We start from the raw sequence: 57671 nt of genomic DNA on the forward strand, positions 1-57671 counted from the left end.
ACTGCTTACTTAATGCCGGATTGGCCTGAATCAGACGCATTAATTTTAGTTCAGCACTGGAAGGCTTCACTCGTCTGGATTCCCATTCCTTTACCATCGCAACGGATACGCCCAAAACACGGGCGAAATCATCAATTTTTAACCCCGTTCCTTTGCGTAATTGCTCAATCTCGGTACAGGGCGTAGGTCTGTGCGTCAGGGTAATCTTCTGTGTTTCATCTTTAAAAACAATTTGTTCCAGGCTGCTCAACAGCTCAAGCATTGGATCTTTATATTCCATTGAAAACTCCTCAAATCACACTGCGGGATCGTGAATTGCATTGAAGCTCATTAAGAATAGTCGGGAAAAACTGACTCAGCGGGAAGCAGCCGGAGTGCGATTCGATTCAGCTTATCAATAACTGTGACTTATAGTTGCCTAACGATATGATTAATGCCGATATATTTCGCAGAATCCCGAATTGTAAAGATTCCGAAAATTTCACTTAGCGAAGAGAAGTAAGGTCCTGGCTAAAAAACGCAATAGCAATGCCTGTTTTTAACAATGAAACAACAAATTAACCTTCCTTCATTTTCTACATCATTTTCCCAGGAAGATTATGCATAAAGGGTATCTTGCAAGCTTGTCCTGGACTATCCTTGTCACGTCAGACACGCGTGTGTCGTTGTGCGCTTTTTTTGGGTGAAAGGAGTAAGAAAATGGCGACAGGAAAGTCCTGCTCTCGCTGGTTTGCGCCTCTTGCGGCGTTATTAATGGTAGTTAGCCTGAGTGGGTGTTTTGATAAAGAAGGCGATCAGCGTAAAGCGTTTATCGACTTCCTGCAGAATACAGTGATGCGTAGCGGTGAACGTCTACCAACCCTGACTGCCGATCAGAAAAAACAATTTGGTCCTTTTGTCTCTGATTACGCGATTCTGTATGGCTATTCCCAACAGGTGAATCAGGCGATGGATTCCGGTCTGCGTCCGGTTGTAGACAGCGTTAACGCAATTCGTGTACCACAGGATTATGTCACGCAAAGTGGTCCGCTGCGTGAAATGAACGGTTCGCTGGGTGTATTGGCGCAACAGCTACAAAATGCGAAGTTGCAGGCCGATGCTGCGCACTCTGCGCTGAAACAGACTGATGACCTGAAACCGGTCTTTGATCAGGCATTCACCAAAGTGGTGACGACACCGGCTGATGCGTTACAACCGTTGATTCCGGCGGCACAAACCTTTACACAACAACTGGTAATGGTTGGTGACTATATTTCCCAGCAGGGTACTCAGGTAAGCTTTGTGGCGAATGGCATTCAGTTCCCGACTTCGCAGCAGGCGAGTGAATATAACAAGCTGATTGCGCCATTACCGGCACAGCATCAGGCGTTTAATCAGGCCTGGACCGCAGCAGTAACTGCAACCCAATAAAGAGTAAAAGCCCGAGAGATTTTCGGGCTTTTCTTCACGCAGTCGCGGTTATTCCGCGACTTGCGGGTTCACACAGTTCTTCTCGACATTCCCTTGTAACGCATTAATCAAATTATCCACCGCACAGGCGGACATGCCATAACGCGTCTCATGAGTAGCAGAACCAATATGTGGGACTGCGACGACATTTGCCATTGAGAGCAGCGGTGAATCTACTGACAGTGGCTCTTGTTCGAAGACATCCAGTCCGGCGGCGTGAATTTCCCCTTTCTGCAATGCCGCAATCAGTGCATTTTCGTCAACCACCGGTCCACGTCCTGCATTAATGAAGATGGCGGAGGATTTCATTTTGGCGAATTGTTCAGCGCCAAACAGGTGATGCGTTTCTTCAGTTAGCGGCAGGATCAGGCAAACGAAATCAGATTCTTGTAACAGCGTATCCAGATCGCAATAACGGGCGTTAAAGCGTTCTTCCGCTTCTTTATGGTGGCGGCGAGCGTTATAGAGGATAGGCATGTTGAAGCCAAAGTGCGCCCGTTGTGCCAGTGCCATGCCGATCCGTCCCATCCCGACAATGCCAAGAGTTTTATGATGCACGTCGCTGCCGTACCAGTCCGGGCCAATGCTCGCGGTCCATTCGCCTGCTTTTACGCGTTCTGCTACCTCGACAACCCGACGCGCGGTACACAGCATCAACGCCATCAGCGTATCGGCCACCGTTTCCGTTAATACGGTTGGCGTATGCATTAGCAGGATTTTTCGGGCGGTAAGCGCATCGACATCGAAATTGTCGTAGCCTACAGAGATAGTTGATGTGGCACGCAGTTTCGGCATTTTGTCCAGCAACGCGGCATCAACATTTTCATTTGAACCTAACAAGCCCTCGGCTTCGGCAAAAATTTCCGCGTTTTGCGCAACGGTCTGTGGAGTGAGGTCTGTCACCTGGTGAACGGTGAAATGTGCTTGCAGGCGTTGTAGTAAATCATCAGGTAAGGCTTTGTAGAGGATAACGGACGGCTTCATGCTTCTCTCCATTCACTGATAAGGCGATCACCTTAGCCTGAAAAATGAAGCAGGAAAACCTAAGAATACCAGGTGATTGAATCACCACCTGGCATGAAAGTGATTACAGCGGGCTTAAGGTAATTTCTACGCGACGGTTTTGGGCTTTGCCTTCTGCGGTGCTGTTGCTGGCGATCGGGTTAGCCGGGCCAAGACCCTGAGTACGAATACGGCTGGCGTCAACGCCCTGGGTAATCAACGCGCTGGCAACGGAATCTGCACGCTGCTGCGACAGACGCATGTTCAGGTCATGACCGCCAGTGCTGTCGGTGTAACCAATCACGTTAACCGCCGTTTTCGGGTACTCTTTCAGTACCATTGCAACACCGGTCAGAGTGTTAGCACCTGCTGGTTTCAGAGTGGCGCTGCTGCTGTCGAAGGTCACATTGTTCGGCATGTTGAGGATAATGTTGTCCCCACTGCGCGTTACGCTAACGCCTGTGCCGCGCATTTTGTCGCGCAGTTTCGCTTCCTGCACATCCATGTAATAGCCAACGCCGCCGCCCAGTGCCGCGCCTGCTGCTGCGCCAATCAGTGCGCCTTTACCACGATCTTTCTTCGAAGAAGAGAGTGCGCCAATGCCCGCGCCAACGAGAGAGCCCAGACCCGCGCCAATAGCAGATTTACCCGCTTCGCGTTCGCCGGTGTAAGGGTTAGTTGTACAGCCAGATACCGCCAGAGCGCCACTCACAACGGCGGCAATAAGATAAACACGTTTCTTCATTGTTAATCCTTAATAACCTTTTTATTCTTTGCCACGGGTTTCGTGGCGGAAGATTATGCCGTGTGAACATGAAGATTATTCCTGGGAATACTCGGAAATTTGTAAGTAATATTTAACTGCTCAATACATCTAACTTTTCAGGAGCCTTCGGTTTGGCCAACTCATCCTCACGTTATTCTGTTCTGACTGCCGCCCACTGGGGACCAATGCTGGTTGAAACCGACGGTAAAACAGTTTTCAGCTCGCGTGGTGCGTTAACCACAGGAATGGAAAACTCCTTGCAGAGTGCGGTTCGCGACCAGGTTCATAGCAATGCGCGGGTGCGATTTCCGATGGTGCGTAAAGGCTTTCTTGCGTCACCAGAAAATCCACAAGGGATTCGCGGGCAGGACGAATTTGTTCGCGTGAGTTGGGATGAGGCACTGGATCTTATTCACCAACAACACAAACGCATTCGCGGAGCTTATGGTTCAGCGTCGATTTTTGCCGGTTCCTACGGCTGGCGTTCAAATGGCGTGCTGCATAAAGCGTCAACCTTGTTACAACGCTATATGGCGCTGGCAGGCGGCTATACCGGCCATCTGGGGGATTATTCGACTGGCGCAGCACAGGCGATCATGCCGTATGTTGTGGGTGGCAGCGAAGTTTATCAGCAGCAGACCAGCTGGCCGCTGGTGCTTGAACATAGCGATGTGGTGGTGCTGTGGAGTGCTAACCCTCTAAATACACTGAAAATTGCGTGGAATGCGTCTGATGAGCAGGGGCTTTCTTACTTTTGTGCACTGCGTGACAGTGGGAAAAAGCTGATCTGCATTGATCCCATGCGATCGGAAACCGTTGATTTCTTCGGCGATAAAATGGAATGGGTAGCACCGCATATGGGAACAGATGTGGCGCTGATGCTAGGGATCGCCCATACGCTGGTGGAAAACTGCTGGCACGACGAAGAGTTTCTGGCACGTTGTACTATCGGCTATGACGCCTTCGCTTCTTATTTACAGGGCGAGAGTGATGGCATAGCGAAAACTGCCGAATGGGCGGCGGAGATTTGTGGTGTTCCGGCAGATAAAATCCGCGAACTGGCGGCTATTTTCCATCAAAATACCACTATGCTGATGGCAGGATGGGGAATGCAGCGTCAGCAGTTTGGCGAGCAAAAGCACTGGATGCTCGTCACGCTGGCGGCAATGTTGGGGCAAATCGGTACACCAGGTGGCGGTTTTGGGCTTTCTTATCATTTTGCCAACGGTGGTAATCCCACGCGCCGTGCTGCGGTACTTTCATCCATGCAGGGCAGTTTGCCGGGTGGTACGGATGCGGTAGATAAAATCCCCGTTGCCCGTATTGTCGAGGCGCTGGAAAACCCTGGTGGCGCGTATCAACACAACGGCATGAACCGACATTTCCCGGATATTCGTTTTATCTGGTGGGCGGGCGGTGCCAATTTTACACATCATCAGGACACTAATCGTCTGATTCGTGCCTGGCAAAAACCGGAACTGGTGGTCATTTCAGAATGCTTCTGGACGGCGGCGGCGAAACATGCCGATATCGTCCTGCCTGCAACCACGTCTTTTGAGCGTAACGATCTCACCATGACCGGAGATTACAGCAATCAGCATCTTGTTCCGATGAAACAAGTCGTGCCGCCGCGTGACGAAGCGCGTAATGATTTCGACGTCTTTGCTGAATTAAGCGAACGTTGGGAGAAGGGTGGCTACGCGCGGTTTACGGAAGGGAAAACTGAGCTGCAATGGCTGGAAACTTTTTATAACGTCGCCCGACAACGAGGGGCAAGTCAGCAGGTTGAATTACCATCGTTTGACGCGTTTTGGGAAGCAAACCAATTCATTGAGATGCCGGAAAACCCAATCAGCGAACAGTTTATCCGGTTTGCTGATTTTCGCCGCGACCCACAGACGCATCCGTTAAAAACGGCCAGTGGTAAGATTGAAATCTTCTCGCAGCGTATCGCGGATTACGGTTACCCGGATTGTCCGGGGCATCCCATGTGGCTGGAGCCGGATGAGTGGCAGGGCAATGCCGAACCGGAACAGTTGCAGGTACTTTCTGCCCACCCCGCACATCGTTTGCACAGCCAGCTAAATTACAGTTCTCTGCGTGAATTATATGCGGTGGCAAACCGTGAACCTGTCACCATTCACCCTGATGATGCACGAGCGCGAGGCATAAAAGAGGGCGACACGGTACGAGTGTGGAACTCGCGCGGGCAAATTCTTGCCGGCGCAGTCATTAGCGAAGGTATTAAACCTGGCGTGATTTGCATTCACGAAGGGGCATGGCCCGATCTGGATTTAACCGCTGGCGGCATTTGTAAAAACGGCGCTGTGAACGTGTTGACGAAAGATCTCCCCAGCTCGCGGCTGGGGAATGGATGCGCGGGTAACACGGCGTTAGCGTGGCTGGAGAAATACACTGGCCCGGAACTGCCACTTACGGCGTTTGATCCGCCTGCCAATCCATAATCCAGGTGGGAAGTTGGGTTTCTTCCTGCCAGGCGCAGTCGACAATATGGAATCCTTGCGCATGGTAGAAATTTATCGCGGGCTGGTTTTTCTGGTAAACCTCCAACAATAAATGGGGATGGCGTTGTTGCACATGTTGCATCAGCGCCTTACCAATACCGCGCCTGACGGCCTTTGGTGCGACAAACATCGCAGCTAAAAATCGTCCTTCCATCACGCTGACAAAACCGAGAAGCTTGCCATCTTCTTCCCACACCCAGTTTTGCGCGTTGGCAAGATAAGCATCACGCACCAGTGGAATGCAGTCACGCCAGTAGCTTTCTTCTATGAAAGGATGTCCCCAGGTTGTACTTTCCAGCCATAATTCAAGGATCGCAGGTAATTCCAAACGTTGCGCTTCTCGAATCATTATTTCCTCCCCGGATGGCAACAGCAGCCAACGACATGATCGTTCACCAGTCCGCATGCCTGCATAAAGGAGTAACAAATCGTCGTACCAACAAATTTGAAGCCGCGTTTTTTCAGTGCTTTGGAAAGCGCATCAGAGGCGGGTGTTGAGGTGGGGATTTCGCTCAACGTTTTGGCTTGTGTCACCTGTGGTTGATGGTTTACGAACGACCAGACAAAGTCGGCAAACGGTTCGCCGTTCTGCTCCATTTGCAGGTATGCCCGTGCGTTACCAATTATCGCCTGAATTTTCCCACGATGGCGGATAATCCCGGCATCAAGCACCAGTCTTTCAACGTCCTCTTCCTGCATAGCCGCGACTTTTACCGGATCGAACTGATGAAAACAGGCGCGATAGTTTTCACGTTTTTTGAGAACGGTAATCCAGGATAACCCTGCCTGTTGTCCTTCAAGGCAGATCATTTCGAATAGTTTATTACTATTGGTTTCAGGCACGCCCCACTCATTATCGTGGTAGGCAATATAAAGCGGGTCCTGACTCACCCAGCCGCAACGTTCCATACTTTCCCTCGCTATGTACCAGATCGTAAATATTTCACCCTCTTGTCTTGACGCATCGGTGAAAAAGTCAATATTTAATACAGGGCTAAGATGCCCGATATCCTACATACAATGACAATAATATTGCCGAATTCGGCTCTTCCCTGGAGTCGTGTTAATGATCATAAAAAAATGCGGTGGTCGCTGGCACTTAAGTCTGCTGGCGAGCGTGGTAATCAGTTCTTTTTTTCTCAACACAGCTTACGCCTGGCAGCAAGAATATATCGTTGATACGCAACCAGGACATACCACTGAGCGTTATACCTGGGATAGCGATCACCAACCGGACTACAACGATATTTTGTCGCAACGTATTCAAAGTAGCCAAAGAGCGCTGGGACTGGAAGTTAATCTGGCGGAAGAAACCCCTGCGGATGTGACCAGCAGTATGAGTATGGGCTGGAACTTTCCTTTATATGAGCAGGTTACAACGGGTCCAGTCGCCGCATTACATTACGATGGCACAACCACCTCCATGTATAACGAGTTTGGTGACAGTACTGCAACGCTGACTGATCCGTTATGGCATGCCAGCGTCAGTACGTTAGGCTGGCGTGTTGATTCCCGGCTTGGCAATTTCCGTCCCTGGGCGCAAATCAGCTACAACCAGCAATTTGGTGAAAATATCTGGAAGGCTCAATCAGGCCTAAGTCGCATGACGGCGACAAATCAGAATGGTAATTGGCTTGATGTGACCGTAGGAGCCGATATGTTGCTTAACCAACATATTGCCGCCTATGCCGCGTTATCCCAGGCGGAGAATAGTGCCAATGATAGTGATTATTTGTATACCATGGGCGTGAGTGCCAGGTTTTAACGTATTTGTTACAACTATGGGCTACTAATAACAACCATTGCAATGATAGTGTGTGCTAACTGACCAAATAATTATTGCGGTGAATATTTGTCACGTCATTCATTCCTGAACTAAGGCATTTCATTCCGTTTTGATGGCATTTCATGCCGTTTTTTCCCCTGCATAAAATGCACTTCGTTATGTTTGTCGGCAGAGAATTTTCCTTTTTACTACCGCAGGAATACTGCCATGACACCTTCAAACTATCAGCGTACGCGCTGGCTTACCCTTATCGGTACCATTATCACCCAGTTTGCGCTGGGGTCAGTTTATACCTGGAGCCTGTTTAATGGCGCGCTCTCTGCCAAACTGGATGCGCCGGTCAGTCAGGTTGCTTTCTCCTTCGGCCTGTTGAGTCTGGGACTGGCAATTTCTTCTTCTGTTGCTGGCAAGTTACAGGAACGTTTTGGTGTCAAGCGCGTCACAATGGCTTCCGGTATTCTGCTGGGGGTAGGTTTCTTCCTTACCGCGCATTCCAACAGCCTAATGATGCTGTGGTTAAGCGCCGGTGTGCTGGTTGGTCTGGCAGATGGTGCGGGTTATCTGCTGACCCTTTCTAACTGCGTGAAGTGGTTCCCGGAGCGTAAAGGTCTGATCTCCGCATTCGCCATTGGTTCTTATGGCCTGGGAAGCCTGGGGTTCAAATTCATCGACACACAATTGCTGGAAACGGTCGGTCTGGAAAAAACCTTTGTAATTTGGGGCGCGATTGCGTTGGTGATGATTGTCTTTGGCGCGACGTTAATGAAAGATGCGCCGAAACAGGAAGTGAAAACCAGTAATGGCGTAGTAGAGAAGGACTACACCCTGGCAGAGTCTATGCGTAAACCGCAATACTGGATGCTGGCGGTGATGTTCCTCACGGCCTGCATGAGCGGTCTGTATGTGATTGGTGTGGCGAAAGATATTGCTCAGAGCCTGGCGCATCTTGATGCAATTTCCGCGGCCAACGCAGTAACGGTTATTTCTATTGCTAACCTTTCTGGTCGTCTGGTATTGGGCATTCTGTCTGACAAAATCGCCCGTATCCGCGTCATCACTATTGGACAGGTGATTTCGCTGGTGGGTATGGCGGCCCTGCTGTTTGCACCATTGAATGCAGTGACGTTCTTTGCAGCAATTGCCTGCGTGGCGTTTAACTTCGGTGGCACAATTACCGTTTTCCCGTCACTGGTCAGTGAGTTCTTCGGTCTCAATAACCTGGCGAAAAACTACGGCGTGATTTATCTCGGCTTCGGTATCGGTAGTATCTGCGGTTCGATTATCGCCTCACTGTTTGGCGGCTTCTATGTGACTTTCTACGTCATTTTTGCCCTGCTGATTCTGTCATTGGCGCTTTCAACGACCATTCGCCAGCCAGAGATCAGAGTGTTGCGCGAAGTACATGGTTGAGTTTAGCGACAGGTTTTAGACTTGTCCTGAGATTAAAAGGGCCATAAAGCTGGCCCTTTAAAGCGTTCAATTACCACATAAGTCTCCTTTCATACTTGTATTTTTGTAAATTTGTGCTTCAAGTACACTCTTTCCCCACACTTTTTCCCTTTGCTGTGGTCTACTTATCAGCGTGTGCAGATTTTCCTTATCTGACGACCTTCGCACTTTTCCCTTGCCTGGCTTGAAAGGCCATAATGCAGGGTGTTATCACCTGTTTTTCCAGGGTTTGTTTGCATGAGATATATCAAAACGATAACGCAGCAAAAGCTAAGTTTTTTGCTCGCTGTCTATATCGGTCTGTTTATGAATTGCGCAGTCTATTTCCGTCGGTTTGACGGTTACGCGCATAACTTCACTTTTCTTAATGGCGTCTCGGCGGTTATCGAACTGGCAGGGACGGTTCTGGCAACCTTCTTCTTTTTACGTTTAATTTCACTCTTTGGCAGAACGGCCTGGAAAGTGCTGGCTTCATTGCTGGTGCTGATTTCTGCCGGGGCCAGCTACTACATGACATTTATGAATGTCATGATTGGCTACGGGATTGTCGCTTCGGTGATGACCACCGACATCGACCTGTCGAAAGAAGTGGTTGGCTGGACGCTTATCGCATGGGTTGTACTGGTGAGTATTATCCCGTTGCTATTTATCTGGATGAACCGTTCACAAGACTCCTTCTTGCGTCAGCTTTGTACCCCGAAAACTCGCTGGCGTAGTGCGCTTACCGTGCTTTTGGCGGGCTTGTTGGTATGGGGTCCAATTCGTCTGATGGATGTAGTGCAAAAGCGTGCAGACCGTATGGCCGGAGTGGATATGCCGAGCTACGGTGGCGTGCTGGCGAACTCTTATTTGCCTTCGAACTGGCTTTCTGCGTTGGGGCTGTATGCCTGGGCGCAAGTGGATGAATCGTCAGACAATAGGTCGCTGATGAATCCGGCAAAAAAATTCACCTATACCCCGACGCAAAATCTCGACGATACCTATGTGGTTTTCATTATTGGCGAAACTACGCGTTGGGATCATATGGGGATGCTGGGCTACGAGCGCGATACCACGCCGAAGCTGGCCAAAGAGAAAAACCTGGTGATGTACCGTGGTTATTCTTGTGATACCGCGACTAAATTATCACTACGCTGTATGTTTGTGCGTGAAGGTGGAACGGAAGATAACCCACAACGTACGCTTAAAGAGCAGAACGTATTTGCGGTTCTCAAACAGCTGGGCTTTAGCTCTGATTTATACGCCATGCAGAGTGAGATGTGGTTCTACAGCAACACCATGGCTGACAACATTGCCTATCGCGAGCAAATTGCAGCAGAGCCGCGTAACCGTGGGAAAGCGGTGGACGATATGTTGCTGGTCAATGAGATCGAGCGTTCTCTGGAGAAAAAACCAGAAGGTAAGCATCTGATTGTGCTGCATACCAAAGGGTCACACTACAACTATACTCAACGTTACCCTCGTGAGTTTGCCCAGTGGAAGCCAGAGTGCTATGCCATTGACCGCAAATGCCCACGAGCGCCGATGATTAACTCATATGATAACTCCATCACCTATGTTGATCATTTTATCGACACGGTTATCGACAAATTCCGCGATAAGAAGGCCATTATTTTCTATGCAGCGGACCACGGTGAGTCAATTAACGAGCGTGAGCACTTGCATGGCACACCACGCGAATATGCGCCACCGGAGCAGTTCCGCGTACCGATGATGGTCTGGATGTCGGATAAATATCTGGAGAATCCGGCCAACGCGCAGGCATTCGCGCAATTGAAGAAAGAAGCGGACATCAAAGTGCCACGCCGTCATGTAGAACTGTACGACACCATTTTAGGTTGCCTTGGTTATACTTCACCGGACGGTGGTATCAACGAAAACAACAACTGGTGTCGAATCCCTCAGGCGAAGAAGGCAGAAGCTAACTAAATGCACTGCTGAGTTTCTCGCCGATCAAAAGGCATTTTGCTATTAAGGGATTGACGAGGGCGTATCTGCGCAGTAAGATACGCCCCGCATTCGGTGATTGGCGCAGCCTGGTAGCGCACTTCGTTCGGGACGAAGGGGTCGGAGGTTCGAATCCTCTATCACCGACCAAATTCGAAAAGCCTGCTCAGCGAGCAGGCTTTTTTGCATTTGTAGCCCATGAGGATGAGAACCTCCGGGGGCAGGGAGGTTCGACTCGACGTAGGCCTGATAAGACGCGGCAGCGTCGCATCAGGCAACGGCACCGCACTTATTGTCGGATGCGGCGTGAACGCCTTATCCGACCTACACACCACACATTTCCCTGCCAAATTTGCGCCTCATATCTCACTATCCATTAACGGATTTGTGACAGAAACCATTGTCTTTTTTTATATTTGCTTAAATCTTTTTTTGCGTTACTTATGGCTGGCGCTGGCATTTTCAGCTGTGCGTTTTAGCGTTCATGGTATTAATCGCTCAGATATCCACCTTTTCCTCAGATTTTTTTCATTAAATGCATAAAACTTAATCACCAATTGTTGCTAAATATTAAGCTGATTGTTCTGGTTATGTTGGCGTAGCACAAATTTCTCTGCTGCAAATAGTTGTTTGAAGTTTTTTTAATCTTTGTTTGTGGATTCTCACCGTTGGTGTAAATCCCGGTGGGCTGTATTGACGTTTTCACATTCTGTTGACAGATTGTAGGTCACGAGGGGCATTTTATGGAGGATCCGCACTGTAACACTGATGTTAATTAGTACGGCATCCCCACCTCATAACGTTGACCCGACCGGGCAAAAAACAAAAAAGGTCAGGCAGCGACAACCCACTGCAAAGGGTTAAAACAACAAACATCACAATTGGAGCAGAATAATGCGTATTTCCTTGAAAAAGTCAGGGATGCTGAAGCTTGGTCTCAGCCTGGTGGCTATGACCGTCGCAGCAAGTGTTCAGGCTAAAACTCTGGTTTATTGCTCAGAAGGATCTCCGGAAGGGTTTAACCCGCAGCTGTTTACCTCCGGCACCACCTATGACGCCTCTTCCGTCCCGCTTTATAACCGTCTGGTTGAATTTAAAATCGGCACCACCGAAGTGATCCCGGGCCTCGCTGAAAAGTGGGAAGTCAGCGAAGACGGTAAAACCTATACCTTCCACCTGCGTAAAGGTGTGAAGTGGCACGACAACAAAGAATTCAAACCGACGCGCGAACTGAACGCCGATGACGTGGTGTTCTCGTTCGATCGTCAGAAAAACGCGCAAAACCCGTACCATAAAGTTTCTGGCGGCAGCTACGAATACTTCGAAGGCATGGGCTTGCCGGAGCTGATCAGCGAAGTGAAAAAGGTGGACGACAACACCGTTCAATTCGTGCTGACTCGCCCGGAAGCGCCGTTCCTTGCTGATCTGGCAATGGACTTCGCCTCTATTCTGTCAAAAGAATATGCAGACGCGATGATGAAAGCCGGTACGCCGGAAAAACTGGACCTCAACCCAATCGGCACCGGCCCGTTCCAGTTACAGCAGTACCAGAAAGATTCCCGTATTCGCTATAAAGCGTTTGATGGCTACTGGGGCACCAAACCGAAGATCGATACGCTGGTCTTCTCTATTACTCCTGACGCTTCCGTGCGTTACGCGAAATTGCAGAAAAATGAATGCCAGGTAATGCCGTACCCGAACCCGGCAGACATCGCTCGCATGAAGCAGGATAAATCCATCAACCTGATGGAAATGCCGGGGCTGAACGTCGGTTATCTCTCGTATAACGTGCAGAAAAAACCACTGGATGACGTGAAAGTTCGCCAGGCTCTGACCTACGCAGTGAACAAAGATGCGATCATCAAAGCGGTTTATCAGGGCGCGGGCGTAGCAGCGAAAAACCTGATCCCGCCAACCATGTGGGGCTATAACGATGACGTTCAGGACTACACCTATGATCCTGAAAAGGCGAAAGCCTTGCTGAAAGAAGCGGGTCTGGAAAAAGGTTTCTCCATCGACCTGTGGGCTATGCCAGTACAACGTCCGTATAACCCGAACGCTCGCCGCATGGCAGAGATGATTCAGGCTGACTGGGCGAAAGTCGGCGTGCAGGCCAAAATCGTCACCTACGAATGGGGTGAGTATCTCAAGCGCGCGAAAGATGGCGAGCACCAGACGGTAATGATGGGCTGGACTGGCGATAACGGGGATCCGGATAACTTCTTCGCCACCCTGTTCAGCTGCGCCGCCTCTGAACAAGGCTCCAACTACTCAAAATGGTGCTACAAACCGTTTGAAGATCTGATTCAACCGGCGCGTGCCACCGACGACCACAACAAGCGCGTTGAACTGTACAAACAAGCACAGGTGGTGATGCACGATCAGGCTCCGGCACTGATCATCGCTCACTCCACCGTGTTTGAACCGGTACGCAAAGAAGTTAAAGGCTATGTGGTTGATCCATTAGGCAAACATCACTTCGAAAACGTCTCTATCGAATAATTAAAAGCCATACAAGACTGATGGCAAAGGCAAAACTGCCTGATGCGCTCCGCTTATCAGGCCTACGAAAATTCTGCAATGTATTGAGTTTGCACGATTTTGTAGGCCGGATAAGGCGTTAACGCCGCATCCGGCATAAACAAAGCGCACTTTGTCAACAATCTGTATACCCGGTGGCGCTGTGCCTCTGCGTGCAGCGCCACCCGGCAGCAATACTTCATTCCCTGCCCAGCCAGGGCGGGAATTGATTTGTGAGCAATACAGACACGCAGTTCCAGGCTGTGGGTCACTACAGAGAATCCGGGTTATGTTGCAGTTTATTCTCCGACGTTTGGGACTCGTCATCCCCACGTTTATCGGTATTACCCTTCTCACATTTGCCTTTGTCCACATGATCCCGGGCGATCCGGTGATGATCATGGCGGGTGAACGTGGGATCTCCCCAGAGCGTCACGCGCAATTGCTGGCAGAACTCGGCTTAGATAAACCGATGTGGCAGCAGTATCTCCATTACATTTGGGGCGTTATGCATGGCGATCTAGGCATTTCAATGAAAAGCCGCATCCCGGTTTGGGAAGAGTTCGTGCCGCGCTTTCAGGCCACGCTGGAACTTGGCGTCTGCGCGATGATTTTTGCGACCGCGGTCGGCATTCCGGTTGGCGTGCTGGCGGCGGTTAAACGCGGTTCCATTTTCGATCACACAGCGGTTGGCCTGGCGCTGACAGGTTATTCAATGCCTATCTTCTGGTGGGGCATGATGCTGATCATGCTGGTTTCAGTGCACTGGAACCTGACGCCCGTCTCCGGTCGCGTGAGCGACATGGTGTTCCTCGATGATTCCAATCCGTTAACTGGTTTTATGCTGATCGACACCGCCATCTGGGGTGAAGACGGTAACTTTATCGATGCCGTCGCCCATATGATCCTGCCCGCGATTGTGCTGGGTACGATACCGCTGGCGGTGATTGTGCGTATGACGCGCTCCTCGATGCTGGAAGTGCTGGGTGAAGATTATATCCGCACCGCGCGCGCCAAAGGGCTGACCCGCCTTAGGGTGATTATCGTCCACGCGCTGCGTAACGCCATGCTGCCGGTGGTAACTGTTATTGGCCTGCAGGTGGGAACATTGCTCGCAGGCGCGATTCTGACCGAAACCATCTTCTCGTGGCCCGGTCTGGGGCGTTGGTTGATTGACGCACTGCAACGCCGTGATTATCCGGTAGTGCAGGGCGGCGTATTGCTGGTGGCGACGATGATTATCCTCGTCAACCTGCTGGTCGATCTGCTGTACGGCGTGGTGAACCCGCGTATTCGTCATAAGAAGTAAGGGGACATCATGTCACAGGTTACTGAAAATAAAGTGATTAGCGCACCGGTGCCGATGACCCCTTTACAGGAGTTCTGGCACTATTTTAAACGCAACAAAGGCGCGGTCGTCGGGCTGGTTTACGTCGTCATCGTGCTGTTTATCGCGATCTTTGCCAACTGGATTGCGCCGTATAACCCGGCGGAACAGTTCCGCGATGCACTGCTCGCCCCGCCAGCCTGGCAGGAAGGCGGCAGCATGGCGCACTTGCTCGGTACAGATGACGTCGGTCGTGACGTTATGTCGCGCCTGATGTACGGCGCGCGCTTGTCGCTGCTGGTCGGCTGTCTGGTGGTGGTGTTATCGCTGATTATGGGCGTTATTCTCGGCCTGATCGCCGGTTACTTCGGCGGCCTGGTCGATAACATCATCATGCGCGTGGTCGATATCATGCTGGCGCTGCCAAGTCTGCTGCTGGCACTGGTGCTGGTGGCGATTTTCGGCCCGTCGATTGGTAACGCCGCGCTGGCGCTAACCTTCGTTGCCTTGCCGCACTATGTGCGCTTAACTCGCGCCGCCGTGCTGGTGGAGGTGAATCGCGATTACGTCACCGCGTCTCGCGTGGCAGGTGCCGGGGCGCTGCGCCAGATGTTTATCAATATTCTTCCCAACTGCCTTGCACCGTTGATTGTTCAGGCGTCGCTCGGTTTCTCTAACGCCATTCTCGATATGGCTGCTCTTGGTTTCCTCGGCATGGGGGCGCAGCCGCCAACACCGGAGTGGGGCACCATGCTCTCCGATGTGTTGCAGTTCGCGCAAAGCGCCTGGTGGGTCGTTACCTTCCCGGGTCTGGCGATCCTGCTGACGGTGCTGGCATTTAACCTGATGGGTGACGGTCTGCGTGACGCGCTCGATCCCAAACTGAAGCAGTAAGAGGTTCGAGATGGCGTTATTAAATATAGATAAATTATCGGTGCATTTCGGCGACGAAAGCGCACCGTTCCGCGCCGTAGACCGCATCAGCTACAGCGTAAAACAGGGCGAAGTGGTCGGGATTGTGGGTGAGTCTGGCTCTGGTAAGTCGGTCAGTTCACTGGCGATTATGGGGCTGATTGATTATCCGGGCCGCGTGATGGCAGAAAAACTGGAGTTTAACGGCCAGGATTTGCAGCGTATCTCGGAAAAAGAGCGCCGCAATCTGGTGGGTGCCGAAGTGGCAATGATCTTCCAGGACCCGATGACCAGCCTTAACCCGTGCTACACCGTGGGTTTCCAGATTATGGAAGCGATTAAAGTGCATCAGGGCGGCAACAAAAGTACCCGCCGTCAGCGGGCGATTGACCTGCTGAATCTGGTCGGTATTCCCGATCCGGCATCGCGTCTGGATGTTTACCCGCATCAGCTTTCCGGCGGCATGAGCCAGCGCGTGATGATTGCGATGGCGATTGCCTGTCGGCCAAAATTGCTGATTGCCGATGAACCGACTACCGCGCTGGACGTGACCATTCAGGCGCAAATTATCGAACTGCTGCTGGAGCTACAGCAGAAAGAGAACATGGCGCTGGTATTGATTACCCATGACCTGGCGCTGGTGGCGGAAGCGGCGCATAAAATCATTGTGATGTATGCCGGTCAGGTGGTGGAAACGGGTGATGCCCACGCCATCTTCCATGCGCCGCGTCATCCGTATACTCAGGCATTGCTACGCGCGCTGCCGGAATTTGCTCAGGACAAAGAACGTCTGGCATCGTTGCCTGGCGTCGTTCCCGGCAAGTACGACCGCCCGAACGGCTGCCTGCTTAACCCGCGCTGCCCCTATGCCACTGACAGATGTCGCGCTGAAGAACCGGCGCTGAATATGCTCGCTGACGGGCGTCAGTCCAAATGCCATTACCCACTTGATGATGCCGGGAGGCCGACACTATGAGTACGCAAGAGGCCACCTCGCAACAACCGCTGTTGCAGGCTATCGACCTGAAAAAACATTACCCGGTGAAGAAAGGTATGTTCGCGCCGGAACGTCTGGTGAAGGCGCTGGATGGCGTTTCGTTTAACCTTGAACGTGGCAAAACGCTGGCGGTAGTAGGTGAATCTGGCTGCGGTAAATCGACCCTCGGTCGGTTGCTGACGATGATTGAAACACCTACCGGCGGTGAACTGTATTACCAGGGGCAGGATCTGCTCAAGCACGATCCGCAGGCGCAGAAGCTGCGTCGGCAGAAAATCCAGATCGTCTTCCAGAATCCCTATGGTTCGCTGAATCCGCGTAAAAAAGTCGGGCAAATTCTTGAAGAGCCGCTGCTGATTAATACCAGCTTAAGCAAAGAACAGCGTCGGGAAAAAGCCTTGTCGATGATGGCAAAAGTTGGCCTGAAAACCGAGCATTACGACCGCTATCCGCATATGTTCTCCGGCGGTCAGCGTCAGCGTATCGCCATTGCCCGTGGTCTGATGCTCGACCCGGATGTGGTGATTGCCGATGAACCGGTTTCTGCGCTGGACGTCTCGGTGCGTGCGCAGGTGCTCAACCTGATGATGGATTTGCAGCAAGAGCTGGGGCTTTCTTACGTCTTCATCTCGCATGACCTGTCGGTGGTGGAGCACATTGCTGATGAAGTGATGGTGATGTACCTGGGCCGCTGCGTGGAGAAGGGAACGAAGGACCAAATCTTCAATAACCCACGTCATCCGTACACCCAGGCACTGCTCTCTGCGACGCCGCGCCTGAACCCGGACGATCGCCGCGAGCGCATCAAACTCACCGGTGAACTGCCAAGCCCGCTGAATCCACCGCCGGGCTGCGCCTTCAACGCCCGCTGTCGTCGACGCTTCGGCCCCTGCACCCAGTTGCAGCCGCAGCTAAAAGACTACGGCGGTCAACTGGTTGCCTGCTTTGCTGTTGATCAGGATGAAAATCCGCAGAAGCCAGCGGTATAACCCACCCGATGAGACCGGTTTTCATGCTGGTCTCATGTCAAATATGACCCTCTTGTGCTTTAACTATCACTTATAGATCTTTTGTGACCATTTTTGTTGTCAATGGATTATATATGAGCTAAATTATAATCATTAATAAAAAATGGTTCATTTATGATGCTTAACGAATTTATCTGACCATAAATGATCTTTTTTTTGTCTTTTATCAATTGAAAGGTTCTTTAATGATCTACACGGTGTCACAGAATCTGGCTCAAGAGTTGAAAGCGATCGGCGACCAGCTCCAGGAGTTGCAGAAGAAACTTATCCAGGGGTCGAATATTAGTCAACCACGCCCCCTCCGGACCATTGAGACTCCCCGTCATTTGGGGGAAAAACTGAACGCACGGCGCAAAGAATTGGGCATTGATTTATACACCCTTGAACTACAAACGGGGATCTCAACGTCCACGTTAAAGCGACTTTTTAAGGATCCTGAACAGGTTAAATTCGGCAGTGTGTTTGCGGTGGCGAACGTTCTTGGAGTGAAACTATGCATCGACGAGTGAAAGTGTTGCTCTATGGTCAGGTAGTGGGTGAACTCTCTCAGAACGACAGTGGTTTTTTGTTCCAGTACGCCCCGGATTACCACGGACCGGCAATCTCAATCAGTCTGCCCGTCGCACAGCGTCAGTTTCCCAGTGAGACGTTGCATCCTTATTTTGCCTCACTGGCGCCAGAAGGATGGCTGCGTCAACGCTACAGCCAGATACAGCACCGTGACGAAAACGATCCGCTGGGAATGCTTATTGATAACGGCAAGAATCTGCTGGGGGCAATCCAGATTTTACCTTGGGAGGAATAATGGCGAATTGTCGCATTCTGTTAACGCCGCTGAATGAACGTGACGAACAGCGCGGATATTCGACACAGGGGTTGAAGCGCCTGAGCGGCACTGCAAAATTGAATCCTCGGCTGGGGTTTACGCGAACTCAGTTTGTGCAGGAACTTCCGCGTCAACAAAAAGGGATGAGTATTTCCGGTTACCAGCCCAAATTGCAATTAGTGCTGGATGATGGAGAGTTCCGCGTCGTAGATCATCAGGGAAATTTTATCCTTAAGCCCTCTCCAGCCGACTTTCCCGGTTTGGCCGAAAATGAACACGCAACAATGACATTGATGTCTCGTTTGGGATTTGACGTACCTGTGCATGGCCTGCTGAGTTTTGCACCACAATCAGAGGAGGAGCTTGAATACGCGTTTGTTATCCGGCGCTATGACCGGGATGACAAGGGGCAGCCAGTGCATCAGGAGCAACTTGATGGCGCGATGCAGATTACAGATAAATATGGCAAAACGGGAAATGATAACGAGCAATACGTCAGCTATGAAACGCTGGCCCGATTTTTAATTGCCCATGTTAACGACAACATCGCATTTAAAATCGATCTCTTTCGTCGCATTGTTTACGCCTGGTTGCTGGGTAATAACGACATGCATTTACGAAACTTTGGCTTAGTGTACTCCGATGGTTTGATGCCAGCGTTAGCGCCGGTGTATGACTTTGTTTCTGTCGCTCCCTATCCGGAATATTTTCACTCAAACTATCTGGCGCTGCCGTTATTGATGCGAGAAGAAGGCGGTCGGGAATTGGCTCCTGGATTTGACAGTGGTTATGGCGAGTATATCGGGCAGGACTTTTTGCTGTTGGGTGAATCGATGGGATTAGCGCCCAGATTGCTGGAAAAACTCTTTCAGGATATACGTAAAGAAAATGCCATTGTTATGGAAACGTATGAACAGTCCTTTATGATTCAGGATCATGTCCAGGCTGTACTGAAATGCTATCGACATCGTCTGGGGCTGCTGTGAGCAGCCCCCGTTACTTTTATTCAATCAGCTTCAACAGCGGCGAAAAGCACAGCAAAATGCCATAAAACAGGATAAGCCATGTTTTTAGCCCGCGTAGTTTTTTCAGTTGTGAAACTTTAGAGATCAGGAAAAACGGAATCAGGCACGACACAATGCCATACAACGGGCTTCCTAACTGAAAGAACACCAGCACCGATACACGAAACGAAACCCAAATCGTCAACGTAATGACGATAAAAGCGCAAATTGCCAGAGTCAGCATACGCGAGTTAATTTTCTGGGTATCAATAATACGGCTTAACAGATTGAGAATAATGCCTTTAATGGCCTCGTGGAAACCGAGATAAATGCCAAAGAATGCGGTCAGTACGGCAAAGATATTCAGCACCGTAGAGGTGATATGAATGATATGCCCGGGGATCACCTGCGCGGCTAGTGCCAGTGCCGAGATATTTTGTTCAAAGGCAGAAACGGCTTCTTCGTGGCTAATTGAGAAGGTAAACGAAAAGGCAAAAAACAGGATCACCGCGATGAGCGTGATATAGCTAATCCGGTGGGTACGCAGCGCGAGCCGAGTTGCCAGTACTTTATCTGTTTCCCGTTTACGATAGGCAATATTCATCGGGTTAAGCACCTGAATAAATACCGCAGAGAAGAAACAAAATGGAATGGTGAGCAGGACGTCGCGGAAAAATATGGAGGCTTGTGGGAAGGCGGTTATATTGGCGAAATTCCAGTGCGGGATCATCGCAAAACCGAACACGACAATAATGCCGACTTTGACCACCACCATTGGCCCGGAGATCTTAAATAGCAACCTTTCACCACCAGACGCAATCGCCACCAGTACGGCGAAAATAGCGACTTTATAAAGTAGAGATTGTGAAAGATCGGCATCGGTTAAACCGAAGGTTTTCAGGTATGAGGCGCTGTCGAAAACCACGGAGAGAGAGTAGATAAAAATCCCGTGGATAATCATCAAAAAGTAGATAACCCCGAGGAAAATTCCCCAGTTTTTGCCCAGGTAATGACTGATAATATCTGTATAGTCATTACAGGAATCACTTTCTGAAAGTGTCTTTAAATAAATGTCCTGCACTATCCAGGTTGCCGGATAAGCAATGATTGCAGCGGTAATAAATACCCAAATCCCCTTCAGGCCAATTTGTACCGGCATCAGCACGGTTCCGGCACCAATCGCCATTCCTATACATAATAAAACCCAGCCGAAGTCGTAGCGCGTAAACGGCAATTTGTGATCGTGTAATGGTTGTGTGTTGTGCTGCATAAAGTCCTGTCCAGAAAGAAGTCAGCCTCGTAAAAATGAATAACCCCAGCTTCTCTTGCGCAACTGGTAGAGAAGTTGAATACGCAGTGTGTAACGAATGAGACAACAGATTCACTGGGGAGATTGCGAGGAGGCGCAATTCTACAAAATTGCGCATTTCACTACCAGTCTGGAGTCAGCTCGGATATGAACTGCAACTATTGTAAACAAAGAAATTAAGCTGGAAGGCATCACGCAGTGAGGAAAATTGCCAGATGCTGACGGTAAAACGCAATCGTAGAATCAGCGGCAAGCCGGAAGGATTCCGGTGAGGCGCAATGTTGCGGGGGTTTTATCCCTGGTGGCATTGGTTGCTGGAGAGAGAAAACCCCCGCACGTTGCAGGTATGCACCTGACAACATCACGGGGGCCATTCTTGAAACTAGACGACTCAAGGATAGCCGCGAAACGTTGTCATTACAACAGAGGCGGCTATATGACGCTCGCAGAGTTGAGCATGGCCTTCTGGCACGATTTAGCGGCTCCGGTCATTGCTGGCATTCTCGCCAGCCTGATCGTGAGCTGGTTGAATAAGCGGAAGTAATATGCGACGCGGGCGTCAGGCTGCCGTAATGGCAATTTGCGCCCGGACCAGGCCGCAGGGGTGAAACTCTGCGGCCTTTTTCGTAAGAAAAATGCAACGGTTGCAAGCGGATAATATTCTGCGGAATGCGCAGCACAGAGTGAAGAATTGACGGATTCCGGAGCAGAAAAACAATCGTAGAATCAGCGACAAGCCGGAAGATTCCGGTGAGGCGCAATGTTGCGGGGGCTTTATCCCTGGTGGCATTGGTTGCTGGAGAGAGAAAACCCCCGCACGTTGCAGGTATGCACCTGACAACATCACGGGGGCCATTCTTGCATCTAGACCATTCAAGAATAGCCGCGAAACGTTGTCATTACAACAGAGGCGGCTATATGACGCTCGCAGAGTTGGGCATGGCCTTCTGGCACGATTTAGCGGCTCCGGTCATTGCTGGCATTCTTGCCAGCCTGATCGTGAGCTGGCTGAATAAGCGGAAGTAATATGCCATGCGGGCGTCAGGCTGCCGTAATGGCAATTTGCGCCCGGACCAGGCCGCAGGGGGGAAACTCTGCGGCCTTTTTCGTAAGAAAAATGCAACGGTTGCAAGTGGATAATATTCTGCGGAATGCGCAGCACAGAGTGAAGAAGTGATGGATTTCGAAGCACAAAAATGGTCGTAGAATCAGCGGCAAGCCGGAAGGTTCCGGTGAGGCGCAATGTTGCGGGGGGCTTGATCCCTGGTGGCATTGGTTGCTGGAGAGAGAAAACCCCCGCACGCTGCAGGTATGCACCTGACAACATCACGGGGGCCATTCTTGAACCTAGACCACTCAAGGATAGCCGCGAAACGTTGTCATTACAACAGAGGCGGCTATATGACGCTCGCAGAGTTGGGCATGGCCTTCTGGCACGATTTAGCGGCTCCGGTCATTGCTGGCATTCTCGCCAGCCTGATCGTGAGCTGGCTGAATAAGCGGAAGTAATATGTCATGCGGGCGTCAGGCTGCCGTAATGGCAATTTGCGCCCGGACCAGGCCGCAGGGGGGAACTCTGCGGCCTTTTTCGTAAGAAAAATGTAACGGTTGCAAGCGGATAATATTCTGCGGAATGCGCAGCACAGAGTGAAGAAGTGACGGATTCCGGAACAGAAAAACAATCGTAGAATCAGCGGCAAGCCGGAAGGATTCCGGTGAGGCGCAATGTTGCGGGGGCTTTATCCCCGGCGGCATTGGTTGCTGGAAAGAGAAAACCCCCGCACGTTGCAGGTGTACACCTGACAATATGACGGGGGCCATTCTTGAACATCAACAACTCAAGGATAGCCGCGAAATGTTGTCATTACAACAGAGGCGGCTATATGACGCTCGCAGAGTTGAGCATGGCCTTCTGGCACGATTTAGCGGCTCCGGTCATTGCTGGCATTCTCGCCAGCCTGATCGTGAGCTGGCTGAATAAGCGGAAGTAACGCGTCATGCGGGCGTCAGGCTGCCGTAATGGCAATTTGCGCCCGGACCAGGCCGCAGGGGGAAACTCTGCGGCCTTTTTCGTAATTACTGCGGATAAGGCACCCAGTCGCCACCGTTCAGGCGAACATACGGTTTATTTTGATATTGAATGACCACCGCATTCGAGTTCTCGGAAACAGGCGCAGTCTGTGGTAATCCACTAGTGAGTTTTTTCCAGTCAACATTGTCTTCGGTGAAAATCTTGCCATCGAGAACGCGAACCACCAGATCAGAGATTGCCAGGAAGCTGCTTGGTTGGTCGATGACAATTGGCGCGCCCTGATGTGGTGTTTTCATGCCGAAGAATTTCACGCCAACCGGTACATTAGTGATTGCCGGGCTGGGGATATCACGCAAACCAGAAACTTGCATTCTGTCACCTTTCAACGCGCCACCGTGTTCCGGTACTACGACGACCATCACTTTACGACCCGATTTCTCCAGCTCAGTAAAGAAGGCGTCCAGTTCATCAAAGAACTTCTGCGCTCGCGCTTTGTAATCCGCTGTTTTGCTGACGCCCGGATAATGGTTGCCATCATGCAGTGGAAGCGTGTTGTAGAACGTGGCGCTACGACTGTTTTTATCTTTTTCGGTAACGTCCAGCCAGCGGTTAAGCACGGCAGTATCGTCATAAACCGGCGAACCATCAAAGCCCAGTAAAATAACCGGCAGATTTGTTTGATCCATCAATTCGGTTTGCATACCGCCGTTTTCGCGAACTTCTTTCAGGAAGCCGCCAAACTGGCCGTTATGTCCCATCATCAGGTGCTGGGTAAAGCCCAGTTTTGACAAGTTATCGAACAGATAGCAGTCATTATTTGCTGGTTGATACAGATTGGTGTGCGATGGCTGACCGCAACTGGCGCGCAGCAAACGAATCGCCGCCGGACCGCTGTATGAGGTTGCAGAGTTGAAATTCTTGAACTCAATATCAAAATGCGACCACAACGGATGTGACATTAATCCGGCAGCTTCAATATCCGACCATGAAAGCGAACAGATATTAATCACCAGAAGCTCAAATGGCTGCGCATCCGCTGGCAGCGCGGATGGGAAGGTCGATTTACGTTTCGCCTCGGCGTTATAGAAATTATTCAGCCAGGCATTGAGGTTTGCGGTTGTCGGTGGTGCAGTTTGCGCTGGCATATCTCCAACTACTGGCGTGCCGCCGGTTGCCGCGACTGTTGCCGCAGCGTTACCGCCCGTCGTTGTTACCGTGGTGGTCGGTTGACCGGCTGGCCACAGGGAGAAACTTGGACCAGCCAGCGTAAGTACGTTCAGCCATACCAGAATGGCGACCACAAAAACGGTGATGCGAATCCATTGCGACAAGAATAACCAGGCCACTAACAAAACAAAGACGGCACCAATCATCTGCCAGTTAATAAAGCGCGTGACCAGATCGATTAAATAATCGGTACTAAAGCCTGCCACTTGTGACCCCTGGCTCATAATACTTTCCGGGCCAGGTAGCCAGGTATCATGCCAGAAGAGGGCAAAGCCGATCGGCAGGGCGATCCAGTGGCGCAGGCGATGCAGGCTGTAGCGCGGAATCGGCATTAGCAAGAATGCGGCAAATACCAGATTGAGTAGCGGATGGAAGTTAAGGTAGCCCGCCCACAACAGGCCGAACTTAACCAGAAAATAAAAGTTCCAGCCAGAAAGGCCGCGCCAGTATTGCCAGAGGGAAGAAGGCATAGCGGTATTTTGGGTAAATTGAGTCATTTTTTGGTAGCCCTGGCTTTTTCTGCACGGCGTAACGTACCGGCCGGTTTTACATAACGAGGTTTCGCAAACAACAAACGCAGGGTGTCACGAATGCGCCGTAGGGAATGGCGCGCCAGATAGCCCAGCGGGAAAAAAACAAGCGCACAAACGACAATGATTTCAATGATATCGCTGATGGTCATCATGATGAATGCTCCACAGGATCACTCAACAGTCGCAGCGGTTCCGGTATTCGTCGCCAGTTACGCCCATCATGCTCGGCATTGATTACCGGCATGGAGGCCTGAGTTAAAGGCAGTGGCACCCCCCATTGTTCCGGGGCCAGCAGACGCATTTGCACCAGCTCGGCGCTGATTTGGTCATCTTCAAACCAGACCATACGGTTAGAGAAAATATCGCCGGTGGGTAACGGGAAAATGTGATTCAACGCAGTATCCAGATCGTTGATCCGACAGAAAGAGAGAAATAACACCAGCCGATTGCCACCAACGGTCATAATGTCGCCAGTTCGGTTGGGACGGCACAGCGTCAGGGCTTGCTCAACGCGGATGCCCGGTACTGGGCGTAAAGCGACCAGCACGCCTTTGCCATGCGCAGGCAACAACGTGTTATTCATCATATTGTTGACCGCCTCACAGAACACATCCCATTTTTGAAAACCGCGCAGCTTCAGCGGTTGGGTCATTGACAGCAAGGTCGAGATATCTTCCGGAACATAGCGGCTGAACTTCTGCCCTTGCACGCTTTCAATCATCGTCAGACAGCGGGAGAGCGGGGCGTTCCAGGGAATAACCATGTTAGCGCCACAGGCCAGTAGCAGGCGTTCATCCGTGGCGCGCAGGCTGGCGGTATTTTCCCGCACGAGGATCTTCATCGCACTACCACGCTGGCGACGCAGGGTATGAATGCTGCGGGCCAGTGGTTCAATTTGCCCATTTTGCTGTAAAGAGAAAACGACGGTTGCAGCCTGTGCAGTCCGGGCTTCATTGAACAGAGTTTCGTTGTTGTCGAACAGTTGCCAGTGTTCTGATAACGGGGGGGCGCCTTCCAGCACAGCAATATTGCTAAGAATGCGTTTTTCATCGCTGCGTGGTTGGATCTCCGCTTCTTCACGCTGAACTAACGTCCAGATACCCTCTTGCTGCTGAACGATGAGTTGCTGACGGGCGCTAACCCCTTTTTCGTTGCACCAGAAGGCGATATCCAGCAGATGTTGATCGCCCTGAAAACGCAAACTGGCGAGGCCAAAAAGAGAACGGTATTCCTCCAGCAACAATGAAAATTGTTTATCGTTATTATTTCCTGGATTAATTACCAGCAGTGAGCAATGGTATAATCTGCTCCACTTGTTCATTTTATCCAGCCATGAACGAAGCCGCTCAGTTGGAATGTTTTGCCATGCATTATTGGCACAAACAAGAATGAAAAGATAATTTTCGGGATCAATAGAACATTGTAAATCACGGGGCAAATAGTATAGCCCCTTTTCATGATTTAGCATTGAAAATAATTTTATTTTTTCCGGTCCGTGAGAATCATCTAATTTGAAGGTTTTTTCGGGATCGTTATCCATGCTAATGACCGCGACTTTCGCGGTTTCAGCTTGAGAAGCCATCGTTTGATTCACAAGGCTGATAGCATCTTCTTGACGATCGACGTTAAACCACCAGACGCCGCCTGCTGGCATATGCCGCAACTCATCCCACAAAGATGAGATACCGATAGAGAATACAGGGTCCACAACGTCCCTCAAGTCACCATTTTGTCTGATTATCAGTTTACTAGCGAAAGCTAAGAAATAAACCTACCATTGAAATTAAAACTTATCAGATTTAGCATGTGAATCAATTTAGCAGGCTGGAAGCCTTATGATATCAGTCTTTTCGTTTTTTACTTTCGTTAGTTGCGTACATGAAAGTTAAAAAATGAACGGATTACGTATTGCCGTCTGGCATTATACGGGCAAAATTCTGTCGATTAGAATTGACTGATGCGTGGCGGGTATATTTTATCGAGATTAAGCATAATGAATAACAACGAACAGGATACTCTGCCTGATCCCGCGATAGGCTATATCTTTCAGAATGATATTTTGGCGTTAAAGCAGGCGTTTTCACTGCCTGATATCGATTATGCCGATATTTCTCAGCGTGAGCAGTTAGCAGCGGCGTTAAAACGCTGGCCATTGTTGGCTGAGTTTGCGCAACAGAAGTAGGGGAGTAGTGAATGGCCGTACTGGGATTACAGGGGGTGCGGGGAGGTGTGGGTACAACAACCATCACCGCCGCGTTGGCCTGGGCATTGCAAATGTTGGGAGAAAATGTCCTGGTGGTTGATGCCTGCCCGGACAATTTGTTGCGCTTGTCGTTCAACGTTGATTTTACCCATCGTCAAGGCTGGGCCAGAGCCATGCTGGATGGTCAGGACTGGCGAGATGCCGGGATGCGCTATACCTCGCAGCTCGATCTGCTGCCTTTTGGTCAGTTAACCATTGAAGAGCAAGAGAATCCCCAGCACTGGCAAACTCAGTTGGGTGCAATTTGCGAAGGCTTGCAGCAGCTGCAGGCCAGTGGGCGTTATCAATGGATTTTGATCGACTTACCGCGCGACGCCTCGCAGATAACGCATCAAATCCTGAGCCTGTGCGATCACTCGCTGGCAATCGTTAAAGTGGATGCTAACTGCCATATTCGGCTGCATCAGCAAGCACTGCCTGCTGGCGCGCATATATTGATTAATGATTTCCGCATTGGCAGCCAGGTTCAGGAAGATATTTACCAGTTGTGGTTGCAAAGCCAGCGCCGGTTACTGCCAATGTTGATTCATCGCGATGAAGCGATGGCTGAATGCCTGGCGGCGAAACAGCCGTTAGGTGAATACCGCAGTGATGCGCTGGCGGCGGAGGAAGTTCTGACGCTGGCAAACTGGTGCCTGTTGAACTATTCCGTGCTGAAAAAGCCAGTCGGGAGCGCGTCATGAGTATCTTGACCCGGTGGTTGCTTATCCCGCCGGTCAACGCGCGTCTTATCGGGCGTTATCGGGATTATCGTCGTCACGGCGCCTCGGCTTTCAGCGCGACGCTTGGCTGTTTTTGGCTGATCCTGGCCTGGGTGTTCATTCCGCTTGAACACCCGCGCTGGCAGCGTATTCGCGCAGAACATAAAAATCTTTACCCACATATCAACGCTTCGCGTCCGCGTCCGTTGGATCCGGTCCGTTATGTCATTCAGACTTGCTGGTTGTTGATCGGCGCTTCACGCAGAGAGACGCCAAAACCACGCTGGCGGGCATTTTCTGGCTTGCAGAATATCCGTGGGCGTTACCATCAATGGATGGACAAACTGCCAGAGCGAGTCAGCCAGAACACGCAACATCTTGATGAGAAAAAAGAACTGGGCCATCTGAGCGCCGGAGCACGGCGTTTTATTCTTGGCGTTATTGTGACTTTCTCGCTGATTCTGGCGCTAATTTGCGTCACTCAGCCTTTTAACCCGTTGTCGCAATTTATCTTCCTGATGTTGCTGTGGGGCGTGGCGCTAATGGTGCGGCGTATGCCAGGGCGCTTCTCGGCGCTGATGCTGATTGTGCTGTCGCTGACTGTCTCGTGTCGCTATATCTGGTGGCGATATACCTCGACGTTGAACTGGGATGATCCGGTCAGCCTGGTATGTGGCTTAATCCTGCTATTTGCGGAAACTTATGCGTGGATTGTGCTGGTGCTCGGCTACTTCCAGGTGGTATGGCCACTGAATCGTCAGCCAGTACCGCTGCCGAAAGACATGTCGCAATGGCCGTCGGTGGATATCTTTGTACCGACCTACAACGAAGATCTCAGCGTGGTGAAAAACACCATTTATGCTTCGCTGGGTATCGACTGGCCGAAAGACAAACTCAACATCTGGATCCTTGATGACGGCGGCAGGGAAGAGTTTCGCCAGTTTGCGCAAAACGTTGGGGTGAAATATATCGCCCGAACGACGCATGAACATGCGAAAGCAGGCAACATCAATAATGCACTGAAATATGCCAAAGGCGAGTTCGTGTCGATTTTCGACTGCGACCACGTTCCCACACGCTCGTTCCTGCAAATGACCATGGGCTGGTTCCTGAAAGAAAAGCAGTTGGCGATGATGCAGACGCCTCACCACTTCTTCTCGCCAGATCCGTTCGAACGCAACCTGGGGCGTTTTCGTAAAACGCCGAACGAAGGCACGCTGTTCTACGGTCTGGTGCAGGACGGTAATGACATGTGGGATGCCACTTTCTTCTGCGGTTCCTGTGCGGTGATTCGTCGTAAGCCGTTGGACGAGATTGGCGGCATCGCGGTCGAAACCGTGACTGAAGATGCGCATACTTCTCTGCGTTTACACCGTCGTGGCTACACTTCCGCTTATATGCGTATTCCCCAGGCGGCGGGGCTGGCGACTGAAAGCCTTTCGGCGCACATTGGGCAGCGTATCCGTTGGGCGCGCGGGATGGTGCAAATCTTCCGTCTTGATAACCCGCTTACCGGTAAAGGGCTGAAATTCGCCCAACGGCTGTGCTACGTCAACGCTATGTTCCACTTCTTGTCGGGGATTCCACGGCTGATCTTCCTGACCGCGCCGCTGGCGTTCCTGCTGCTGCACGCCTACATCATTTATGCGCCTGCGTTGATGATAGCCCTGTTTGTGCTGCCGCATATGATTCACGCCAGCCTGACCAACTCGAAGATTCAGGGTAAATATCGCCACTCCTTCTGGAGCGAAATCTACGAGACGGTGCTCGCCTGGTATATCGCTCCGCCGACGCTGGTGGCGCTGATTAACCCGCACAAAGGCAAATTTAACGTCACCGCCAAAGGTGGTCTGGTGGAGGAAGAGTACGTCGACTGGGTGATCTCGCGACCGTACATCTTCCTCGTATTACTCAACCTGGTCGGTGTTGCTGTCGGCATCTGGCGTTACTTCTATGGCCCGCCGACCGAAATGCTCACCGTGGTCGTTAGTATGGTTTGGGTGTTCTACAACCTGATTATTCTCGGTGGCGCAGTAGCGGTATCGGTAGAAAGCAAGCAGGTACGTCGTTCACACCGTGTTGAGATGACCATGCCAGCGGCGATTGCCCGGGAAGATGGGCATCTTTTCTCCTGCACCGTTCAGGACTTCTCTGACGGCGGCCTGGGGATCAAGATCAACGGTCAGGCGCAGATTCTGGAAGGACAGAAAGTGAATCTGCTGCTCAAACGCGGTCAGCAAGAGTATGCCTTCCCGACTCAGGTTGCGCGCGTGATGGGTAACGAAGTGGGGCTGCAATTGATGCCGCTCACTACCCAGCAACATATCGATTTTGTGCAGTGTACGTTTGCCCGTGCGGATACATGGGCGCTCTGGCAGGACAGCTACCCGGAAGATAAGCCGCTGGAAAGTCTGCTGGATATTTTGAAGCTCGGCTTCCGTGGCTACCGCCACCTGGCGGAGTTTGCGCCTTCTTCGGTGAAGGGCATTTTCCGTGTGCTGACTTCTCTGGTTTCCTGGGTTGTTTCGTTCATTCCGCGTCGCCCGGAGCGGAGCGAAACGGTACAACCATCGGATCAGGCTTTGGCTCAACAATGATGATAACGCGATGAAAAGAAAACTATTCTGGATTTGTGCAGTGGCTATGGGGATGAGTGCGTTCCCCTCTTTCATGACGCAGGCGACACCGACGACGCAACCACTGATCAATGCTGAGCCAACTGTGCCTGCCCAGGCGGAGCAAAATCCGCGGGTCGGACAGGTGATGCCTGGCGTGCAGGGCGCGGACGCGCCCATCGTGGCGCAGAACGGTCCTTCGCGCGATGTGAAGCTGACCTTTGCGCAAATCGCGCCGCCGCCGGGCAGCATGGTACTGCGTGGCATTAACCCGAACGGCAGCATAGAGTTTGGTATGCGCAGTGATGAAGTGGTGACGAAGGCGATGCTTAACCTTGAATATACGCCGTCGCCATCACTGCTGCCGATACAGTCACAGTTGAAAGTCTATCTGAACGATGAGTTGATGGGCGTGCTGCCAGTGACCAAAGAGCAGTTGGGTAAAAAGACGTTGGCGCAAATGCCGATTAATCCGCTGTTTATCACCGACTTCAACCGCGTGCGGCTGGAGTTTGTTGGTCATTATCAGGATGTCTGTGAAAACCCGGCCAGCACAACGCTCTGGCTGGATGTTGGACGCAGTAGCGGACTGGATCTGACGTATCAATCACTGAATGTGAAAAATGATCTGTCGCACTTCCCGATTCCGTTTTTCGACCCGAGGGATAACCGTGCCAATACGTTGCCGATAGTTTTTGCTGGTGCGCCGGATGTTGGTCTGCAACAGGCTTCGGCGATTGTTGCGTCGTGGTTTGGTTCCCGTTCTGGCTGGCGCGGACAGAACTTCCCGGTACTCTATAATCAGCTTCCGGACCGCAATGCGATTGTCTTTGCGACCAATGACAAGCGACCGGACTTCCTGCGCGATCATCCGGCAGTAAAAGCCCCGGTGATTGAGATGATCAACCATCCGGAGAATCCTTACGTCAAACTGCTGGTGGTGTTTGGTCGTGACGACAAAGACCTGTTGCAGGCAGCGAAAGGTATCGCTCAGGGTAACATTCTGTTCCGTGGTGAAAGCGTGGTAGTGAATGAAGTGAAACCGCTGCTACCGCGTAAACCGTACGATGCGCCAAACTGGGTGCGAACCGATCGTCCGGTCACCTTTGGTGAGCTGAAAACCTATGAAGAACAGTTACAGTCCAGCGGGCTGGAGCCGGCAGCGATTAACATCTCGCTGAACTTGCCGCCAGATCTCTACCTGATGCGCAGCACCGGTATCGATATGGATATCAACTATCGCTACACCATGCCGCCGGTGAAAGACAGCTCGCGGATGGATATCAGCCTGAACAACCAGTTCCTGCAATCTTTCAACCTGAGCAGTAAACAGGAGGCGAACCGCCTGCTGCTGCGGATCCCGGTGTTGCAAGGTTTGCTGGATGGTAAAACCGATGTCTCCATTCCGGCGCTGAAACTGGGGGCGACCAACCAGTTGCGTTTCGATTTTGAGTATATGAACCCAATGCCGGGCGGTTCGGTGGATAACTGCATTACCTTCCAGCCGGTGCAGAATCACGTCGTGATCGGCGATGACTCAACTATTGATTTCTCAAAGTATTACCACTTCATTCCGATGCCGGATCTGCGCGCGTTTGCTAATGCGGGCTTCCCGTTCAGCCGGATGGCGGATTTGTCGCAAACCATTACCGTGATGCCAAAAACACCAAACGAAGCGCAGATGGAAACACTGCTTAATACGGTGGGCTTTATTGGTGCACAGACGGGCTTCCCGGCGATCAACCTGACGGTGACCGATGATGGCAGCACCATTCAGGGGAAAGACGCCGATATCATGATAATTGGCGGTATCCCGGACAAATTAAAAGATGACAAGCAGATCGATCTGCTGGTGCAGGCTACCGAAAGTTGGGTGAAAACGCCGATGCGCCAGACTCCGTTCCCCGGCATTGTGCCTGACGAAAACGACCGCGCAGCAGAAACTCAGTCCACGCTGACCTCTTCTGGTGCGATGGCGGCGGTGATTGGCTTCCAGTCACCGTATAACGACCAGCGCAGCGTGATTGCGTTACTGGCGGATAGTCCACGCGGCTATGAAATGCTTAACGATGCGGTGAACGACAGCGGTAAACGCGCCACTATGTTTGGTTCCGTAGCGGTGATTCGCGAGTCCGGTGTTAACAGCCTGCGCGTTGGCGACGTCTATTACGTCGGTCATCTGCCGTGGTTTGAACGTTTATGGTACGCACTGGCGAACCATCCGATTCTGCTGGCGATACTGGCGGCAATCAGCGTGGTGCTGCTGGCCTGGGTACTGTGGCGTCTGCTGCGCATCATCAGCCGTCGTCGTCTTAATCCGGATAATGAGTAATCGATGATGAAAGTTTTGCGTAGTGGGATCGTGACGATGCTGCTGTTGGCTGCCTTCAGTGTTCAGGCAGCTTGCAACTGGCCTGCCTGGGAGCAGTTCAAAAAGGATTACATCAGTCAGGAAGGGCGCGTCATTGACCCCAGTGATGCACGCAAAATTACCACCTCTGAAGGGCAAAGCTACGGCATGTTCTTTGCCCTGGCGGCTAATGATCGTGCGACATTTGACAACCTACTTGACTGGACCCAGAACAATCTTGCTCAGGGGGCCTTAAACGAACATTTGCCTGCCTGGCTGTGGGGCAAAAAAGAGAACAGTAAGTGGGAAGTGCTGGACAGCAATTCGGCCTCTGATGGTGATATCTGGATGGCCTGGTCGTTGCTTGAGGCGGGGCGATTGTGGAAAGAGCAACGTTATACCGACATCGGCAGCGCATTGTTAAAACGCATTGCGCAAGAGGAAGTGGTGACGGTGCCGGGGCTGGGTTCGATGCTGTTACCGGGAAAAGTCGGCTTTGCCGAGAATAACACCTGGCGTTTGAACCCGAGTTATCTACCACCGACGCTGGCACAGTATTTCACCCGCTTTGGCGCGCCGTGGACTACGCTGCGCGAAACCAATCAACGTTTGCTGCTGGAAACTGCACCGAAAGGCTTTTCGCCAGACTGGGTGCGCTATGAGAAAGACAAAGGCTGGCAGCTGAAAGCTGAAAAAACGCTGATCAGCAGCTATGACGCGATTCGCGTTTACATGTGGGTCGGCATGATGCCAGAGACTGATCCGCAAAAAGCACGGCTGTTAGCGCGTTTTAAACCGATGGCGACATTTACTGAGAAGAACGGCTATCCGCCGGAGAAAGTTGATGTCGCTACGGGTAAAGCGCAGGGGCAAGGGCCGGTAGGTTTTTCTGCGGCTATGTTGCCGTTTCTTCAGGACCGTGACGCGCAGGCTGTACAGCGCCAGCGTGTGGCAGATAACTTTCCTGGCAGCGATGCCTATTACAATTATGTGCTGACCCTGTTCGGACAAGGCTGGGATCAACACCGTTTCCGCTTCTCGACAAAAGGTGAGTTATTGCCTGATTGGGGCCAGGAATGCGCAAATTCACACTAAACATCCTCACACTTTCCCTCGGTCTGGCTGTGATGCCGATGGTCGAGGCGGCGCCAACCGCCCAGCAACAGTTACTGGAGCAGGTACGAGTTGGCGAAGCGACTCACCGCGAAGACCTGGTGCAGCAGTCGCTGTATCGTCTGGAACTTATTGATCCGAATAACCCGGACGTCGTTGCTGCCCGTTTTCGCTCTCTGTTACGGCAGGGTGATGTCGATGGGGCGCAAAAACAACTCGACCGATTGTCGCAATTAGCGCCGAGTTCAAACGCTTACAAATCGTCGCGGACGACGATGTTGCTTTCCTCGCCGGATGGTCGTCAGGCATTGCAACAAGCACGATTGCAGGCCACCACCGGGCATGCGGAAGAAGCCGTGGCGGGTTACAACAAACTGTTCAACGGGGCGCCGCCGGAAGGTGACATTGCCGTCGAGTACTGGAGTACTGTGGCGAAAATTCCGGCTCGCCGTGGCGAAGCGATTAATCAGCTAAAACGCATCAATGCGGATACGCCGGGCAACACGGGCCTGCAAAACAATCTGGCGCTATTGCTGTTTAGCAGCGATCGCCGTGACGAAGGTTTTGCGGTGCTGGAGCAGATGGCGAAATCGAACGCCGGTCGTGATGGTGCTTCTAAAATCTGGTACGGGCAGATTAAAGACATGCCTGTCAGCGATGCCAGCGTGCAGGCGCTGAAAAAATATCTCTCAATATTTAGCGATGGCGACAACGTGGCTGCTGCACAATCGCAACTGGCAGAACAACAAAAACAACTGGCCGATCCTGCTTTCCGCGCTCGTGCGCAAGGTTTAGCGGCGGTGGATTCAGGCATGGCGGGTAAAGCCATCCCCGAGTTGCAACTGGCGGTGCGTGCTAACCCGAAAGACAGTGAAGCGCTGGGGGCGCTGGGTCAGGCGTATTCTCAGAAAGGCGATCGCGCCAATGCGGTGGCGAATCTGGAGAAAGCCCTCGCGCTGGACCCGCACAGCAGCAACAACGACAAATGGAACAGCCTGCTGAAAGTAAACCGCTACTGGCTGGCGATCCAACAGGGCGATGCCGCGCTTAAAGCGAACAATCCTGATCAAGCGGAACGTTTATTCCAGCAGGCGCGCAATGTAGATAATACTGACAGCTATGCGGTGCTGGGGCTGGGTGATGTGGCGATGGCGCGCAAAGATTACCCCGCAGCTGAACGTTATTATCAGCAGACGCTGCGGATGGACAGCGGCAACACCAACGCCGTGCGCGGTCTGGCGAATCTTTATCGCCAGCAATCGCCGGAAAAGGCTGAAGCATTTATTGCCTCGCTCTCTGCCAGCCAGCGGCGCAGCGTTGACGATATTGAACGTAGTCTGCAAAACGACCGTTTGTCACAGCAGGCCGAAGCGCTGGAAAAACAGGGCAAATGGGCGCAGGCAGCAGCACTTCAGCGCCAGCGACTGGCGCTGGACCCCGGCAGTGTGTGGATTACTTACCGACTTTCGCAGGATCTCTGGCAGGCCGGACAACGCAGCCAGGCTGACACTCTGATGCGCAATCTGGCGCAGCAGAAGCCGAACGACCCGGAGCAGGTTTACGCCTACGGGCTGTATCTCTCCGGTCATGATCAGGACCGGGCGGCACTGGCGCATATCAACAGCCTGCCGCGCGCGCAGTGGAACAGCAATATTCATGAACTGGTGAACCGGCTGCAAAGCGATCAGGTGCTGGAAACAGCCAATCGCCTGCGTGAAAGCGGCAAAGAAGCCGAAGCGGAAGCGATGCTGCGTCAGCAACCACCTTCCACACGCATTGATCTCACCCTGGCCGACTGGGCGCAGCAACGGCGCGATTACACCGCCGCCCGCGCGGCTTATCAGAACGTTTTGACGCGCGAGCCAACTAACGCCGACGCCATCCTGGGTCTGACGGAAGTGGATATCGCTGCCGGTGACAACGCGGCGGCACGTAGCCAGCTGGCGAAACTGCCCGCCACCGATAACGCCTCTCTGAACACTCAGCGGCGCGTGGCGCTGGCGCAGGCGCAGCTTGGCGATACCGCAGCGGCACAGCAGACATTTAACAAGCTGATCCCGCAGGCAAAATCTCAGCCGCCGTCGATGGAAAGCGCGATGGTACTGCGCGATGGTGCGAAGTTTGAAGCACAGGCGGGCGATCCAAAGCAGGCGCTGGAAACCTACAAAGACGCGATGGTCGCATCCGGTGTGACCACGACGCGTCCGCAGGATAACGACACCTTTACCCGACTGACCCGCAACGACGAGAAAGATGACTGGCTGAAACGCGGCGTACGTAGCGATGCGGCGGACCTCTATCGTCAGCAGGATCTTAACGTCACCCTGGAGCACGACTACTGGGGATCGAGCGGCACTGGCGGATACTCCGATCTGAAAGCGCACACCACCATGTTGCAGGTAGATGCGCCATATGCGGACGGACGAATGTTCTTCCGCAGCGATTTCGTCAATATGAATGTCGGCAGTTTCTCCACCAACGACGACGGCACATGGGACAACAACTGGGGGACCTGTACGTTACAAGACTGTAGCGGCAATCGCAGTCAGTCGGATTCTGGCGCAAGCGTGGCGGTCGGCTGGCGAAATGACGTCTGGAGTTGGGATATCGGCACCACGCCGATGGGCTTCAACGTCGTGGACGTGGTCGGCGGCGTCAGTTACAGCGATGATATCGGGCCGCTTGGTTACACCGTTAACGCCCATCGCCGACCTATTTCCAGTTCATTACTTGCCTTCGGCGGACAGAAAGACTCTCCGAGCAATACCGGGAAAAAATGGGGCGGCGTACGTGCCGATGGTGTGGGGTTAAGTCTGAGCTATGATAAAGGCGAGGCAAACGGCGTCTGGGCATCACTTAGCGGTGACCAGTTAACCGGCAAAAATGTCGAAGATAACTGGCGCGTGCGCTGGATGACGGGCTATTACTATAAAGTCATCAACCAGAATAATCGTCGCGTCACTATCGGCCTGAACAACATGATCTGGCATTACGACAAAGACCTGAGTGGGTACTCACTTGGGCAGGGCGGCTACTACAGCCCGCAGGAGTATCTGTCGTTTGCCGTACCGGTGATGTGGCGTGAGCGCACGGAAAACTGGTCATGGGAGCTGGGCGCGTCTGGCTCATGGTCGCACTCGCGCACTAAAACCATGCCGCGTTATCCGCTGATGAACCTGATTCCGAATGACTGGAAAGACGACGCCGCTGACCAGACCAATGGTGGCGGTAGCAGCCAGGGCTTTGGCTATACGGCGCGAGCGTTACTTGAACGACGCGTCACATCCAACTGGTTTGTCGGCACGGCGATTGATATCCAACAGGCGAAAGATTATGCGCCAAGCCATTTCCTGCTCTACGTGCGGTATTCTGCCGCCGGATGGCAGGGCGATATGGATTTACCGCCACAGCCGCTGATACCTTACGCCGACTGGTAAGTTTTCAGATAGCGCCTCTCTTAATGCCGCTGCGATCGGGTATACTCGGGCGGCAGTCTGGGATTTCCGGGGGAGAGATAATTTGCGCGTTAGTCGTTCGTTAACAATCAAGCAGATGGCAATGGTGGCGGCCGTTGTTCTGGTGTTTGTCTTTGTTTTTTGCACCGTTTTGCTGTTCCATCTGGTACAGCAGAATCGCTATAACACGGCTACGCAACTGGAAAGCATTGCTCGTTCTGTCCGCGAACCCTTGTCCTCAGCCATCCTCAAAGGGGATATTCCCCAGGCGGAGGCCATTCTCTCCAGCATCAAACCTGCGGGCGTGGTCAGCCGCGCAGATGTGGTGCTGCCTAACCAGTTCCAGGCGCTGCGTAAAAGTTTTATTCCCGAACGCCCGGTGCCGGTAATGGTTACCCGACTGCTCGAACTACCGGTGCAAATCTCGCTGGGCGTCTACTCGCTGGAGCGCCCGGCAAACCCACAACCGATTGCCTATCTGGTGTTACAGGCGGATTCCTTCCGCATGTATAAGTTCGTGATGAGTACGCTCTCAACGTTAGTGACCATTTACTTACTTTTATCGCTCATCCTGACAGTGGCGATTAGCTGGTGTATTAACAGACTGATATTACATCCTTTACGCAATATTGCTCGTGAGCTGAACGCCATTCCACCGCAAGAGATTATCGGCCATCAGCTGGCGCTGCCGCGTCTGCATCAGGACGATGAAATAGGTATGCTGGTGCGCAGTTATAACCTTAACCAGCAACTGTTGCAGCGCCATTATGAAGAGCAGATCGAAAACGCGATGCGCTTCCCGGTGTCGGACTTGCCAAACAAAGCCCTGCTGATGGAGATGCTGGAACAGGTGGTGACGCGTAAACAGACGACTGCGCTGATGATTATCACCTGCGAAACCCTGCGCGACACCGCCGGTGTGCTGAAAGAGGCGCAGCGGGAAATCCTGCTACTTACGCTGGTGGAAAAACTCAAGTCGGTGCTGTCGCCGCGCATGGTTCTCGCGCAGGTCAGTGGCTATGACTTCGCTGTTATCGCCAACGGTGTGCAGGAGCCGTGGCACGCTATTACGTTAGGTCAGCAAGTACTCACTATCATGCGCGAGCCTTTGCCGATTGATCGCATTCAACTGCGCCCACACTGTAACATCGGCGTGGCGATGTTCTATGGCGATATCACCGCCGAACAACTTTATGGTCGTGCTATTTCTGCGGCGTTTACTGCTCGTCATAAAGGGAAGAATCAGATTCAGTTCTATGATCCGCAGCAGATGGAAGCCGCTCAACAGCGGCTGACGGAAGAGAGCGATATCCTTAATGCGCTTGAAAATCATCAGTTTGCGATTTGGCTACAACCACAAGTTGAGATGACCAGCGGCAAATTAGTCAGCGCGGAAGTGTTATTGCGTATCCAGCAACCGGATGGGAGTTGGGACCTACCTGATGGGTTAATTGATCGTATTGAGTCTTGTGGACTGATGGTTACCGTCGGTCACTGGGTGCTGGAAGAGTCATGCCGACTGCTTGCCGCCTGGCAGGAGCGCGGCATTATGCTGCCATTATCGGTGAACATCTCAGCCCTGCAACTGATGCACCCGAATATGGTGGCGGATATGCTGGAACTGCTAACGCGCTATCGTGTTCAGCCAGGAACGCTGATTCTGGAAGTGACAGAAAGCCGACGCATTGATGACCCTCACGCGGCGGTGGCAATCCTTCGTCCGCTGCGCAACGCCGGAGTACAGGTGGCGCTGGATGATTTCGGTATGGGCTATTCAGGGTTGCGTCAGTTGCAGCATATGAAATCTCTCCCGGTGGACGTTTTGAAAATCGACAAAATGTTCATTGATGGTTTGCCGGAAGATAGCAGCATGATTGCCGCGATTATCATGTTGGCGAAAAGCCTGAATCTGCAAATCATTGCTGAAGGCGTAGAGACAGAAGCACAACGTGACTGGTTGGCAAAGGCGGGCGTTGGAATTGCCCAGGGCTTCCTTTTTGCACGTCCACTTCCCATTGAAATCTTCGAAGAGAGTTACCTGGAAGAAAAGTAGCTACCTCAAACTGATTACAAAACTTTAAAAAGTGCTGGTTTGTGCGAGCCAGCTCAAACTTTTTAACCTTTTTGTTTCAATTATGATCCAGGTACATTTCTGTGATGTTGTCTGGGTGTTATTTTAAGGCCGCAGGTACCCCATAACCTTACAAGACCTGTGGTTTTACTAAAGGACACCCTATGAAAACCTCTCTGTTTAAAAGCCTTTACTTTCAGGTCCTGACAGCGATAGCCATTGGTATTCTCCTTGGCCATTTCTACCCTGAAATAGGCGAGCAAATGAAACCGCTTGGCGACGGGTTCGTTAAGCTCATTAAGATGATCATCGCTCCCGTCATCTTTTGTACCGTCGTCACTGGCATTGCGGGCATGGAAAGCATGAAGGCGGTCGGTCGTACCGGCGCAGTCGCACTGCTTTACTTTGAGATAGTCAGTACCATCGCGCTGATTATTGGTCTTATTATCGTTAACGTTGTACAGCCAGGTGCTGGAATGAACGTCGATCCGGCGAGTCTGGATGCGAAAGCGGTAGCCGTTTACGCTGCGCAGGCGAAAGACCAGGGCATTGTCGCCTTCATTATGGATGTCATCCCGGCGAGCGTCATTGGCGCGTTTGCCAGCGGTAACATCCTGCAGGTGCTGCTGTTTGCCGTACTGTTTGGTTTTGCGCTGCATCGTCTGGGCAGCAAAGGCCAGCTGATTTTTAACGTTATCGAAAGTTTCTCGCAGGTCATCTTCGGCATCATCAATATGATCATGCGCCTGGCACCGATTGGGGCGTTCGGGGCGATGGCATTTACCATCGGTAAATACGGCGTCGGAACACTGGTGCAGCTGGGGCAGCTGATTATCTGCTTCTACATCACCTGTATCCTGTTTGTGGTGCTGGTACTGGGTTCAATCGCTAAAGCGACCGGTTTCAGTATCTTCAAATTTATCCGCTACATTCGTGAAGAACTGCTGATTGTGTTGGGAACATCGTCTTCCGAATCGGCGCTGCCACGTATGCTCGACAAGATGGAAAAACTCGGCTGCCGGAAATCGGTGGTGGGGTTGGTCATCCCGACAGGCTACTCGTTTAACCTTGATGGCACATCGATATACCTGACGATGGCGGCGGTATTTATTGCCCAGGCCACTAACAGTCAGATGGATATCGTCCACCAAATCACGCTGTTAATCGTATTGCTGCTTTCTTCTAAAGGGGCGGCAGGGGTAACGGGCAGTGGCTTTATCGTGCTGGCGGCGACGCTTTCAGCCGTAGGCCATTTGCCGGTGGCGGGTCTGGCGCTGATCCTCGGTATTGACCGCTTCATGTCGGAAGCTCGTGCGCTGACTAACCTGGTCGGTAACGGTGTAGCAACCATCGTGGTCGCTAAGTGGGTTAAAGAACTGGACCACAAAAAACTGGACGATGTGCTGAATAATCGTGCGCCGGAAGGCAAAACGCACGAATTATCCTCTTAATCTCACCACTTATGCCCGCACTCCCTTCCCCGAGTGCGGGTGTTTGCGCATAATTGCCCCCTGTGCCTGAACTTACCACCTGGGTGAGTTCAGGTTTATTTCACTTCTTCCGTGACATTTTTATATTCTTGCGGTCTAACACGAAGTGTTTTCAATGTCATTTAGACTGGCCGACAACGGGCAGTTTTTTATTACCAGGATAGTTGATCAGGGGTTCACATGCAGGGCACAAAAATTCGACTTTTAGCGGGCGGTTTGCTGATGATGGCCACTGCTGGCTATGTGCAGGCAGATGCGCTCCAGCCTGATCCAGCATGGCAACAGGGGACGCTCTCCAACGGTTTACAGTGGCAAGTGCTGACCACGCCCCAGCGTCCCAGCGATCGTGTTGAAATTCGCCTGCTGGTTAATACCGGTTCGCTCGCCGAAAGTACCCAACAGAGCGGTTATAGTCATGCCATTCCCCGCATTGCGCTGACGCAAAGCGGTGGCCTTGAAGCGGCACAGGCACGTTCACTGTGGCAACAGGGGATCGACCCTAAGCGCCCGATGCCGCCGGTGATCGTCTCTTACGACACCACGCTGTTTAATCTTAGTCTGCCAAATAACCGCAACGACTTGCTGAAAGAGGCGCTCTCTTATCTGGCAAATGCCAGTGGCAAACTGACCATCACACCAGAAACCATCAACCACGCGCTGCAAAGTCAGGACATGGTGGCAACCTGGCCTGCCGACACCAAAGAAGGCTGGTGGCGCTATCGTCTGAAAGGATCAACCTTGTTAGGTCACGATCCTGCCGATCCGCTGAAACAACCCGTTGAAGCAGAAAAGATTAAAGACTTCTACCAGAAATGGTACACCCCGGATGCAATGACGCTGCTGGTGGTGGGAAACGTTGATGCGCGCTCGGTTGTAGACCAAATCAACAAAACGTTTGGCGAACTGAAAGGCAAACGTGAAACACCGGCTCCGGTGCCGACGCTTTCTCCTCTGCGTGCGGAAGCGGTGAGTATTATGACCGATGCGGTACGCCAGGACCGGTTATCCATCATGTGGGATACGCCGTGGCAACCGATTCGTGAATCAGCCGCACTGCTGCGCTACTGGCGTGCGGACCTGGCCCGTGAGGCGCTGTTCTGGCACGTTCAGCAAGCATTAAGCGCCAGTAACAGTAAAGACATTGGTCTTGGATTTGACTGTCGTGTGCTGTATCTGCGTGCGCAGTGTGCCATCAACATCGAGTCACCAAACGACAAGCTGAACAGCAACCTTAATCTGGTGGCGCGTGAGCTGGCGAAGGTTCGTGATAAAGGTCTGCCGGAAGAAGAGTTCAACGCTCTGGTGGCGCAAAAGAAACTGGAGTTGCAGAAATTGTTTGCCGCCTATGCGCGAGCTGATACCGATATTCTGATGGGCCAGCGGATGCGTTCGTTGCAAAATCAGGTTGTCGATATCGCACCGGAGCAATATCAGAAACTGCGCCAGGATTTCCTTAACAGCCTGACGGTGGAGATGTTAAATCAGGATTTGCGTCAGCAACTGTCGAACGACATGGCGTTAATTCTGTTGCAGCCGAAAGGCGAGCCGGAATTTAACATGAAAGCGTTGCAGGCGGCCTGGGATCAAATCATGGCCCCATCGACTGCGGCTGCCGCCACATCTGTTGCCACGGATGACGTCCATCCTGAAGTGACGGATATTCCACCCGCACAGTAATAAATAACCCGGCAGCGTTTCTTCTGCGCTGCCGGGATTAACGGTAATGAATAAGTTGCCGTGATATACCCGTAGATATTTTTCCAGGCACGGCGGTAGCGTGCAGATAACCATTCATTATTAAAATAAACTTACCGTAGAGTGGGTTTAATTATTTATTAGCTGAATAAATTATACTGGTGCCTCCTGGAAGGAGTGAGTTTATGCTTGTGTTAAAATCACAATCGATTGGATTCAGGATTTCCACAACTTATTTATCTTTAACATATACAGAGTCTGATGGCGTCAACATTAAAGTAGATGCTCTGGAGTTACTATCAGCAGAGAAAGATTATGTTCAAATTGAACTGGCCTTCACTACTGTTGCTGAAGTTAAGTGTGCTACCGTCAATTTTTATGAAGCCAACTATAACAATATTGTTATTAAGAAGGTTGATAGTGCAAATCTGGACTCAGGTATATATCAAGTAATGAATTCTGTACCGCTTGAAGAAAAAGAGAAATTATATGACCCTAAAAAACGGTTGAAGTTAAAACATTATATTATAGTAGGTTATGATAGTTATGTTGAGATTTTAGCTACTGGTTTTAGCTGTATACGTTGCCAGGGAATAGATGGTGTTAAATAATGGCCTATCATATAGAAATATTGAAAATTGAAGAAACTGATAAAGTAGTAAAATATGAATTTTGACCTACATCTTCTGACTATTGTAGATCTGATTACGGCGAGTTCGTGATAGATAAGAGAACGGGTGAGATGACGTTAGCCAGAATGGTAAAAACGATTCGGCTAATAAATTTTATTTGCGAGCGAGTTTTAAGATTCTGACCTGTTGGCGAAAGGGCTATTTGCCAAAAAATGAGGCGTGGGCTTCTTAATAAGTAACTTTGCAGAATAAGTGAGTTTTCCCATTTTTGGGGGGCAGTCGTTGATTCTTACACAGTTTATATTATGGGTGCAGAAAAACACTGGGCATAATATTAAATGCAATACCAATACATTATCAACCAGCATAGTTATTGATTTTGAGAATGATATCTATATTGCCAGGTTTACAGTTTGGGATGATTTAAGTTGTATGTCAGAAGTTATGTACGTTGAAACGGGGGATTATAAATTAAATCAGCGAAATAAATTCCATATTTATGATTCGCTAAGAAAGATTTTTGATAATTTCATGGAAACCATACAATAACTTGCGCTAAGAAAATAAAAACATTATGTTTAAATTGATAGCAATCAAAGAAACTCCTTTGGGAGTAAAAGATGACGAAGATCTCTCGGTATCAGAAGCCATATACTCAACCTATACTGATTATACAAACGATATCCTTATGGTGTTTGATAAAGTCGTTTTATGTTTAGATAGAAAAGGAGATATTAGCGATATCTATAATGATATCGTCAATATATTTGAGCAGTTAGAACTGGGTACTAAACAGTTTTTTATGTGTTTTTTATCCAGTACGTTCACTACCCGTTGGGAATTTGAGCATAAAAGCTCAGAGACCATCAATATAACCGCTTATTGGTTTGACGTAAGATATCTTTATGGTATCAACTCGATTATTAAAACTTCCACAATTGAAATCCCAGTATCTGAATTCAAAATACAATGGGGAAATATTATTAAACCAATGGAAAAAGACATTCTTTCGTTAGGTTATGATGAAACGTTAGTAAATTTTTCTTTTTTTAACAACTTTAATTGATGAGTTATTAGTCTGGTTCATCTAAAAATGTAGGTGTTTTTTTTTTGCGACATCAACGGATTTAAAGGAGTATAAATGCGCAACAAAAAACGTATACTATTCTTGCTAACAGTCATTCTTTGCTTAACAGGTCTTTATTCCTGCAACAAAAACTTTCTCTTACTTTGGGATGCCAATAATATTTATGTCAGCACAAGAAATAATATCGATAAAGACAAGGTAAAAATAGAATTCGGCATCAGCGTCAACACGATCAACCGAGAAACGGATGCCGGATTATTTGCTGACAGAGATAAGTATACAGTGCTCTTCGATGGTAGCCTGAAAAACAAGATGATAAACGAATATGGAGAAAATGATTATTTAATTACCTACGATGACCGCTGCTATTTATCATTTCGTCAATTTAAAACCAATCGTCGTCATCAACATGACTATTATTTTGACTTCTTTAACAACAATGGGAATGTCTTCGTCACGGTCGAAATTAAAGGTGAGAACCCGCTTAATTTTACTCGTGGTTTGAATGATATGCGTCAACAGTTTACTTCAAATTATCAGCATAGTTCGGTTCACCCCTGCAAGGCGATTAACGGAGAACGAATATCTACCCGTTCTCCGTCAAAAACCATTATTCCGGCATCGCTTCACGCGGGATAATCGCGCCGCGATACTGAATAACGGTACTTGCAGTTAAATGTCCGCGTTTTGCGGCGTCTTCCGCGCTGCCGCCTGTCAGACGTACCGCCAGATAACCGGCACTGAAAGAGTCGCCAGCGGCGGTGGTGTCGATCACTTTCTCTTTCGGCAGTTTCACCGCCGGAACATCAACTAACGCTTCACCTGCAATGGACACCAGGCAAGAATCCGCTCCACGTTTTACCACTACTTCTTTCACGCCCGCTTTATGGGTGCGCGCAATGACGTCTTCCACCGGTTGTTGACCCCACAGCGCGTCTTCGTCGTCCAGCGTCAGGAAGGCGATATCCGTGCATTCCAGCATTTGCTGATACACCTGCTGCGTCTCTTCTTTGCTGGCCCACAGGCGCGGACGGTAGTTATTGTCGAAAATCACTTTTCCGCCATTGGCGCGGCATTCGCGCAGCAGAGCAAGCAGCTTCTCGCGGCTGGTTGGGCTTAAAATCGCCAGGCTAATCCCGCTAAGGTAGAGATAATCGAAATTCGCCAGCTCTGCACAAATCGCCGCTGATTGCTCGCTCTCCAGCCAGAATTTGGCGGCGGCTTCGTTACGCCAGTAGTAGAACGTACGTTCGCCAGTGTCATCGGTTTCAATGTAGTAAAGGCCCGGCAGGCGGTTTTCCATCCGTTGGGTCAGGGAAGTATCAACGTTCTCGCCGTGCCAGGCGTCCAACATCTGCTGACTAAAACTGTCCGTTCCCAGCGCCGTCACGTAATGAACGGTTAATGCCGCAGGATCGACCTGACGGGCGATGTAGACGGAGGTGTTCAGGGTATCGCCGCCGAAACCGCGCTTAACGTCTGCGCATTTCTCGGAAAGCTCAATCATGCATTCGCCAATCACGGCAATCTTTTTGGACATAGTCGTGAACCTGATCTGTAAAAAAATTAGCGTTAGTTTGCGCTGTGGTGGTTTGTTGGTCAACTATATTAAAACACTGTTCCATTATTTTTTTGAGCCAGAACGTATTCCTGGAAGATTTCGCCGCAGGACGGGCAAATTTAGCCGCTTCGGGCGGTAAAGTTCTGGCGTTGCGCGCCGATAACATTTGTCGAGTCCGGGCAGCATCACTTTTAAACACAGGACATCTTCGATGATAAGGCAGGTTATTCAGCGAATAAGCCATCCTGAAGCAAGTATCGAAAGCTTGCAGGAACGACGCTTTTGGTTGCAGTGTGAACGTGCTTACACCTGGCAACCGATTTACCAGACATCCGGTCGGTTGATGGCCGTAGAGCTATTAACGGTCGTTACTCATCCCGAGGATCCTTCGCAACGACTGCCACCGGATCGTTATTTTGCTGAAATCACCATCAGACATCGTATGGATGTGGTGAAAGAACAGATTGATTTGCTGGCGCAAAAAGCCGTGTTCTTTGTTGAGCATGGCCTGCTGGCATCGGTTAATATCGATGGTCCGACACTTCTCGCCCTACGTCAGCAGCCGGAAATTTTGCGTCAGATTGACCGCCTTCCCTGGCTGCGTTTTGAACTGGTAGAACATATCCGCCTGCCAAAAGATTCAACCTTTGCCTCGATGTGCGAATTTGGTCCGCTATGGCTTGATGATTTTGGCACTGGGATGGCAAATTTCTCCGCGCTCAGTGAAGTCCGTTATGACTACATTAAAATCGCTCGCGAACTGTTTGTGATGCTGCGCCAGTCGCCGGAAGGCCGCACGCTCTTTTCGCAGCTTTTACATCTAATGAATCGCTATTGTCGCGGGGTGATTGTCGAGGGCGTGGAAACGCAGGAGGAGTGGTGCGATGTGCAGAATTCCCCCGCATTCGCCGCACAAGGCTGGTTTCTTTCGCGTCCGGCACCGATAGAAACGCTGGATACGGTGGCTCTGGTGGTGTAGCCGCCTCATTTTCCGCCTGGCTGGACTATCTTTAGGACTGGCCCAGGAAGAATATGAGGAAGCGAACTATGAGCAAGGCAGGCAAAATAACCGCTTCGATTTCAGGGGCTTTCTTGTTGTTGCTCGTCGTGGCGATCATTTTGATTGCGACTTTTGACTGGAATCGACTCAAACCGACCATCAACCAGAAAGTCTCTGCGGAGTTGAATCGCCCGTTCGCTATTCGTGGTGATTTAGGCGTGGTATGGGAGCGGCAAAAACAGGAAACCGGCTGGCGCAGCTGGGTGCCGTGGCCCCATGTACACGCGGAAGACATCATTCTCGGCAACCCGCCAGACATTCCCGAAGTCACAATGGTGCATCTGCCACGGGTAGAAGCAACGCTGGCCCCGCTGGCGCTGCTGACCAAAACGGTCTGGCTACCGTGGATCAAACTGGAAAAGCCCGACGCACGCCTGATTCGCCTCTCAGAAAAGAACAACAACTGGACGTTTAATCTTGCCAGCGATGACAACAAAGACGCGAATGCAAAGCCGTCGGCGTGGTCGTTTCGGCTGGATAATATTCTGTTCGATCAAGGGCGGATCGCCATTGATGACAAACTAAGCAAAGCGGATCTGGAAATTTTTGTCGATCCATTAGGCAAGCCGTTGCCGTTCAGTGAAGTCAGCGGATCGAAAGGTAAGAACGAGAAAGAAAAGGTGGGCGATTACGTTTTTGGCCTGAAGGCGCAGGGACGTTATAACGGCGAACCGCTAACTGGCACGGGAAAAATCGGCGGTATGCTGGCGCTGCGTGGCGAAGGGACGCCGTTTCCGGTACAGGCTGATTTTCGCTCTGGTAACACCCGTGTTGCTTTTGATGGCGTAGTGAATGACCCAATGAAAATGGGCGGCGTCGATTTACGGCTTAAATTTTCCGGCGATTCGCTGGGCGATCTCTATGAACTGACGGGCGTTCTGCTGCCTGATACCCCACCGTTTGAAACCGATGGTCGGTTGGTAGCGAAAATCGACACGGAAAAATCGTCGGTCTTTGATTATCGAGGCTTTAACGGGCGTATTGGCGATAGCGATATTCACGGTTCTCTGGTCTACACCACCGGTAAGCCACGGCCAAAACTGGAAGGTGACGTCGAGTCGCGCCAACTGCGGCTGGCAGATTTAGGGCCGTTAATTGGCGTTGATTCCGGTAAAGGAGCGGAAAAGTCGAAACGGTCTGAACAGAAGAAGGGCGAAAAAAGCGTTCAGCCTGCCGGCAAAGTGCTGCCGTATGACCGCTTCGAAACCGATAAATGGGACGTCATGGATGCCGATGTTCGATTCAAAGGCCGTCGTATTGAGCATGGCAGCAGCCTGCCGATTAGCGATCTTTCTACCCATATCATCCTCAAAAACGCTGACCTACGCCTGCAACCGCTGAAATTTGGCATGGCGGGCGGCAGCATTGCGGCGAATATTCATCTGGAAGGCGATAAAAAGCCGATGCAAGGGCGGGCAGATATTCAGGCTCGTCGACTGAAACTGAAAGAACTGATGCCGGATGTGGAATTGATGCAGAAGACGCTGGGGGAAATGAACGGTGATGCGGAACTACGCGGTAGCGGTAACTCAGTGGCGGCGCTTTTGGGGAACAGTAACGGTAACCTGAAACTGTTGATGAATGACGGGCTGGTGAGCCGCAACCTGATGGAGATTGTCGGGCTGAATGTCGGTAACTACATTGTCGGTGCGATTTTCGGTGATGATGAGGTGCGGGTGAACTGCGCGGCAGCAAATCTGAATATTGCCAACGGCGTGGCGCGTCCGCAGATTTTTGCTTTTGATACTGAGAACGCGTTGATTAATGTTACCGGCACGGCAAGTTTTGCTTCGGAACAGCTGGATTTGACTATTGATCCGGAGAGTAAAGGGATTCGGATTATCACGCTGCGTTCGCCACTGTATGTGCGTGGGACGTTTAAAAATCCGCAGGCTGGGGTGAAAGCCGGGCCGTTGATTGCCCGAGGTGCCGTTGCGGCGGCACTGGCAACGCTGGTGACGCCAGCTGCGGCCTTGCTGGCGCTGATCTCACCTTCCGAAGGGGAGGCTAATCAGTGTCGGACGATTTTGTCGCAGATGAAGAAGTGATGATAATTGCCGGATGTCTGACATCCGGCAATTAAACAGATTTAGATTGTTGGCAAAGTGCGCTTTGTTCATGCCCGATAAGCGTAGCTCATCAGGCTTTTCACTCTTATTACAACGACTGATGTCGCGTCTCATGCGTCAGCAGCAGGGCGATTAACGTCAAGCCAGCCATTGCCGCCAGATATAACCCCACCGCACCTAACCCGTAGTTAGTTTGCAACCAGGCCGCGATATACGGCGCAACGGAAGCCCCGAGAATCGACGATACGTTGTAAGAGAATGATGCTCCGGTGTAACGCACTTCTGTCGGGAACAGCTCTGGTAACAGCGCGCCCATCGGCCCGAAGGTCAGCCCCATCAGGCTTAACCCCAGCAGCAGGAAAGCAAAAACCAGAATCGGATTGCCAGAACCGAGCAGTGGATTAAAGGCGAACAGCGCGAACAGGATGATAAGCGTCGTGATGATCACCATGCTTTTACGCCGCCCAAAGGCATCGGCCAGCAATCCGGCTACTGGTACCATCACGCCAAAACCAATAACTGCCATCATCAGCATCCACAGCACTTCATTACGCGGCAGGCCAAGCCCAATTGGCGCGGCGGCGGTACTGAAGGTCATTGAGTAGACCGTCATGATGTAAAACAGCGTATAGGTTGCCAGCATAATGAACGTACCCAGTACGGTTACGCGAACATGTTTGGTCAGCAGAGTACCCAGCGGGATCTTCACCTGCTTTTTCGCTTTAGCGACTTTCTCAAACACCGGTGACTCATGCAGCGACACGCGAACATACAGGCCGATAATGACCAGCACCGCCGAGAAGATAAACGGCACGCGCCAGCCCCAGCTCATAAACTGCTCATCAGTCAGCAGCCAGGAAAGCAGCAGAAAAGTGCCGTTAGCAAAGAAGAAGCCAATCGGTGCGCCCAGCTGTGGGAAGGAGCCGTACAGCGCACGTTTACGCGGTGGTGCGTTCTCGGTTGCCAGCAGCGCTGCGCCACCCCATTCACCGCCTAATCCCAGACCCTGACCAAATCGAGCCAGTGCCAGCAGCAGCGGGGCGAAAATACCAATCGTGGCGTAGCCCGGCAGCAGACCAATCACCACTGTTGAAATCCCCATCGTTAGCAACGAGGCGACCAGCGTCGCTTTACGCCCAACGCGATCGCCGAAATGACCAAATACGGCAGAACCGATTGGGCGTGCGACGAAAGCGATGGCGAAGGTGGCGAGCGACTGTAGCGTCGCTGCCGCCGGATCGCCCTGCGGGAAGAAGATATGCGGGAATACAATAACGGCCGCAGTGGCGTAAATGTAGAAGTCGAAGAACTCAATGGCCGTGCCAATGAGGGAGGCGACAAGGACTTTATTACGTGAGTTTATCGGCTTGTATTCTTGCTCGTTGTCGAGTGTTGTAGCTGTTGCTTGCATAATCTTTTCTTATTTTTTGGCGAACGAATAGCCATATTACGCACAGCAAAAGTGATATTTCAATGTGTAACAAATCGCGGAAAAGGTTAAAAACCAGGCAAAAAGCGGATAATGTTTAGACGAGTGATTTTTCTTCTATGAAATGCTTCACACAATTTCATAAATGGTGGATAAAACTGGTTTCAGGTTAAATAAAAGTTACCAACTGGATTTATATGCTGGGTTTATGAGTTGGTGTGAAATTGTTGGCTCCCGAAGAGATGGCTGAAGAGGTCCAGGGGAAGAGTTTCAGGTAGTTATGTGCGCATTATAGCCGGATGCGATGCTGGTGCATCTTATCCGGCCTACGGGGAGCCAGGTCGAATAAATTCGTAGGCCGAATAAGGCGTTTACGCCGCATCCGACCTATTTTAATGCTGCGTTTTCCCCGGCATTCGCGGGTCGTCTTTGTATTCGGCGGTGGCAATCCACGCCGCGCAAAACAACGTCAGACGGGCGAAGAAGTAGAAAAATGCCATCAGCCCCAGCACGGAACCAAATGCCGCGCCAGAGGGGGATTTCATCAACGACGGCAGGGTATACGTCATCACGATTTTAATGACTTCAAAACCAATCGCCGCGATGAATGTCCCACGAATCAGCGCCTTTTTACGCGGGCGATGACGCGGAAGACGCCAGAAGATCCAGAAGAAAAGCAGATAGTTGGCGAAGATAGAAATCGCCATGCCAATCAACCGCCACGTCGGTTTCAGCCACTCAATACTGTTAAGGTGCAGGGCGCTAATAATCATTTGCTGCGCCGAACCGGCAACCGAGGTTATTGAAAGCGTGACAATCAGCGCAATCAATAAACCAATCAGCGAAATAAAATCACGCAGATACTTAACCCAAAACTTCTCCTGATCTTGCGGTGAACGTTCCCAAACATCACGCGATTGAGCGCGAATTGCTTCACGCAAATTTCCCATCCAGTTAATCCCGGAATAAAGCGCAACCGCCAGGCCGACAAGCCCTACGGTCGTACGCTGCTGAACGGCGGTGTTGATGGTATTTTTCAATGTGGCCGCCAGCGTCGGATCGCTGATGTTTTGCAGAATTTTGTCGAAGATATCCTGCAGCAGCATCGGATGGGACGCCAGCACAAAGCCCCCTGCGGCAAACGACACCATCAAAATCGGGATCATCGATAAAAACGAGAAATAAGTGATTGCCGCGCCAAACTGGTTACCCAGCCGATCATTGAAGCGTTCTGTCGCGCGTATCAGGTGCGCGATGATGGGTTGACGTTGGACTTTCCCGGCAGTGGTGGTGACGGTTTCCAACGCCTGACTGACTTTGCTGCCTTTATCGCTATTATCCAGATGTTTAATCGGCTCGTGCTGCAGATCCTGGGTGGGACGTTTGATCTCGTTTTCCTGCGTCATCCGCTCTTTAGTCCTTCTTTCGTTGTCTGTCTTAAAAAGTATAGTCGGTCAGTCCAGGTGCTCTTTGATTACGCCAGCCAGCCACTGCATAAACAAATTTACACGGCGGGAAAGCTCCCGACGCTGGGGATAAACCAGAGATATGGATAGCGGCTCGGCGCGGTAGTTGGGCAACACTTCAATAAGCCGCCCGGCGCGTAGGGCTTCGCGCACGGCGACGCGGGGGATTTGAATGATACCCAGACCCGCCAGGCCGGCGGCGAAATAGGTTTCGCTACTGTTTACCGTCAACATGCCGCCGGACTTAAACCACTGGACGCCATTACTGGTGGCAACCTCAAAACCTAATGGATGCGCGCCCAAATGCGGCGTGTAATGCACCACCGCGTGCGAAGTCAGATCGTCCACACTTTGCGGATAACCAAAACGCGTCAGATAGTGCGGGCTGGCACAGTTGACCATCGTCAGTTTGCCGAGGGGGCGGGTAATAATACCCTCGTCGGGCAACGAGCCCGTGCGCATCACGCAATCATAGCCATCACGAAGAATATCAATCGCCCGGTCACTGCTACTTAATTCCAGTTCAATCCCTGGGTACTGATGAAGAAATTCTGGCAGGCGCGGCAGCAACAGGTTTTTCGCAATTCCGAGCGGGATATCGACGCGTAATTTGCCGCTGATGCTGGTGGTATCCTGCTGAAACAGGCCGTCCAGTTCGTTGAGATTACTCAACACATCTTTCGCTCGTTGGTAATAGGTCATGCCGTCGGGGGTAAGTTTGACCCGCCGCGTAGTGCGATGCAGCAACTGGGTGCCAAGCTGATGTTCCAGTGCCTGTATCTGGCGCGAAACACTTCCCTTTGGCAAAGCAAAGAAATCCGCTGCACGGGAAAAACTTTCCAGCTCTGCGACCTTAATGAACAACTGCATTGCGTGAATTTTATCCATTTCTTTGACCGATTGTTGTTCACAGCGAAACAGTAACGCGCATAGCGCATTATTTATTGTTTTTTCTAGCATCTAATGCAAGGTTTCACAATGTAGTAATGATTAATCCCGGTATTTTTTAGAAGGAAATGGCTGATAAGCTTCACCGGAAAGGAAAAATAACGCTTGAAAGACTGTCTTTTCAGCAATTTCCTGCAAAATAGTAAATGCAGTATTGGCTTTTCGTGCGCAATTTAATCGTTTTGCGGTCAGGTATTTAGCCAGCTCTCGCGAAAATCACAGTTTATTTGAATGCCTGTCAGACGAAGATATAAGGATTTCCTCAAAAATGTTTTAAATAATGCCCTCGACATGTAATTTCAGGCTGTCAGCTGTAACTATTTATATCGGTAACTATTTTCCACATTGCATATCTGTAGAATGGCTACCGCCAAATGGCGAATTCTTATTTTGCCTCTCGGGTAATACCCTTCCCCTACTTAAGAGTTTTAACGTATCCAGGTGGAGATTCAGTAATGCATATAATCATGTTTGACAGGCAGTCAATATTTATTCACGGAATGAAAATCAGCTTACAGCAGCGTATTCCAGGAGTGAGTATTCAGGGCGTCGATCAGGCAGATGAACTGTGGCAAAAACTGGAAAGCTCCCCTGAAGCCTTAGTCATGCTTGATGGCGATCAGGATGGTGAGTTTTGTTACTGGTTACTGCAAAAAACCGTAGTGCAATTTCCTGATGTTAAAGTGTTGATAACGGCGACGGATTGCAGCAAACGATGGTTACAGGAAGTTATCCATTTTAACGTGATGGCAATTGTACCGCGTGATTCAGCCGTCGAGACGTTTGCATTGGCGGTAAATAGCGCGGCAATGGGAATGATGTTTCTGCCCGGAGACTGGCGAACTACACCGGAAAAAGACACAAAAGATCTCAAATCGCTAAGTGCCCGCCAGCGGGAAATTTTAACTATGCTGGCAGCAGGTGAATCAAATAAAGAGATCGGCAGGGCGCTAAATATCAGTACCGGAACGGTTAAAGCGCATCTGGAGTCGCTTTACCGCCGCCTGGAAGTGAAAAACCGCACTCAGGCGGCGATGATGTTAAATATCGCCTCCTGAAGAGGGTAATTTTATAGCCAGCAGGTTGTTCGTGGCTGGCTGTAAAACTATTACGGTTCGCCGTACAAACCTATCAGGCGACGTACCACACCGTTGGTCCAGCCAAATCCATCCTGCAAAGGATATTCGCCCCCGCCGCCCTCACGGGGAATGCCATCGGCAATATGGTATTTCTCGATCAGTTTGTGGTGTTCCAGGTAAAACTGGTTCACTGTCTTCAGCCAGCTACGCGCGATTTCATCACCCAGATAGTCATCGCCGTACATTTTAAATCCCTGAATCGCCATCCACTGCAATGGCGCCCAGCCGTTGGGTTTATCCCACTGTTCTCCGGTTTCATACTCGCTCGCCAGAATCCCTCCCGGCGTCAGTAAACGGCTACGTACGGCGTTTGCCAGGCGGTCTGCCTGTTCGTGATTCGCCATGCCCACGTATAACGGCACAATAGCGGCAGCGGAAAAGAGGGCTAACTGCTCGCGCCGCCAGTCGTAATCGCGGTAGATGCCGTTTTCATCATCCCAGAGATAACGGTTAACTGCATCGCGGCGGGCGCTGGCTTTCTGGCGGAACAGCGTTTCTGTCTCTTTCTCACCTTTCAGCGCCGAGATGTTGGCAATGGCGCTCTCCAGTTTAAACAGGAAAGCATTAAGGTCGATGGGGATGAATTGGGTAGTGCGAATGCTTGCCAGACGGCCCGCGTCACGTAGCCAGCGTGATGAGTAATCCCAGCCAGAGGCGGCACCTGCGCGTAAATCGCGATACACCTCGTTAGGCGGGCGACCGGAGTGTTTCGCGGTTTCCACATCTTCCAGCCAGGATTCATCGCGCGGCGTGTCGCGGTCATCCCAATAACGGTTGAGCAGGGCGCCGTCCGGCATCCGCACCACATGGCGATAGGCCTGATTCGGAATCAGTGATTCTGCGCCGTCCATCCAGAAGGCATATTCCATTTTTAGATGATCAAGGTAACGGCGCGCACCGCGCACACCATCTTCTTCAAATAGCTCCACCATCAACGCAAAAACCGGTGGCTGCGAGCGGCTCAAATAATAGGTGCGGTTGCCGTTGGGGATGTGGCCATAGTTTTCTATCATCCAGGCGAAGTTGTCGGCCATGCATTTCAGTAAATCCTCACGCCCGCTCTCTGCCAGCCCCAGCATGGTGAAATAGGAATCCCAATAGTAGGTTTCGCTAAAACGGCCCCCCGGGACAATGTACGATTGCGGTAGCGCCAGCAGGGAGGACCAGGGAATATGATCCTGGGGTTCGCGGGTTAGCACCGGCCATAGTTGGTCGATATGCTCTTTCAGGGAATTTTGCGGGTCCGATACATACTCGCTGGAGTAGACTTCCGGCTGCCAGAAGTGCTTTTCAACAAACTGGCGTAAGTCGAAATCGCGATGACGGCGCACTTTACGATAGCGGATTAAGATATCCAGCGGGTCCATTTTGGGGGCGCAGTCAGGGAAGGTTTTGCTGTCAGGGAAAATTTTCGCCGACTGGACATGCTCGAACAGTTCGAGATAACGATCGGCAGGGGTCAGCGCATCAGAGGCGGGTAGCCCCTCAATCATCTCGGGTTCTGGCTCTGCCTCCATCATCTCATCCAGTTTTAATTCATACGGATCCAGCTCATAGCAGAGATCGACTTCGATCATCCGTTCATCTGGATTAAGGTTTTGAATTTTCTGATTGAGCATAAGGATCCGACCTCCGAAATTCGTCTCTAATTATCGGGCTTTCCTTTAAGAGTAGTCATTCGCTACGGTCGATGGGGGATGAAGTGTGCGGAAGATCACGTTTATTAACCTGCCAAAAAATATAACGCACTAATATCAATGGAATTTATAAAAATACGGATTTCGTGTTGTTTTTCATTTTCAGAACATTCAATCCTGCTCTCGCCGCAATCATGATATGCCATTCCTGATCTGGGTAATAGGCACTGGCTATCTTATTGATAGTTTATATTCATGTAATTGATTGATTCCTATCAAAAAGCATATCTCCCTGTTTTTTATGATGGCTTTGTCTCGCAGAGACGTTTGCAGCATTCTGGAAAATTTTCTGGGTCACAATAACTCACCACCGTGAGGGAAGAATAATGAAAATGGTCTCACGTATTACCGCGATCGGCCTGGCTGGCGTCGCGATTTGCTATTTAGGGTTATCTGGTTATGTGTGGTACCACGATAATAAACGCAGTAAACAGACCGATGTTCAGGCATCTGCTGTCAGTGAAAATAATAAGGTTTTAGGCTTTCTCCGCGAAAAAGGATGCGATTATTGCCATACGCCTTCGGCAGAATTACCTGCCTATTATTATATTCCCGGCGCGAAACAGTTGATGGATTACGACATAAAGCTTGGATATAAATCTTTTAACCTCGAGGCCGTGCGTGCGGCTCTGCTGGCTAATAAACCCGTTTCGCAAAGCGATCTGAATAAGATTGAATGGGTGATGCAGTATGAAACTATGCCGCCAACGCGTTATACCGCGCTACACTGGGCGGGTAAGGTGAGTGATGAAGAGCGGGCGGAAATACTGGCCTGGATTGCAAAACAGCGCGCGGAATATTACGCCAGCAATGATACTGCTCCGGAGCATCGCAATGAACCAGTGCAGCCCATCCCGCAAAAACTGCCTACCGATGCGCAAAAAGTGGCGTTGGGTTTTGCGCTGTATCACGATCCCCGTTTATCGGCGGATAGCACCATTTCATGCGCTCATTGCCATGCGTTGAATGCGGGGGGCGTCGATGGCAGAAAAACATCGATTGGTGTTGGTGGCGCAGTTGGGCCGATTAACGCGCCGACGGTATTTAACTCAGTATTTAACGTTGAGCAGTTCTGGGATGGTCGTGCGGCAACATTGCAGGATCAGGCTGGTGGACCGCCGTTGAACCCGATTGAAATGGCGTCGAAATCCTGGGACGAAATTATTGCTAAGCTGGAAAAAGATCCGCAGCTTAAAGCGCAGTTCCTCGAAGTCTATCCGCAAGGTTTCAGTGGCGAAAATATTACTGATGCCATTGCTGAATTTGAGAAAACATTAATTACGCCGGATTCCCCATTTGATAAATGGTTGCGTGGAGATGAGAATGCTCTGACGGCGCAACAGAAAAAAGGCTATCAATTATTTAAAGATAATAAATGTGCAACTTGTCATGGTGGTATTATTCTCGGCGGACGTTCCTTCGAACCGTTGGGGCTGAAAAAAGACTTTAACTTTGGTGAAATTACGGCGGCGGATATTGGTCGTATGAATGTGACTAAAGAAGAGCGCGATAAATTGCGTCAGAAAGTACCCGGTTTACGTAACGTTGCACTAACGGCACCGTACTTCCATCGCGGTGATGTGCCGACGCTGGACGGGGCGGTGAAACTGATGTTGCGCTATCAGGTAGGCAAAGAGCTGCCGCAGGAGGATGTGGATGATATCGTAGCTTTCCTGCACAGTCTGAACGGGGTTTACACGCCGTATATGCAGGATAAACAATAATTAATTTAATCGCCCGAACAGGAATGTTTGGGCGATTTTTATTACGATAATAAAGTCTGTTTTTAATATTATTATGTTAAATGTTTATATTATAAAAAGTCGTTTTTCTGCTTAGGATTTTGTTATTTAAATTATACCCGTAACCCCTTGCGCCCATTCCAGATAAATCCTACTTTTTTATTGCCTTCAAATAAATTTAAGGAGTTCGAAATGGACCAGAAGCTGTTAACGGATTTCCGCTCAGAACTACTCGACTCGCGTTTTGGCGCGAAGGCAATTTCTACTATCGCGGAATCTAAACATTTTCCGCTGCATGAAATGCGTGATGATGTCGCATTTCAAATTATCAATGATGAATTATTTCTCGACGGTAACGCTCGTCAGAACCTGGCAACTTTTTGCCAGACCTGGGACGACGAAAATGTCCATAAATTGATGGATCTGTCGATCAACAAAAACTGGATCGA

At 50.9% G+C, this 57671-nt stretch carries 48 protein-coding genes and 1 tRNA gene (2 of these 49 cut by a window edge); 35 read left to right on the forward strand and 14 right to left on the reverse strand.

The window, feature by feature from the left end; all coding sequences use genetic code 11:
• Nucleotides 1-280, reverse strand: partial view of an HTH-type transcriptional regulator gene (locus FFT88_RS01655; RefSeq protein WP_130216258.1) — the 5' portion only. Its footprint begins 11 nt before the window's first position; 280 of the gene's 291 nt are visible here — the first part of the coding sequence; it begins with the start codon at nucleotides 278-280; its stop codon lies beyond the left edge, outside the window.
• Nucleotides 281-699: 419 nt separating this feature from the next.
• Here FFT88_RS01655 and FFT88_RS01660 point away from each other — a divergent pair, with 419 nt between their 5' ends.
• Entirely contained in the window at nucleotides 700-1410 is a 711-nt protein-coding gene (locus tag FFT88_RS01660; protein WP_130216260.1) for a DUF3053 domain-containing protein, read from the forward strand.
• A gap of 48 nt (nucleotides 1411-1458) precedes the next feature.
• Here the strand turns inward: FFT88_RS01660 and ghrB are convergent, their stop codons facing one another.
• On the reverse strand, nucleotides 1459-2433 hold the full coding sequence (ghrB, locus tag FFT88_RS01665) for a glyoxylate/hydroxypyruvate reductase GhrB (RefSeq protein ID WP_135405336.1): 975 nt from the start codon (nucleotides 2431-2433) through the stop codon (nucleotides 1459-1461).
• A gap of 103 nt (nucleotides 2434-2536) precedes the next feature.
• Nucleotides 2537-3196 (reverse strand): OmpA family lipoprotein, encoded by a 660-nt coding sequence (locus FFT88_RS01670; protein ID WP_000747625.1) that lies wholly within the window; start codon nucleotides 3194-3196, stop codon nucleotides 2537-2539.
• A 152-nt stretch (nucleotides 3197-3348) separates the two neighbouring features.
• Between FFT88_RS01670 and bisC the strand changes: the two genes are divergently transcribed.
• Entirely contained in the window at nucleotides 3349-5682 is a 2334-nt protein-coding gene (bisC, locus tag FFT88_RS01675; protein WP_135405339.1) for a biotin sulfoxide reductase, read from the forward strand.
• Here bisC and FFT88_RS01680 read toward each other — a convergent pair.
• Together FFT88_RS01680 and tag are read right to left on the reverse strand one after the other, a co-directional pair.
• Complete coding sequence (locus tag FFT88_RS01680; RefSeq protein WP_130222999.1) at nucleotides 5651-6091, reverse strand: N-acetyltransferase; 441 nt, start codon at nucleotides 6089-6091, stop codon at nucleotides 5651-5653. The two genes, bisC and FFT88_RS01680, sit on opposite strands and share 32 nt — an antisense overlap.
• A complete protein-coding gene (gene tag / locus FFT88_RS01685) occupies nucleotides 6091-6651 on the reverse strand; it encodes a DNA-3-methyladenine glycosylase I (RefSeq protein WP_130216268.1) in 561 nt (186 codons plus the stop codon). The genes FFT88_RS01680 and tag overlap by 1 nt, the downstream gene beginning before the upstream one ends.
• Nucleotides 6652-6808: 157 nt before the next feature.
• On the opposite strand from tag, the gene FFT88_RS01690 reads away from it, so the two are divergent.
• From FFT88_RS01690 to FFT88_RS01750, 12 genes are all read left to right on the forward strand, one after another.
• A complete protein-coding gene (locus FFT88_RS01690) occupies nucleotides 6809-7507 on the forward strand; it encodes an autotransporter outer membrane beta-barrel domain-containing protein (RefSeq protein ID WP_135405341.1) in 699 nt (232 codons plus the stop codon).
• Between the two features lie 228 nt (nucleotides 7508-7735).
• Nucleotides 7736-8938 carry an MFS transporter gene (locus FFT88_RS01695; protein ID WP_130216272.1) on the forward strand — a complete coding sequence of 401 codons (1203 nt, stop codon included), beginning with the start codon at nucleotides 7736-7738 and terminating at the stop codon, nucleotides 8936-8938.
• Nucleotides 8939-9214: 276 nt separating this feature from the next.
• Nucleotides 9215-10906 carry a kdo(2)-lipid A phosphoethanolamine 7''-transferase gene (gene eptB / locus FFT88_RS01700; RefSeq protein WP_135405344.1) on the forward strand — a complete coding sequence of 564 codons (1692 nt, stop codon included), beginning with the start codon at nucleotides 9215-9217 and terminating at the stop codon, nucleotides 10904-10906.
• A 91-nt stretch (nucleotides 10907-10997) separates the two neighbouring features.
• A tRNA-Pro gene (locus FFT88_RS01705) sits at nucleotides 10998-11074 on the forward strand.
• Between the two features lie 744 nt (nucleotides 11075-11818).
• The gene (gene dppA, locus FFT88_RS01710; RefSeq protein ID WP_001222870.1) at nucleotides 11819-13426 is read left to right on the forward strand and encodes a dipeptide ABC transporter substrate-binding protein DppA; all 1608 of its coding nucleotides are present in this window, start codon (nucleotides 11819-11821) and stop codon (nucleotides 13424-13426) included.
• A gap of 307 nt (nucleotides 13427-13733) precedes the next feature.
• Complete coding sequence (dppB, locus tag FFT88_RS01720; protein ID WP_000938853.1) at nucleotides 13734-14753, forward strand: dipeptide ABC transporter permease DppB; 1020 nt, start codon at nucleotides 13734-13736, stop codon at nucleotides 14751-14753.
• A 9-nt stretch (nucleotides 14754-14762) separates the two neighbouring features.
• Nucleotides 14763-15665, forward strand: coding sequence for a dipeptide ABC transporter permease DppC (gene dppC, locus FFT88_RS01725; protein ID WP_130258811.1), 903 nt, complete (start codon nucleotides 14763-14765; stop codon nucleotides 15663-15665).
• Nucleotides 15666-15675: 10 nt separating this feature from the next.
• On the forward strand, nucleotides 15676-16659 hold the full coding sequence (dppD, locus tag FFT88_RS01730; protein ID WP_135405349.1) for a dipeptide ABC transporter ATP-binding protein: 984 nt from the start codon (nucleotides 15676-15678) through the stop codon (nucleotides 16657-16659).
• The gene (dppF, locus tag FFT88_RS01735) at nucleotides 16656-17669 is read left to right on the forward strand and encodes a dipeptide ABC transporter ATP-binding subunit DppF (protein WP_130260125.1); all 1014 of its coding nucleotides are present in this window, start codon (nucleotides 16656-16658) and stop codon (nucleotides 17667-17669) included. The genes dppD and dppF overlap by 4 nt, the downstream gene beginning before the upstream one ends.
• A 224-nt stretch (nucleotides 17670-17893) precedes the next feature.
• Nucleotides 17894-18217 (forward strand): helix-turn-helix transcriptional regulator, encoded by a 324-nt coding sequence (locus FFT88_RS01740; protein WP_135405352.1) that lies wholly within the window; start codon nucleotides 17894-17896, stop codon nucleotides 18215-18217.
• Nucleotides 18202-18513: a HipA N-terminal domain-containing protein gene (locus FFT88_RS01745; RefSeq protein ID WP_130210092.1), complete on the forward strand. Its 312-nt coding sequence runs from the start codon at nucleotides 18202-18204 to the stop codon at nucleotides 18511-18513. Before FFT88_RS01740 ends, FFT88_RS01745 begins: the two co-directional genes overlap by 16 nt.
• Entirely contained in the window at nucleotides 18513-19520 is a 1008-nt protein-coding gene (locus tag FFT88_RS01750) for a HipA domain-containing protein (protein WP_135405354.1), read from the forward strand. Before FFT88_RS01745 ends, FFT88_RS01750 begins: the two co-directional genes overlap by 1 nt.
• A 16-nt stretch (nucleotides 19521-19536) precedes the next feature.
• Here the strand turns inward: FFT88_RS01750 and FFT88_RS01755 are convergent, their stop codons facing one another.
• Nucleotides 19537-20808, reverse strand: a complete 1272-nt coding sequence (locus tag FFT88_RS01755) for an amino acid permease (RefSeq protein WP_135405357.1) — start codon at nucleotides 20806-20808, stop codon at nucleotides 19537-19539.
• A gap of 475 nt (nucleotides 20809-21283) precedes the next feature.
• Between FFT88_RS01755 and FFT88_RS25225 the strand changes: the two genes are divergently transcribed.
• From FFT88_RS25225 to FFT88_RS01790, 4 genes are all read left to right on the forward strand, one after another.
• Complete coding sequence (locus FFT88_RS25225; protein ID WP_074399497.1) at nucleotides 21284-21391, forward strand: type I toxin-antitoxin system toxin Ldr family protein; 108 nt, start codon at nucleotides 21284-21286, stop codon at nucleotides 21389-21391.
• Between the two features lie 374 nt (nucleotides 21392-21765).
• Entirely contained in the window at nucleotides 21766-21873 is a 108-nt protein-coding gene (locus tag FFT88_RS01775) for a type I toxin-antitoxin system toxin Ldr family protein (RefSeq protein ID WP_002431793.1), read from the forward strand.
• Nucleotides 21874-22248: 375 nt separating this feature from the next.
• On the forward strand, nucleotides 22249-22356 hold the full coding sequence (locus tag FFT88_RS01780; RefSeq protein WP_002431793.1) for a type I toxin-antitoxin system toxin Ldr family protein: 108 nt from the start codon (nucleotides 22249-22251) through the stop codon (nucleotides 22354-22356).
• A 374-nt stretch (nucleotides 22357-22730) separates the two neighbouring features.
• On the forward strand, nucleotides 22731-22838 hold the full coding sequence (locus FFT88_RS01790) for a type I toxin-antitoxin system toxin Ldr family protein (protein ID WP_074399497.1): 108 nt from the start codon (nucleotides 22731-22733) through the stop codon (nucleotides 22836-22838).
• An 85-nt stretch (nucleotides 22839-22923) separates the two neighbouring features.
• Here the strand turns inward: FFT88_RS01790 and bcsG are convergent, their stop codons facing one another.
• The 3 genes from bcsG to bcsE are packed head-to-tail and all read right to left on the reverse strand — an operon-like array spanning nucleotide 22924 to nucleotide 26359.
• The gene (gene bcsG, locus FFT88_RS01795) at nucleotides 22924-24603 is read right to left on the reverse strand and encodes a cellulose biosynthesis protein BcsG (RefSeq protein ID WP_135405362.1); all 1680 of its coding nucleotides are present in this window, start codon (nucleotides 24601-24603) and stop codon (nucleotides 22924-22926) included.
• Nucleotides 24600-24791: a cellulose biosynthesis protein BcsF gene (gene bcsF / locus FFT88_RS01800; RefSeq protein WP_130216286.1), complete on the reverse strand. Its 192-nt coding sequence runs from the start codon at nucleotides 24789-24791 to the stop codon at nucleotides 24600-24602. Before bcsF ends, bcsG begins: the two co-directional genes overlap by 4 nt.
• A complete protein-coding gene (gene bcsE / locus FFT88_RS01805) occupies nucleotides 24788-26359 on the reverse strand; it encodes a cellulose biosynthesis c-di-GMP-binding protein BcsE (RefSeq protein WP_135405365.1) in 1572 nt (523 codons plus the stop codon). The genes bcsF and bcsE overlap by 4 nt, the downstream gene beginning before the upstream one ends.
• 273 nt (nucleotides 26360-26632) lie before the next feature.
• Here bcsE and bcsR point away from each other — a divergent pair, with 273 nt between their 5' ends.
• From bcsR to FFT88_RS01875, 12 genes are all read left to right on the forward strand, one after another.
• Nucleotides 26633-26821: a cellulose biosynthesis protein BcsR gene (bcsR, locus tag FFT88_RS01810; RefSeq protein ID WP_064527810.1), complete on the forward strand. Its 189-nt coding sequence runs from the start codon at nucleotides 26633-26635 to the stop codon at nucleotides 26819-26821.
• 11 nt (nucleotides 26822-26832) lie between these two features.
• Nucleotides 26833-27585 (forward strand): cellulose biosynthesis protein BcsQ, encoded by a 753-nt coding sequence (gene bcsQ / locus FFT88_RS01815; protein ID WP_135405367.1) that lies wholly within the window; start codon nucleotides 26833-26835, stop codon nucleotides 27583-27585.
• Nucleotides 27582-30200, forward strand: coding sequence for a UDP-forming cellulose synthase catalytic subunit (bcsA, locus tag FFT88_RS01820; protein WP_130210108.1), 2619 nt, complete (start codon nucleotides 27582-27584; stop codon nucleotides 30198-30200). The genes bcsQ and bcsA overlap by 4 nt, the downstream gene beginning before the upstream one ends.
• Nucleotides 30201-30210: 10 nt before the next feature.
• Complete coding sequence (bcsB, locus tag FFT88_RS01825; protein ID WP_135405369.1) at nucleotides 30211-32550, forward strand: cellulose biosynthesis cyclic di-GMP-binding regulatory protein BcsB; 2340 nt, start codon at nucleotides 30211-30213, stop codon at nucleotides 32548-32550.
• 6 nt (nucleotides 32551-32556) lie between these two features.
• Nucleotides 32557-33663, forward strand: a complete 1107-nt coding sequence (gene bcsZ / locus FFT88_RS01830) for a cellulose synthase complex periplasmic endoglucanase BcsZ (protein ID WP_130223080.1) — start codon at nucleotides 32557-32559, stop codon at nucleotides 33661-33663.
• Nucleotides 33645-37118 carry a cellulose synthase complex outer membrane protein BcsC gene (bcsC, locus tag FFT88_RS01835; protein WP_135405372.1) on the forward strand — a complete coding sequence of 1158 codons (3474 nt, stop codon included), beginning with the start codon at nucleotides 33645-33647 and terminating at the stop codon, nucleotides 37116-37118. Before bcsZ ends, bcsC begins: the two co-directional genes overlap by 19 nt.
• 82 nt (nucleotides 37119-37200) lie before the next feature.
• Nucleotides 37201-39189: a biofilm formation regulator HmsP gene (gene hmsP / locus FFT88_RS01840; protein WP_135405375.1), complete on the forward strand. Its 1989-nt coding sequence runs from the start codon at nucleotides 37201-37203 to the stop codon at nucleotides 39187-39189.
• Nucleotides 39190-39371: 182 nt separating this feature from the next.
• Nucleotides 39372-40658 (forward strand): C4-dicarboxylate transporter DctC, encoded by a 1287-nt coding sequence (gene dctA / locus FFT88_RS01845; RefSeq protein WP_130216296.1) that lies wholly within the window; start codon nucleotides 39372-39374, stop codon nucleotides 40656-40658.
• 219 nt (nucleotides 40659-40877) lie between these two features.
• On the forward strand, nucleotides 40878-42374 hold the full coding sequence (locus FFT88_RS01850; RefSeq protein ID WP_130222969.1) for a pitrilysin family protein: 1497 nt from the start codon (nucleotides 40878-40880) through the stop codon (nucleotides 42372-42374).
• Between the two features lie 203 nt (nucleotides 42375-42577).
• Nucleotides 42578-43003 (forward strand): hypothetical protein, encoded by a 426-nt coding sequence (locus tag FFT88_RS01855; RefSeq protein WP_130222967.1) that lies wholly within the window; start codon nucleotides 42578-42580, stop codon nucleotides 43001-43003.
• A 595-nt stretch (nucleotides 43004-43598) separates the two neighbouring features.
• Nucleotides 43599-44090: a hypothetical protein gene (locus FFT88_RS01870; RefSeq protein ID WP_130222965.1), complete on the forward strand. Its 492-nt coding sequence runs from the start codon at nucleotides 43599-43601 to the stop codon at nucleotides 44088-44090.
• A gap of 75 nt (nucleotides 44091-44165) precedes the next feature.
• Entirely contained in the window at nucleotides 44166-44750 is a 585-nt protein-coding gene (locus FFT88_RS01875) for a hypothetical protein (protein ID WP_135405377.1), read from the forward strand.
• Here the strand turns inward: FFT88_RS01875 and kdgK are convergent.
• The gene (gene kdgK / locus FFT88_RS01880) at nucleotides 44722-45651 is read right to left on the reverse strand and encodes a 2-dehydro-3-deoxygluconokinase (protein WP_135405380.1); all 930 of its coding nucleotides are present in this window, start codon (nucleotides 45649-45651) and stop codon (nucleotides 44722-44724) included. The genes FFT88_RS01875 and kdgK overlap by 29 nt on opposite strands.
• A gap of 232 nt (nucleotides 45652-45883) precedes the next feature.
• Between kdgK and pdeH the strand changes: the two genes are divergently transcribed.
• Entirely contained in the window at nucleotides 45884-46651 is a 768-nt protein-coding gene (gene pdeH / locus FFT88_RS01885) for a cyclic-guanylate-specific phosphodiesterase (RefSeq protein WP_130222959.1), read from the forward strand.
• Nucleotides 46652-46719: 68 nt separating this feature from the next.
• On the forward strand, nucleotides 46720-48780 hold the full coding sequence (locus FFT88_RS01890; RefSeq protein ID WP_135405382.1) for an AsmA family protein: 2061 nt from the start codon (nucleotides 46720-46722) through the stop codon (nucleotides 48778-48780).
• A gap of 109 nt (nucleotides 48781-48889) precedes the next feature.
• Here the strand turns inward: FFT88_RS01890 and FFT88_RS01895 are convergent, their stop codons facing one another.
• The 3 genes from FFT88_RS01895 to FFT88_RS01905 all read right to left on the reverse strand — a co-directional run bounded on the left by FFT88_RS01895 (nucleotide 48890) and on the right by FFT88_RS01905 (nucleotide 52584).
• On the reverse strand, nucleotides 48890-50212 hold the full coding sequence (locus FFT88_RS01895; protein ID WP_130216306.1) for an MFS transporter: 1323 nt from the start codon (nucleotides 50210-50212) through the stop codon (nucleotides 48890-48892).
• A gap of 410 nt (nucleotides 50213-50622) precedes the next feature.
• Entirely contained in the window at nucleotides 50623-51636 is a 1014-nt protein-coding gene (gene yhjD / locus FFT88_RS01900) for an inner membrane protein YhjD (RefSeq protein WP_135405384.1), read from the reverse strand.
• A gap of 48 nt (nucleotides 51637-51684) precedes the next feature.
• Nucleotides 51685-52584 carry a LysR family transcriptional regulator gene (locus FFT88_RS01905; RefSeq protein WP_205713407.1) on the reverse strand — a complete coding sequence of 300 codons (900 nt, stop codon included), beginning with the start codon at nucleotides 52582-52584 and terminating at the stop codon, nucleotides 51685-51687.
• Between the two features lie 515 nt (nucleotides 52585-53099).
• On the opposite strand from FFT88_RS01905, the gene FFT88_RS01910 reads away from it, so the two are divergent.
• Nucleotides 53100-53702 (forward strand): response regulator transcription factor, encoded by a 603-nt coding sequence (locus tag FFT88_RS01910; RefSeq protein WP_064527789.1) that lies wholly within the window; start codon nucleotides 53100-53102, stop codon nucleotides 53700-53702.
• Nucleotides 53703-53752: 50 nt separating this feature from the next.
• Here FFT88_RS01910 and FFT88_RS01915 read toward each other — a convergent pair whose 3' ends face one another.
• Nucleotides 53753-55402, reverse strand: a complete 1650-nt coding sequence (locus tag FFT88_RS01915) for an alpha,alpha-trehalase (RefSeq protein WP_130210136.1) — start codon at nucleotides 55400-55402, stop codon at nucleotides 53753-53755.
• Between the two features lie 404 nt (nucleotides 55403-55806).
• Between FFT88_RS01915 and ccp the strand changes: the two genes are divergently transcribed.
• Nucleotides 55807-57204 (forward strand): cytochrome c peroxidase, encoded by a 1398-nt coding sequence (ccp, locus tag FFT88_RS01920; RefSeq protein WP_135405390.1) that lies wholly within the window; start codon nucleotides 55807-55809, stop codon nucleotides 57202-57204.
• A 210-nt stretch (nucleotides 57205-57414) separates the two neighbouring features.
• Nucleotides 57415-57671 carry the 5' portion of a glutamate decarboxylase gene (locus FFT88_RS01925; protein WP_135381088.1) on the forward strand. 1144 nt of this gene lie beyond the right edge of the window, so 257 of the gene's 1401 nt are visible here — the first part of the coding sequence; its start codon is at nucleotides 57415-57417; its stop codon lies off the right edge, out of view.

It is taken from the genome of Escherichia sp. E4930, from assembly GCF_005845405.1.
In the GTDB taxonomy this organism is placed as follows: domain Bacteria; phylum Pseudomonadota; class Gammaproteobacteria; order Enterobacterales; family Enterobacteriaceae; genus Escherichia.

Excerpts from the sequence above, each read along its gene's own strand:
- dctA (WP_130216296.1), top strand. The coding sequence starts at position 39,372 with ATGAAAACCTCTCTGTTTAAAAGCCTTTACTTTCAGGTCCTGACAGCG.
- FFT88_RS01915 (WP_130210136.1), bottom strand. The coding sequence starts at position 55,402 with ATGCTCAATCAGAAAATTCAAAACCTTAATCCAGATGAACGGATGATC.
- FFT88_RS25225 (WP_074399497.1), top strand. The coding sequence starts at position 21,284 with ATGACGCTCGCAGAGTTGAGCATGGCCTTCTGGCACGATTTAGCGGCT.
- FFT88_RS01775 (WP_002431793.1), top strand. The coding sequence starts at position 21,766 with ATGACGCTCGCAGAGTTGGGCATGGCCTTCTGGCACGATTTAGCGGCT.
- ccp (WP_135405390.1), top strand. The coding sequence starts at position 55,807 with ATGAAAATGGTCTCACGTATTACCGCGATCGGCCTGGCTGGCGTCGCG.
- pdeH (WP_130222959.1), top strand. The coding sequence starts at position 45,884 with ATGATAAGGCAGGTTATTCAGCGAATAAGCCATCCTGAAGCAAGTATC.
- FFT88_RS01670 (WP_000747625.1), bottom strand. The coding sequence starts at position 3,196 with ATGAAGAAACGTGTTTATCTTATTGCCGCCGTTGTGAGTGGCGCTCTG.
- FFT88_RS01905 (WP_205713407.1), bottom strand. The coding sequence starts at position 52,584 with ATGGATAAAATTCACGCAATGCAGTTGTTCATTAAGGTCGCAGAGCTG.
- bcsC (WP_135405372.1), top strand. The coding sequence starts at position 33,645 with ATGCGCAAATTCACACTAAACATCCTCACACTTTCCCTCGGTCTGGCT.
- FFT88_RS01750 (WP_135405354.1), top strand. The coding sequence starts at position 18,513 with ATGGCGAATTGTCGCATTCTGTTAACGCCGCTGAATGAACGTGACGAA.
- bcsR (WP_064527810.1), top strand. The coding sequence starts at position 26,633 with ATGAATAACAACGAACAGGATACTCTGCCTGATCCCGCGATAGGCTAT.
- FFT88_RS01895 (WP_130216306.1), bottom strand. The coding sequence starts at position 50,212 with ATGCAAGCAACAGCTACAACACTCGACAACGAGCAAGAATACAAGCCG.
- dppF (WP_130260125.1), top strand. The coding sequence starts at position 16,656 with ATGAGTACGCAAGAGGCCACCTCGCAACAACCGCTGTTGCAGGCTATC.
- FFT88_RS01780 (WP_002431793.1), top strand. The coding sequence starts at position 22,249 with ATGACGCTCGCAGAGTTGGGCATGGCCTTCTGGCACGATTTAGCGGCT.
- FFT88_RS01850 (WP_130222969.1), top strand. The coding sequence starts at position 40,878 with ATGCAGGGCACAAAAATTCGACTTTTAGCGGGCGGTTTGCTGATGATG.
- bcsB (WP_135405369.1), top strand. The coding sequence starts at position 30,211 with ATGAAAAGAAAACTATTCTGGATTTGTGCAGTGGCTATGGGGATGAGT.
- FFT88_RS01910 (WP_064527789.1), top strand. The coding sequence starts at position 53,100 with ATGCATATAATCATGTTTGACAGGCAGTCAATATTTATTCACGGAATG.
- bcsZ (WP_130223080.1), top strand. The coding sequence starts at position 32,557 with ATGAAAGTTTTGCGTAGTGGGATCGTGACGATGCTGCTGTTGGCTGCC.
- FFT88_RS01745 (WP_130210092.1), top strand. The coding sequence starts at position 18,202 with ATGCATCGACGAGTGAAAGTGTTGCTCTATGGTCAGGTAGTGGGTGAA.
- FFT88_RS01790 (WP_074399497.1), top strand. The coding sequence starts at position 22,731 with ATGACGCTCGCAGAGTTGAGCATGGCCTTCTGGCACGATTTAGCGGCT.
- FFT88_RS01890 (WP_135405382.1), top strand. The coding sequence starts at position 46,720 with ATGAGCAAGGCAGGCAAAATAACCGCTTCGATTTCAGGGGCTTTCTTG.
- bcsQ (WP_135405367.1), top strand. The coding sequence starts at position 26,833 with ATGGCCGTACTGGGATTACAGGGGGTGCGGGGAGGTGTGGGTACAACA.
- bcsF (WP_130216286.1), bottom strand. The coding sequence starts at position 24,791 with ATGATGACCATCAGCGATATCATTGAAATCATTGTCGTTTGTGCGCTT.
- bcsA (WP_130210108.1), top strand. The coding sequence starts at position 27,582 with ATGAGTATCTTGACCCGGTGGTTGCTTATCCCGCCGGTCAACGCGCGT.
- FFT88_RS01875 (WP_135405377.1), top strand. The coding sequence starts at position 44,166 with ATGCGCAACAAAAAACGTATACTATTCTTGCTAACAGTCATTCTTTGC.
- ghrB (WP_135405336.1), bottom strand. The coding sequence starts at position 2,433 with ATGAAGCCGTCCGTTATCCTCTACAAAGCCTTACCTGATGATTTACTA.
- FFT88_RS01740 (WP_135405352.1), top strand. The coding sequence starts at position 17,894 with ATGATCTACACGGTGTCACAGAATCTGGCTCAAGAGTTGAAAGCGATC.
- dppD (WP_135405349.1), top strand. The coding sequence starts at position 15,676 with ATGGCGTTATTAAATATAGATAAATTATCGGTGCATTTCGGCGACGAA.
- dppB (WP_000938853.1), top strand. The coding sequence starts at position 13,734 with ATGTTGCAGTTTATTCTCCGACGTTTGGGACTCGTCATCCCCACGTTT.
- FFT88_RS01690 (WP_135405341.1), top strand. The coding sequence starts at position 6,809 with ATGATCATAAAAAAATGCGGTGGTCGCTGGCACTTAAGTCTGCTGGCG.
- FFT88_RS01695 (WP_130216272.1), top strand. The coding sequence starts at position 7,736 with ATGACACCTTCAAACTATCAGCGTACGCGCTGGCTTACCCTTATCGGT.
- tag (WP_130216268.1), bottom strand. The coding sequence starts at position 6,651 with ATGGAACGTTGCGGCTGGGTGAGTCAGGACCCGCTTTATATTGCCTAC.
- bcsG (WP_135405362.1), bottom strand. The coding sequence starts at position 24,603 with ATGACTCAATTTACCCAAAATACCGCTATGCCTTCTTCCCTCTGGCAA.
- kdgK (WP_135405380.1), bottom strand. The coding sequence starts at position 45,651 with ATGTCCAAAAAGATTGCCGTGATTGGCGAATGCATGATTGAGCTTTCC.
- dppC (WP_130258811.1), top strand. The coding sequence starts at position 14,763 with ATGTCACAGGTTACTGAAAATAAAGTGATTAGCGCACCGGTGCCGATG.
- yhjD (WP_135405384.1), bottom strand. The coding sequence starts at position 51,636 with ATGACGCAGGAAAACGAGATCAAACGTCCCACCCAGGATCTGCAGCAC.
- dppA (WP_001222870.1), top strand. The coding sequence starts at position 11,819 with ATGCGTATTTCCTTGAAAAAGTCAGGGATGCTGAAGCTTGGTCTCAGC.
- FFT88_RS01870 (WP_130222965.1), top strand. The coding sequence starts at position 43,599 with ATGTTTAAATTGATAGCAATCAAAGAAACTCCTTTGGGAGTAAAAGAT.
- FFT88_RS01680 (WP_130222999.1), bottom strand. The coding sequence starts at position 6,091 with ATGATTCGAGAAGCGCAACGTTTGGAATTACCTGCGATCCTTGAATTA.
- FFT88_RS01755 (WP_135405357.1), bottom strand. The coding sequence starts at position 20,808 with ATGCAGCACAACACACAACCATTACACGATCACAAATTGCCGTTTACG.
- FFT88_RS01660 (WP_130216260.1), top strand. The coding sequence starts at position 700 with ATGGCGACAGGAAAGTCCTGCTCTCGCTGGTTTGCGCCTCTTGCGGCG.
- eptB (WP_135405344.1), top strand. The coding sequence starts at position 9,215 with ATGAGATATATCAAAACGATAACGCAGCAAAAGCTAAGTTTTTTGCTC.
- FFT88_RS01855 (WP_130222967.1), top strand. The coding sequence starts at position 42,578 with ATGCTTGTGTTAAAATCACAATCGATTGGATTCAGGATTTCCACAACT.